Here is a 57671-nt window from a genome sequence, read left to right as displayed (position 1 = left end):
ACGGCCTGCTCGCCTCGGTGGGCGAGCTGCTCGCCGGCGAGCGCTGGACCTTTGCTTATGGCATGGCCGGGTTGTTTGTCGGCTACCTGTACTTCTCCATTCCACGCGTGATCCTGACCGTGATGGCGGCGGTCGAAAAACTCGACGCCTCGCTGGAGGAAGCGGCCCGCTCACTGGGCGCCGGGCGGTGGCGCGTGGTGCGCGACGTCATGCTGCCGGCGCTGATGCCCGCCCTGATCTCCAGCGGCGCGATCTGCTTCGCCACCAGCATGGGCGCGTTCGGCACCGCCTTTACCCTTGCCACGCAACTCGATGTGCTGCCGCTCACCATCTACAACGAGTTCACCAACTACGCCAACTTCGGCATGGCCGCCGCCCTCTCCATCCTGCTCGGTATCGTGACCTGGGCGTTGCTGGCGGTGGCGCGTCATCTTTCCGGCAACGCGGTTGCCGCCACCGCGTAGGAGCAAGCATGAAGACCAACCGTCGCGGCTCCGCCTACTGGGCGCAGTTCGCACTGACGCTCGCCGTGTGCGCGTTCATGACCGTCCCCGTGGCGCTGTCGGTGCTGGCCGGCCTCACCAACAATATCTTCGTCGGGCTGCAGAGCGGCCTGACCACGCGGTGGGTCGAGGAGGTGTGGGCCCTGTACCGCAACACCATCTTCCTGTCGCTAGGGATCGCGCTGGCGTGCCTGGTCTGCACGCTGGTGCTCGGCGTTCCAGCCGCGTATTACATGGCGCTGCGCCGCAGCCGCGTGACCCGGCTGATCGAAGAACTGCTGATGTTGCCGGTGGCGATCCCCGGCCTTGCGACAGCACTCGGCCTGATCCTGCTGTATGGGGGCCTGCCATGGCTGCGCACCAGTTGGGTCTTCATCCTGATCGGTCATGTACTGTTCACCCTGCCCTTCATGGTGCGCTCGGTGCTGGCCATCATGTCCGCCATCGATATCCGCACGCTCGAGGACGCCGCCGCCAGCCTCGGCGCGACACGCATGCAGCGCTTTTTCACCGTGGTGCTGCCGAATTGCCGGCAAGGGATTCTTGCCGGCGCGCTGATGGTCGTGACGCTTTCGGTCGGCGAATTCAATCTGACATGGATGCTCCATACGCCCACCACGCAGACGCTGCCCGTCGGACTCGCCGACAGCTATGCCTCGATGCGCCTGGAGATCGGCTCTGCCTACACCATCGTGTTTTTCCTGATGATCATTCCGCTGCTGGTGATCATGCAAATGGTGTCCGCGCTGGGTGCGCGGGCCCAGCGACATCCCGTGCAGGACACGCCCATGCCGTTCGCCGGCACGGTCACCAGTTCGCTGAACGCGCCAGCCGGACCGGACAGCACGCCGCAGTCCCAACCACAGACGGAGGCCCCCCGCCATGCATGAGCCCACCACCATCGCCCTGCGCCAATGCGGCAAGACGTTCGCCGACGGCACGCGCGCGCTCGAACCACTGGATCTGGATATCGGTGCCGGCGAAACCGTCGTGCTGCTCGGTCCGTCGGGCTGCGGCAAGACCACCACGCTGCGGATGATCGCGGGGCTGGAGTTTCCCGATACCGGCGGAGAGGTCCTGTTCGGCGGCGCGGCGGTCACGCATCTGCCGATCGAGCAGCGCGGCGTCGGCATGGTGTTCCAGAACTATGCCCTGTTCCCCAATATGACCGTGGCCGAGAATATCGGCTATGGCCTGCGCGTGCGCAAGGTCGACGCACAGACCCGCCGGCGCCGGGTCGACGACATGCTCGCCATGATGCAGCTGGGCACCTTCGCCAACCGGCGCGTCGACCAGCTGTCCGGTGGCCAGCGCCAGCGCGTGGCGCTGGCGCGCGCCATCGCCGTGCAGCCGCGTGTGCTGCTGCTGGACGAACCGCTGACGGCGCTCGATGCCAAGCTGCGCGATGCGCTGCGCGCCGACATCAACCAGTTGCTGCGCAGCCTGCGCATCACCACTGTGTATGTCACGCACGACCAGGCCGAGGCGATGGCGCTTGGCGACCGGATCATCGTGATGGACAAGGGACGCATCGCGCAAAGCGGCACGCCGCAGGACATCTACCGGCATCCGGCCAATGCCTTCGTCGCCGACTTCATCGGCACGATGAACCGCCTGCCGGCGGCTGCGGATCACCGTCTATGGCGCGTGCCCGGTGGCGCCTTGCCGCGCGAGCCGCGGCACATCGAGGTGGCGCAGGTGGAGCTGATGTTCCGGCCCGAGGACGTAGCGCTGGCCGACGCACCGAATGCGCCCGACGTCCATGTGGCCGGCAATGTCGTCACGGCCCTGTTCCTTGGCCATGCGACCCGGCTGCTGGTCGATGTGGGCGCACCTGCCCCGATCGTGCTCGATACCGCGCGCCGCGACCGCTGGGTAGCCGGCGACCGCGTTGGCCTGCGCATCGATACCGGCCATCTGCTGACGGTGCCCGCTGCGCCCTCGGTGTCAGTAGGGAGCGCGGCATGATGCAGAGTGCCCCGCAGGCCAGTCCCTACCTGGTCGCCCACATCACGGACCTGCATATCAAGGCGGGCGGCAAGCTTTCCTACCGGCGCGTGGATACCGCAGGCGCGCTGCGCCAGTGCATCGACACGCTGCTGGCGTTGCCGCAGCGCCCCGACGTTGCGGTGGTGACCGGCGACCTGGTCGACTTCGGCAGCGAGGATGAATATCGCTTCCTGCGAGGGATGCTTGAAGCCTTGCCGATGCCGGTGCGGCTGATGCCGGGCAATCACGACAGCCGCGGCGCACTGCGCCGCGTATTCGCGGATCACGCCGATCACGCCTATCTGTTCGCCGCGGGCGATGCCGACGCCCCGGTCCATTACCGCATCGACGCGGGGCCTCTGACGCTGATCGCCTTCGACTGCACCGTCCCCGGCCAAAGCGGCGGGCGCGTGGACCCGGATGCGCTGCCATGGCTGGAAGCCGCGCTGGCCGCCGCGCCGCAGCGCCCCACCCTGCTGATGCTGCATCACCCGCCTTTCCACACAGGCATCGGCCATATGGACCGGCAGGGCCTGGAGAACGCCGCGCTGCTCGAAATCGTGGTGCGGCGCCATCCACAGGTGGAGCGGGTGCTGTGCGGCCACCTGCATCGGCATATCACCCGGCGCTTCGGCGGCACCATCGCCATGACCGCGCCCGGCCCGGCGCACCAGGTCGCGCTGGACCTCGACCCGCAGGCGGCTTCGTGCTTCCGCATGGAGCCGCCAGGCATGCTGCTGCACTGGTGGCATCCCGTGCACGGACTGGTGACCCATGCCGTTGCCATCGGGGACCATGGACCTGCGTATCCGTTCTTCGATGCACAGGGGAAGCTGATCGACTGAGGCACCGCTCGGCAACCGGCGCAATTTCCGGATTCACCATCCATTTCTGACCCGGTGATTGCCGGCCTTACTCCAGCCGGATCCACGTAGTCTTCAGATCGCTGTATTTGTCCAACGCATGCAACGACTTGTCTCGCCCGGAACCCGATTGCTTGACTCCGCCAAACGGCACCGTGATATCGCCATCCATATAGCAGTTGACCCACACCAGCCCGGCCCGCAGCCGCCGCGAGACACGGTGTGCGCGTGACAGGTTGGCAGTCCACAACCCTGAGCCAAGCCCATAAGGCGAATCGTTGGCCATGCGCACCACTTCCTCCTCGGTATCAAACATGGTCACGGCCAGCACCGGTCCAAAGATCTCCTCGCGCACGATGCTGAGCGACTGGCTCGGGCATTCGAAGATGGTCGGCTGCAGGAAATAGCCCCCAGTGTCCGTGCGGACGCGTTCGCCGCCCAGACGCAACCTCGCCCCTTCGCGCTGCCCGCCGTCCACATAGGACATTACGCGGTCGAGCTGGCGCGCGTCGACGATAGCGCCCATGGCAGAGGCCGGGTCGAGCGGGTCGCCGGGCTGCATTGCCCGGGCATACGCCTCCAGCTTCTCCATGAACGGCTCATAGATGGCGCGCTGGACATAAAGACGCGAGCCGGCGATGCAGATCTCGCCCTGGTTGGTGAAGATGCCGATGGCGGCCGCCTGCGCGGCGCGCTCGAGGTCGGGGCAGTCGTCAAAGACGATATGCGGCGACTTGCCGCCGCATTCGAGCCAGACACGCTTCAGGTTGGACTGGCCGGAATATTCCATGAAGCGCTTGCCGGTAGCCGTCGAGCCAGTGAAGGCGATGCAATCCACGTCCGGATGCAGGCCGAGCGCCTGCCCGGCCTGTGCGCCCAGTCCCGGCACCACATTGAAGACCCCGGGCGGAATGCCGGCTTCAGCGGCCAGCTCGGCGAGCCGCAGCGCGCTAAGCGGCGACTGTTCGGCAGGCTTGAGGATGACGCTGTTACCCGCAGCCAGCGCAGGTGCGACCTTCCAGCTGCCCATCAGCAGCGGATAGTTCCACGGCACCACGGCCGCCACCACGCCGAGCGGCTCGCGCGTGATGGTGGCGAGCACGTTGCCGCCGGTGGGGGCGATCTCGTCGTAGCGCTTGTCGATGGCCTCGGCGTACCACGCGAAGGTGCGCGCCGCTTCCGGAATGTCGTAGGCCAGCGTATCGCCGATGGGCTTGCCCATGTCCAGCGTTTCCAGCAGGGCCATTTCTTCGCGGTGGGTCTCGATCAGCGCGGCCAGGCGCAGCAGCACCGCCTTGCGCTCGCGTGGCGCCAGGCCGGACCAGACGCCTTGCTCGAAGGCCTGGCGTGCCGCCGCGACGGCGCGGTCGACGTCGGCCGCGCCGCATGCCGCTACCTTGGCCAGCACGGCGCCGGTGGCGGGGTTAATCGTGTCGAAGGTGGCGCCGTTGGCGGCGTCGCTCCATTCGCCGCCGATGTAGGCGCGGCTTTGCGGGCGCAATCCGGCTGCCCGGGCCTGCCAGTAAGACAGGTCGCGTGTTTCGCTCATGGGGTTCCTCGTTTGGTTGACAGGGCCACGGGCGACGGCAGCGTCTGCGTCAGGCCCGCGACCACGATCAGGGCGATGCCGGCCAGCGCCAGCGCGTCGGGCCAGCGGCCGAACCACAGCGCGCTGTAGACCAGCGCCAGCAGCAGATGGAAATAGTTCAGCGGCGCCAGGCGCGACGCCGGCGCGCGCTGCAAGGCCAGGATCAGCAGTACCTGCGCCGCCGCGCTCATCAGCCCCATGGCCAGGATCGCCAGCCAGTCGGCCAGGTCGGGCCACACCGGCGGCGGGAAGAACGGCGCCGGCACGCCGGTGGCGACCATGCAGATCAGGGCGGCAAAGCCGTACTGCACGCGCGCATCGACCTGCCCCGCCATGCGCCGGGTCAGCAGTTGCAGCATGGCGTAGGCCAGCGTGGCGGCCAGCATCAGCACGGTGCCAAGCCACGACACCGCGCCACCAGGGCGTACGATCAGCAGCATGCCGCAGAAGCCCGCGCCGACCGCCAGCCACTGGCGCGGGCCGACTTTCTCGCCCAGCATCCACGGCGACAGGCCCACCACCATCAGCGGCGCCATGAAATAGATGGCGGTGGCCTCGGCCAGCGGCATCCACAGCAGCGCGGTCATGAAGCAGGTGCCGACCACCGCCAGCATCAACCCGCGCAGCACCAGCAAACCGCGGTGCGGTGTGCGCCAGAAGCGAAGCTGGCCCGATCCGGCGAGCATGGCCACGGCCACCGCCAGCGTGGCGCCGTAGCGCACCGCGTTGAGAAACGGCGCGGGATAGCGGCCGACCAGGTGCTTGGCGGTGGCGTCCACGGTAGCGAACAGCGTCACCACGCACAGGAACAGCAGCCCGCCACGCCACCAGTCGGGCATGCCCCGGGCCGCGGCGGTCATGCGCCCGCCTGTGCCACCATCGCGCCGAGCAGCACGTTGGCGCCGGCTTCCAGATGCTGGGGCCGGGCGTCTTCCACTTCGTTGTGGCTGATGCCGTCCTTGCAGGGCACGAAGATCATCGCGGTCGGGGTCACGCTGGCCATGTAGACGGCATCGTGGCCGGCGCCGGTGACGATGTTCTGCTGGCTGTAGCCGCGCGCCACGGCTTCGCGGCGCACGTGTTCGACCAGTTCCGGCGCAAACGGGGTGGGCGGGAAGTACTGCACGTCCTCGATCTTCACGTCGAACGTGGCGCCGGTGGTCTTGCCCTGCGCCAGCGCCTCGCACGCGGCGCGGAAGCGTGCGTCCATCTCGGCCAGCTTGCCGGCATCCTCGTGGCGCAGGTCGACCGTGAACTTCACCGCACCGGGGATCACGTTGCGTGAGCCGGGGTGGAGATTGACCACGCCCACCGTGCCGCGGCCGTGCGGCGCGAAGTCGTGGGCGATGCGCACCACTTCCTGCATCACGTGGGTGGCGCCGTAGAGCGCGTCGCGGCGCAGCGGCATCGGCGTGGGGCCGGCGTGCGCTTCCATGCCGGTCACGGTCACGTCGTACCAGCGCAGCCCCAGTGAACCGGTGACCACCCCGATCACGTTGTCCGCCGCTTCCAGCACCGGGCCCTGCTCGATATGCGCCTCGAAATACGCTCCCACCGGCCGCCCGCCCACTTCGTCGGTGCCGGCATAGCCGATGGCCTGCAGTTCATCCGCCACGCGCTTGCCTTCGGTATCGGTGGCGTCCAGCGCGGTCTGCAGCGGGAAGATGCCCGCGAACACGCCCGAACCCATCATCACCGGCACGAAGCGCGTGCCTTCCTCGTTGGTCCAGATGGCGAGCTCGAGCGGCGCTTCGGTGGTCACGCCATGGTCGTTGAGCGTGCGCATGACCTCCAGCCCGGCCAGCACGCCGAAGCAGCCGTCGAACTTGCCGCCGGTTGGCTGCGTATCGATATGGCTGCCGGTCATCACCGGCGGCAGGGCATCGTTGCGCCCGGCGCGGCGACCGAAGATGTTGCCGACGCGGTCCACCGTCACGGTCAGGCCCGCGTCGCGCATCCAGCCGCATACCAGGTCGCGGCCCTGGCCGTCGAGCGCGGTCAGGGCCAGCCGCGCATTGCCGCCCTTCGGCGTGGCGCCGATCCGTGCCAGGTCCATCAGCGATTGCCACAGGCGCTGGCCGTTGACGGCGATCTTGCTAGTCATTGCAGTTCTCCCGGTATTGGTGATTGCGTCGTTCAGGCCTGAGCGGTCGCGGGTGCGAAACCGGCCAGGAATGCGTCCAGCCCGCGGCCGATGGCCTCGACCTCGTACCCGCCCTCCTGCACCACCACCGTCGGCAGGCCCAGCGCATGGATGCGCTCGCCGATGCCGCGGTAGCCATCCATGCTGACCTTCAGGACGCTGATGGGATCGTTCTCGTAAGTATCGAAGCCCAGCGCCAGCACCACCGCCTGCGGGCGATAGTCGCGCAGCGCGTCCAGCGCGCCGTCGAGCGCCGACAGGAACTCAACGTCGCCGCTGCCGTGCGGCAGCGGGAAGTTGAGGTTGTAGCCATAGCCCGCGCCATAGCCGCGCTCGTTTGCATAGCCGGTATAGAACGGGTAGTAATCCGCCGGATCGGCATGCAGCGAGATCGTCATCACATCGGAACGGTGATAGAAAATCTGCTGGGTGCCGTCACCGTGATGCGCATCGACGTCGAGCACCGCCACCTTGCCGAAGCGGGCCAGCAGCGTCTGTGCCGCGATGGCCGAGTTGTTGACGTAGCAGAAGCCGGCCGCGCGGTCGCTGTGAGCGTGGTGGCCGGAGGGACGGCACAGCGCGTAGGCCATGCCGGCGCCGTCCTGCCGCTCGCACACGTGGCGTGCGGCCGCCACCGCGCTGTGCGCACCGCGCAGGATCGCGCGCCAGCTGTCCGGCCCGAGCGGGCAGCTGAGGTCGCCCAGGTAGTAGCCGGCCTGGGCAATCACAGAATCAGTGGGACACACGGGACGGCGCGGCTCGCCGACCTTGCCGTTGTGATACGGCGATAGATTGGGCAGGACTTCGATGCCGGGCTCGAAGCCGGGACGCGCCAGTTCCTGCCAGCGCGCCCAGGCACTGGCGAGGAAGTCGAGATAGGCCGGACTGTGCACCGCCTCGAGCGGCGCGCGCCCGCAATCGGGCGGCGCCGCCAGTTCGATGCCGCGCGCGGCGAGCGCGCGCTGCAGTGCTGCTGCGCGGGCCGGCACGTCGGTCGGCGCGCACAACCGGCCTGCGCGCATGAACTGGCGGGGCTCGTGCAGCAACTGATCATCCGAGAAGAAGGCACGCATGGTTTAGATCTTGTTGTGAAGGGAATCCCCGGCTCAGCCTGCCGCCTGGCGCGCCAGCGCCGCCGCGCGGATGCCGGACAGGGTCATGCCAGGCGCGATGCCGTCGGGGTCGTAACGCAGCTCCAGCAGCGCCGGCATGCTGTGCGTACTGGCGAAGTCGAGCGCGCGATCCAGCGCGGGACCGAATTCGGCGTCGCTCGACACCACCTCGCCGTAGCCGCGATAGGCGCGCGCCAGTTCGGCGAACTCCGGGTTCTCGAAGCCCAGCGCGATGGTCCGGCCGGGGAATTCGCGTTCCTGGTGGGCGCGGATCGTGCCCCAGATGCCGTTGTTGAACACCAGCACCACGATGCCGAGGCGGTACTGCATGGCCACGCCCAGCTCCTGCAGGTTCATCTGGAAGCAGCCGTCGCCCGCGTAGCAGACCACGGTGCGTTCCGGGTGCTCCAGCTTGGCGGAAATGGCCGCCGGCAGGCCGTAGCCCATCGAGCCCACGGTGGGCGCGAGGCTGGTGCCAACGCCTTTGTAGCGGCAATAGGTATGCGGAAAGACCGCGTAGTTGCCGGCGCCGACGGTGATGCAGGCATCGTCGGGCAGGCGCTCGCGCACAAGGCAGGCGGCCTGGTTCAGGTTCAGCGGGCCTGGGGCGGGCAGCGCCTTCTGGCTGTCGAGGTAGTCGTGCCGCGCGCGCTCCACCAATGCGGCGCGATTGTGTTCACGCACCGGGCGCAGGCCATCCACCGCGGCGGCGAATGAGACGACGTCGGCAACGACAGGCAGCTCCGCGCGGAACACGCGGCCCAGCTCTTCCGGATCGGGATACACGTGCACCAGCCGCTGGCGCGGCAGCGGGCTTTCCACCACGGTATAGCCCTCGGTGGTAGCCTCGCCCATGCGCGTGCCGATGGCGATCAGCAGGTCCGACTCGCGGATGCGCGTACGCAACGCCTCGCTCATGCCCCAGCCAACGTGGCCGGCGTAATTGGGATGGTGGTTGTCGAAGCACTCCAGCCGGCGCCACGCCAGCCCCACAGGCAGGCCGAAGCGTTCGGCGAAGCCTTCCATCTGGCGCATCGCCTCGGGGGTCCAGCCGGAGCCGCCGATCATCAGGAAGGGGCGCTCGGCCTGTTCCAGCATTGCGGCCAGCGATGCCAGCGCGTGCGGCGCCGGAGCCGAGTGGCTGCGCACGTAGCGCGGCATGTCGGCCACGGTGGCGTTGCCCCACAGCGTGTCCTCGGGCAACGCGAGCACCACCGGGCCGGGCCGGCCGCTGGTCGCCACCGCGAAGGCGCGCGCGATGAACTCGGGGATGCGGTCGGTGCGGTCGATCTGCGCGACCCACTTGGCCATCTGGCCGAACATGCGGCGGTAGTCGATTTCCTGGAAGGCTTCGCGCTCGCAGAAATCGTTGCCCACCTGCCCGACGAACAGGATCATCGGCGTGGAGTCCTGGAACGCGGTATGCACGGCGATGCTGGCATTGGTGGCGCCGGGGCCGCGCGTGACGAAGCAAACGCCGGGCTCGCCCGTCAGCTTGCCGTGGGCTTCGGCCATGTAGCCGGCGCCGCTTTCCTGACGGCAGACGATCGGCGTGATCGCGTCCTGGTGGTCGTAGAGCGCATCGATGCACGGCAGGTAGCTCTCGCCCGGCACCAGGAACACGCGCCGCACGCCCTGGATGCGCAGCTGCTCGACAAGGATCTGCCCGCCATTGCGCTCGCGCAGGGTAGGATTGGCTTGGCTCATTGGCTACCTCCTGCGCCCGCGGCACCGGCCGCCGGCTTGATCTCGATCTCCACGAACACGCATTCGCCTTCGTGGGCATTGATGACGTTGTGCTCGACGCCCGCAGGACGGTAGTAAGCCTGGCCGGCGACCAGCTGGCTGGTGACCTCGCCGGCCGGGGTCTGCAAGCGCAGCGCGCCGGTGGTCATCGGCACCACCACATAGTCGAAACCGTGGCGATGCTGGCCGGTCTCGGCGCCGGGCGCGAAGCGCCACTCGGTCACGATCACGCGCTCGTTGTCGACCTGCACGGTGCCGACGGCTTTGGGCCGGTCTTGCGGCCCGCTCATTGGCCCACCCCGCGGTCCAACCCGCCCATGCACAGGTATTTGATCTCCAGGTATTCGTCGAGGCCGTACTTCGAGCCCTCGCGGCCCAGGCCCGACTGCTTGACGCCGCCGAACGGCGCCACCTCGTTGGAGATCAGGCCGGTGTTGATGCCGACCATGCCGTACTCCAGCGCCTCCGCCACGCGCCAGACGCGGCCGATATCGCGGCTGAAGAAGTAGGAGGCCAGTCCGAACTCGGTATCGTTGGCCATCGCGATCGCTTCCTCGTCGGTGGAGAAGCGGAACAGCGGCGCCAGCGGGCCGAAGGTTTCTTCCCGGGCCACGCGCATGGCGGGCGTCACGTCGGCCAGCACGGTTGGCTCGAAGAAGGTGCCGCCCAGCGCATGGCGCTTGCCGCCGGTCAGCAGGCGCGCGCCCTTGCCGAGCGCGTCGGCGATATGCGATTCCACCTTGGCCACTGCGTCTTCGTTGATCAGGGGGCCCTGCAACACGCCGGGCTCGACGCCGTAGCCGACCTTCAGCCTTGCCACCGCAGCCACCAGCTTCTCAGCGAACGCGTCATAGACCTTGTCGTGGACATAGAGCCGGTTGGCGCAGACGCAGGTCTGGCCGGCGTTGCGGTACTTGGAGGCAATGGCTCCCTCCACCGCCGCATCGAGATCGGCATCGTCGAAAACGATGAACGGTGCGTTGCCGCCGAGTTCCAGCGAGAGCTTCTTGATGGTGTCGGCGGACTGCCGCATCAGGATGCGCCCCACCTCGGTCGAGCCGGTAAAGCTGAGCTTGCGCACGACGGGATTGGCCGTGAGCTCGCCGCCGATGGCGATGGCGTCGCCCGTGATCACACTGAACAGGCCCGCCGGCAGCCCGGCACGCTCGGCCAGCACCGCCAGCGCCAGCGCCGACAGCGGCGTGTCTTCGGCCGGTTTGAGCACCATGGCGCAGCCCGCCGCCAGCGCCGGGCCAGCCTTGCGCGTGATCATCGCGAGCGGGAAGTTCCACGGCGTGATCGCCGCGCACACGCCCACCGGCTCCTTGACCACGACCAGGCGCTTGTCGTTGGCGGGTGTGGCCAGCACGTCGCCGCTGACGCGCTTGGCTTCCTCGGCGAACCATTCGAGGAAGGAAGCGGCATAAACAACTTCGCCCTTCGCTTCCGCCAGCGGCTTGCCTTGCTCGGTGGTCATCAGCAGCGCGAGGTCGTCGGCATTGGCCAGCATCAGTTCGTACCAGGCGCGCAGCACCGCGGCGCGCTCGCGCGCGGTCTTGCGGCGCCAGCCGGCCTGCGCCGCCTGCGCGGCGTCGATGGCGCGGCGCGTTTCGGCCGCGCCCATGGCGGGCACGGTGCCAATCAGGGCGCCGCTGGCGGGATCGGTGACGGTGAAGGTGGCGCCGCTGTCGGCATCCTGCCACTTGCCGGCGATATAGGCCTGCGCGCGCAGCAGGCCGGAGTCCTTGAGTTGCATGGGTAGTCTCTTCGGTATCGATGAATGTGGACCGGTCAGCGGGTCAGTGCCTCGGCCAGGATGTCCAGGCCTTCGTTCATCACTGCGTCTTGGATCGTCAGCGGGAACAGGAAGCGGATGACATTGCCGTACACGCCGCACGACAGCAGCAGCAGGCCCTTTTCCAGCGCGCGGTTCTGCACCGTGCGCGTAAAGTCGGGATCCGGGCTGCCGTCGGCCTGGCGGAATTCCACCGCCACCATTGCGCCGACACCGCGCACTTCGGCGATCTGCGGCACGCGCGGACGCAGGCTTTCCAGGCGCGTCATCAAACGCTCGCCCAGCTCGGCGCCGCGTTCGATCAGGTTTTCGCTTTCGAGTACATCGAGCACCGCCAGCGCCGACGCCACCGCCAGCGGGTTGCCGGCATACGTGCCGCCCAGCCCGCCGGGCGCGGGCGCGTCCATCACTTCGGCGCGGCCGCACACCGCCGACAGCGGCATGCCGCCGGCCAGGCTCTTGGCCATGGTGGTCAGGTCCGGCGCCACGTCGTAATGCTCCATCGCGAACAGCTTGCCGGTGCGGCCGAAGCCGGTCTGCACTTCATCGGCGATCATCAGGATGCCGTGCTCGTCGCAGACCGCGCGCAGCGCGCGCACAAAGTCGGTCGGCGCGACGTTGAAACCGCCCTCGCCCTGCACGGGTTCGAAGATGATCGCGGCGACGCGCTTGGGGTCGATGTCCGCCTTGAACAGGTGCTGCAGCGCCTTGAGCGAGTCGTCGGTGCTGACGCCGTGCAGCGCGCACGGGTACGGCGCGTGATAGACCTCGCCCGGGAACGGCCCGAAGCCGATCTTGTACGGCGCGACCTTTCCGGTCAGCGCCATGCCCATCATGGTGCGGCCGTGGAAGCCGCCGGAGAATGCGATCACTCCGGGGCGGCCGGTGGCCGCGCGGGCGATTTTGATGGCGTTTTCCACCGCCTCGGCGCCGGTAGTGAAGAAAGCGGTCTTCTTGGCGGAGCGCCCCGGCGCACGTCGGTTGATTTTCTCGGCCAGCTCGATATAGCTGGCGTAAGGCACGATCTGGTAGGCGGTATGCGTGAAGCGCCCCAGCTGCTGCTCGACGGCCTCGACCAGGCGCGGATGGCGGTGGCCGGTATTGAGCACGGCGATGCCTGCGGCGAAGTCGATATAGCGCTTGCCCTCGACATCCCAGATCTCCGAATTCAGCGCGCGCTCGGCGTAGAAATTGCACATCACGCCCACGCCGCGCGGGGTGGCGGCGTCCTTGCGGCGAACCAGTTCGGCGTTCTTCATCCTTCTCTCCAGTTTGTCTTCGCGGTTGCGACGTGGTTGGTGCCCGTGCCGTTCAGGCGGCGGCGCGGATCAGTGTGGGGTCCCATTCCTTGCCGGGAATCGCGCCGATCAGGCGCTGCGTGTAGGCGTGCTGCGGGGCATCGAAGATCTGCCCCGGTGGGCCGGACTCGACCACGCGGCCCTTGTGCATCACGATCACGTGGTGGCAGATCTGCGCGGCGACGCGCAGGTCATGGGTGATGAAGATCAGCCCGATGTTCAGGCGCTTCTGCAACTCGGCCAGCAGCTCCAGCACCTGCGCCTGCACCGAGACATCGAGCGCCGAAACCGATTCGTCGGCCACCAGCAGCTTCGGTTCCAGCGCCAGCGCCCGCGCGATGCCGATGCGCTGCCGCTGGCCGCCGGAGAACTGGTTGGGATAGCGGTCAAACGCGGATGCCTCCAGCCCCACCAGTTGCAGCAGTTCACGCGCCCGCGCCTGCGCGGCCGCCAGCGGCACGCCATTGGCGACGGGGCCATCGGTGATGATGCGGCCCACCGTATGGCGCGGATTGAGCGAGGCAAACGGATCCTGGAAGATCATCTGCACGTCGCGGCGCAGCGGACGGAACTGCCGCTCGGACAGGCGGGCGATATCCTGGCCATCGAACATCAGTGCCCCGCCATCGATATCCGTCAGGCGCAGCAGGCATTTGCCGATGGTCGACTTGCCCGAGCCGGACTCGCCGACGATGCCCAGCGTTTCGCCGCGACGCACGGTGAAGCTGACGCCATCCACCGCATGCACGACTCGCTTTCTGGTGAAGAGCCCGCCGCCGGTCACATAGGTCTTGCGCAGGTCGCGCACTTCCAGCACGGTCTCGCTCTCTTTGCGCCCGCGCTCGCCGGCACGGCCATGCGGCACCGCGCCGATCAGGCGCTTGGTATAGGGATGCTGCGGACGGTTCAACACCTGGTCGGCACTGCCCATCTCCACCAGCACGCCCTTCTCCATCACCGCCACGCGGTCCGCGATCTCGGCGACCACGCCGAAGTCATGGGTCACGAACATCACGCCCATGCCCTTCTCGGCCTGGATGCGGCGGATCAGGTCGAGGATCTGCGCCTGCGTGGTCACGTCGAGCGCGGTGGTCGGCTCGTCGGCAATCAGCAGCGCCGGTTCCAGCGCGAGCGCCATGGCGATCACCACGCGCTGGCGCTGGCCGCCCGACAGGCGGAACGGATAGGCATGCATCAGCGTGGCCGGATCGGGCAGGCCGACGAACTCCAGCAGCTCGAGCACGCGCCGCGCACGCGCCTCGCCCGGATAGGCGTTGTGCACGCGCATGACCTCGGCGATCTGGTCGCCCACGGTCATCACCGGGTTCAGCGCCGACAGCGGCTCCTGGAAGACCATGGCCATGTCCTTGCCGCGCATGCCGAGCAGCGTGGCTTCGTCCTGCGTCAGCAGGTCGCGGCCCTTGAACAGGATCTGGCCCTGCTCCGGTTTCAGGTAGGCCGGCAGCAGGCCCAAGATGGCGTTGGCGCTCATCGACTTGCCCGAGCCCGATTCGCCGACGATGCAGAGGATCTCGCCGGCATGCAGGTCGTAGGAGATATCGCGCACCGCGTAGGGCCGGTCGCCGCCCGCGGGCAGCGCGATCGACAGATCGCGGATCGACAGCAGGGGCGCTTGGTCGCTGGTCTTCATCACTGTTTCCTTTGCTGGTCCAGGGCGGGCGCTCACTCGCCGCGGCGGCGCAGCTGCGGGTTCATGGCGTCGTTCAGGCCCTCGCCGATCAGGTTGATCGACAACACCGTCAGCAGGATCGCCACGCCGGGCCACACGCTCATCCACCAGGCTTCGCGGATCATGGTTCGCGCCGCGCCGATCATGAAGCCCCAGCTCATCATGTTGCGGTCGCCCAGCCCCAGGAAGGCCAGCGCCGATTCGGTCAGGATCGCGGTGGCGACCATGAACGACGCCGAGACGATGATCGGCGACATGGCATTGGGCAGGATCTGCGTGGCGATGATGCGCACCGGCTTCTGCCCGATCACCACCGCGGCCTGCACGAACTCGCGCTGCTTGAGCGACAGGAATTCGCCGCGCACCAGGCGCGCCACCGGCGGCCACGACACCACGGAGATGGCGGCGACGATGGAATAGATCGACGGATTGAAGATGGCGACGATCACGACTGCCATCGCCAGTTGCGGAATGGTCTGGAAGAACTCGGTGATGCGCATCAGCGCATCGTCGACGCGGCCGCCGCAATATCCCGCGATCGCGCCCACGGCGATGCCGACGGCGAGCGCCACCGCGGTGGAGATCACGCCGACCAGCAGCGAGACCCGGGCGCCGTACAGCATGCCGGCGGTGATGTCGCGGCCGAGCATGTCGGTGCCAAAGGGAAGCGTCGGGTCGGTGAACGGCTGCACCAGCGGCTCGGCCACCATCAGCCACGGCGACTCTTCGTAGAAGACCGGCGCAAGCACGGCAAGTGCCAAGACTCCCAACAGCACCAGCAGGCCGATCACCGCGCCGTAGTTGCGGCAATAACGTTGCAGGAAGGCTTTCATGCGGTGGCTCCCTTGCCGCCCGCGGCAATGCGCGGGTCGATAAAGCGGTAGATCACGTCGGTCACCAGGTTGAAGAACACCACCAGCGCCGAGGTCACGAAGAAGATGCCCAGCAGCAGCTGGTAGTCGCGCTGCAGCAGCGCATCGAACATCAGCCGGCCGATGCCCGGCCACGAGAACACGGTCTCGGTCAGCACCGCGCCGCCCGCCATCTGGCCCAGCTGGATGCCGGCAAACGTGATCACCGGCAGCAGCGCGTTGCGCAGCACATGGACGCGGATCACGCGGCCGGCGGGAACGCCCTTGGCGCGCGCGGTCTTCACGTAGTCCATGCCCATCACCTCCAGCATGGAAGCCCGCGTCAGGCGCACGTACACGGCCATGAAGAAGCAACCCAGCGACACCGTCGGCAGGATCATGTGCAGCGCCACGTCCCTGACGCGGGCCAGGCCGGTGTAGCCGGCACCGATGGTCTCCATGCCAAAGGCGGGCAGCCAGCCCAGCACCACCGAGAACAGGATGATGGCCATCAGCGACAGCCAGAACAGCGGCGTCGCATACAGCAGCAGCGCGCCCGACATCACCGCGCTGTCGATCCAGCGGCGGCGGTTCTCGTAGCGGGTGCGCGCCGCGATCACGCCGAGCAGCACGCCCAGCACGATGGAAAAGAGAAACGCCCCGCTCATCAGCAGGAAGGTCGCGGGCAGGCGGTCGAGGATCAGGTCGAGCACCGGCAGGTGGTTGCGGTAGGAGTAGCCCAGGTCGAGCTGCGCCACGCCCTTGAGATAGATGCCGAGCTGGGTCAGCACGGGCTTGTCGAGCCCGAACTGCTCGCGCAGCTGGTTGACGAAGGCGGCGTCGCCGGCACCGGCTTCACCCGCCATCACGGTGGCCGGGTCGCCCGGCGCCATCCGGATCAGGAAGAAGTTGATGACGACCACGCCAAGGACGACCACGACGGCCTTTCCGAGACGGGCGCCAAGAAAGGATAGAAAGTTCACGGCTTGCTCCACGCTGGCGGCCGGGCTGGCCACCGCGGCACTGGGATGCAGCTGGCCCTCGCCGTGCCCCGGTGGGAGCGCGGCGATGGCAGCGGATTTCAGGCTTCAGGGCTGGCTGCCCGCGCCGGCCCAGGCGCGGGCATCGGCTCCGGTCTCGCTCAGTTCTTCTCGATCGAGACGTTGTCGAAAGACTCGTTCAGGCCGATGGCGGTGGTCACGAGGTTCTTGACATGCTTGCGGTACAGCGTGGGGAACTCCACCTCGAACAGGTTGGCATTGGCCACGTCGGTCACCAGGATCTTCTGCAGCTCGCTGTACAGCTTCTGGCGCTCCGCGGTGTCCATGGTCGAACCGGCCTTGGCCCACAGCTCATCCGCCTTCGGATTGCTGTAGCCCTGCACGTTTGGCGAACGGCGTGCCCTTGACGATATTGCGCGTCACGTAGAGCCGCTCGACGCCCAGCGCGGGGTCGCCGTACTGGTAGGTGTAGGTGGTGGTCAGGTCGAATTCCCAGTTGCTGACGCGTGCCGACCAGGTGCCGGCATCGGCCGACTCGATGCTGACCTTGAAGCCGATCTGCTCGAGCATCTGCTTGACGTACTCGTCCAGGCGGTCCCAGTTGGCGCCGTACGAGGTCGACAGGATCTTGACCGGGTACTTGCCCACGTCGACACCCGACGCCTTGACCAGCTCGCGCGCCTTCTTCAGGTTGAAGTCGTACTCGGGCATGTTCTTGTCGAAGAACAGCGTGGTCGACGAGAACGGGCTGACCGCCGGCTTGCCCATGCCGAAGAAGATGTTGTTGACGATCATCTTGCGGTTGAGCACGTGCATCACCGCCTGGCGCACCTTGACGTTGTCGAACGGCGGCTTGCGCTCGTTGAGCAGCATGCTGGCCATCGGCGAGAACAATTCCCAGCCCTTGGTGGTGTACTCCACGTTGGGCAGCGCGCGCAGGCGCTTGACGTCGACGTTATCGACATCGCCGCCGCGCAACACCTGCACGTCGCCCTTCTCGAAGGCCACGGCGCGCGAGGCGGAATCCGGGATCACGTAGAACACCAGTTCGTCCAGGTAAGGCTTGCCCGCCTTCCAGTAGTTGGGGTTCTTCGCCAGCTTGATATAGGCGCCCTTCTTCCACTCCTTGAACATGAAGGGGCCGGTGCCGACCGGCTTCTGGTTGGCCGGGTTGTTGCGGTAGTCGGTGCCTTCGTAGAGGTGCTTGGGCATCATCGGCATGGTGCCGGTCTCGAACATCGAGATAAACGGCGGGAACGGCTCCTTCAGCTTGATCTCGACGGTGCTGTCGTTGACGGCGCGGATCGAGGCCATGTACTTGTTGATGACGGCGCGCGTGCGCACGTGCACGTCGCGCAGCAACTTGTCGATCGAGAACACCACGTCGGCCGAGGTGAACGGCTTGCCATCATGCCACTTCACGCCCTTCTGCAACTCGAAGGTGTAGGTCAGGCCGTCCGGCGAGATGGTCCACGACTTCGCCAGTTCCGGCTGCGGCTTCAGGTCTGGGCTGTAGGTCAGCAGGCCCTGGTAGATCTTGCCGGCCACGTACTGGGTCGGCGCCTGAGAGTTCATCGCGCTCACCAGGATCGGCGGCTCGGGCTGGACGATACCGGACAGCGTGCCACCCTTGGTCTGGGCCATGGCATGGCCCGTGGGCAGCGCCAGCGGCAGCAGCGCGAGGCCGGCGGCGGCAAAGGCCATCGACAGCACGCTCTTGGTCAGTCGCATCGTGAATCGGTTCATCGGGCAGTTCCTCAGTTTGGCTCGTTTTGATGATGGCTTCGGGATGGCAGCGCCGGTTGTGCTTGCGCGCGGCTTCTTCAGGCCGCGTCGCCGGCCGGTTCCACGCCGCACCAGTCCACCAGGAACTGGGCCAGCGTCGTGGTCACTCGCACCATGCTTTCCAGCGACACCGATTCGTCGATGCCGTGGATATTGCGGGCCTCGGGCCCGTAGCAGGTCACCGGCGTTTCCAGGCCAATGCGGAAATGCCGGGCATCGGTGGTCGCCGTGGTCGCCTCGCGGCGGATCGGCGTGCCATTGACCTTGCGGTGCGCTTCACCCAGCGCCTGCATGCTGGGCACGTCGAGATCGAATTCGCACCCGGGCGCGTGGAAGCCTTCATAGCGGATGCGCAGTTCGAGATTGCTGGCCAGGCGTTCCACCGTGGCGCGGATGCGCGCTGCCACCGTGGCCTTGGCGTCGTCGATATCCATGTTCGGGAAGAAGCCGATGCGGACGCCCAGCGTGCAGGTGCAGGGCACCGACGAGTTCCACTCGCCGCCCTGGATCTGGCCGAGATTGAAGTTGATCGGATGGGCGTGGTCACGATATGCCGCCGGCCGGTGATCTGGACGATTCCATTCGGCCTCCAGCTGGCGCAGGTCTTCCATCACCGCGATGCCCGCCTCGACCGGGTTGACGCCGCTGGTCATGTAGGCCGCGTGCGCCGGCTTGCCGGTCAGCTCGATGAACATCCAGAACACGCCGACCTGCGCGCTCATCAGGCTCTCGCCCAGCGGCTCGGGAATGATCACGGTGTCGAAGGACGCCAGCTTGCCGGCGCCGACCGCGCTGCGCAGCGCCGCCACCGTGGCAAGCGCGCCGTTGCCGGTGTTCTCTTCTTCCAGCACCGCATTGAAGCCGACCGCCCCGGCCGGCTGCAGGCCGAGGCTGGCCAGCGCCTTGAACGCGGCCAGCGCGCACACGATGCCGCCCTTCATGTCGCCGGCGCCGCGGCCGTAGAGCCAGCCGTCCTTCACCACCGGCGCGAACGGCGACTGGCTCCACATCGATTCCGGACCCGTCGGCACCACGTCGAGATGGCCGTTGAACAGCACCGAGCGCCCACCCTTGCGGCTGGGCCGGTGCGTCGCCAGCAGGTTGTAGCGGCCGCCATCCGGGCAGCACGCCGGCGAATACATCGGCAGGTGGCGGATGTCCTCGGTACGCAGCGCGATGCGCTCGGAAGCCAGGCCCAGCTCTGCCAGCGCGCCTTCGATGAAGTCCGCCGCGGGCTGCTCTTCGCCCGACGGGCTTTTGGCGGCCACGAAACCGGACAGCGTCTCGACCATATAGGGCAGGAGTTCACGCACGGCTTGCGAAAGTTCAGCGGTGGTGGGTACCGCGGCCTGTGTGGAAGACGGGCTGGCCGTGAGGGAATCGGGACCTGACATGAAAGCTCCTGGCGAGGGGGAACGCATGAAGGGGACGCAAAGCCAACGCATCGGGCGTCAATCACAAAAATTCCGCGATGACGCCAACCACGGATGGAAAATTAAACGATCGTTGGTACCATAGGTAGGTCCATATTCACGATATTTGCTGGAGCCACTTTGAAGGAAACGATTCTGTCCGAGTTGTTGCTGCAGCGGCTGGAGCGTCCGGCGGGGACGCAGGCGGAGCGCAACGGGACGCATATGAACCGCCAGCTGTATGAGCTGATTCGGCAGGAAATCCTTGCTGGCTCTATCTCCGCGGGCAGCAAGCTGCCGGCATCACGGCTGCTCGCGACCGAGATAGGGGTTTCCCGCAATACCGTTCTGTATGCGTATGAGCAGCTGCTGGCGGAAGGCTATGTCACCGCATCGACGGGACGTGGCACCTTTGTCTCGCAGACTTTTCCCGACCATAGTGCATTGCACAAGGCCGGTGCCAGGAATGGCACCACGTCTGTGCCCGCAGTGCAGCAGAATTCAAACCGCTTCGATCTGTCGCGGCGCGGCATGCATCTCGTGTCCAACGCCGGCGCGTCGGACCGGCAATGGGGTGCCTTCATGGCGGGCGTGCCCGATGTCTCGCTGTTCCCGCATGCAACCTGGGCCCGGCTGCTGAACAAGCACTGGCGCAATCCGCGCCCGGAGTTGCTGACCTACGCCCACCACGGCGGCTATATGCCGCTGCGGCGCGTGCTGGCCGAGCACCTGCGGCTGGCGCGCGCGGTGCGCTGCGAGCCCGAGCAGATCATCCTGACCACCGGCATCCATCAGGCCATCGACCTGATCGCGCGCCTGCTGGCCGACCCGGGGGACAAGGCGTGGATGGAAGACCCTGGCTACTGGGGCACGCGCAGCCTGCTGACCAATGCGGGCGTCGACGTGATTCCCGTGCCGGTGGATAACGAAGGCATCGCGCCCGACGCGGCGCGGCTGCAGGATCCGCCGCGCTTTATCTTCGCGACGCCCTCGCACCAGTACCCGCTCGGCACCGTGATGAGCCTGACGCGGCGGCGCATGCTGCTGGAATACGCGCGGCATCGCGGCGCCTGGATCGTCGAGGACGACTACGACAGCGAGTTCCGCTTCGAAGGGCGGCCGCTGGCTTCGCTGCAGGGCCTGGACGAGCACGACCGGGTGATCTACATGGGCACCTTCTCCAAGACGCTCTTTCCCGGGCTGCGCATGGGCTTCATGGTGTTGCCCAAACCGCTGGCGCCGCATTTCGCCACCGGCCTGTCGGAACTGTTCCGCGAGGGTCAGCTGATGCAGCAGGCGGTGCTCGCGGACTTTATCGAGGAGGGTCACTACGCCACGCACCTGCGACGCATGCGCCAGCGCTATGCGCAGCGCCAGGGACTGCTGCGCGAGGCCATCGCGAAACGCTTTGGCCAGGACTGGCCGACCTCGACACACGAGGCAGGCCTGCACCTGGTGGTGCACCTGCCGCCGGGCGCCGACGATCTCGGCATCAGCATGGCGGCGCGCACGCAGGGTCTGTCGGCACGTCCGCTGTCGCGCTACTACAGCGACGAGCAGCGCGCGCGGCAGGGGCTGCTGCTGGGCTACGCCTGCGTGCCGGAGGACGACATCGGCCCCGCCTTCCACAAGCTTGCCGAAGTCATCGAGCCTGCGCTGGAGCACCTGGCCCGCACGCGCCAGCCGCCACGCGAATTCAGCGCGCGCATCAACCACGAAGCATGGAGCGGTGCGTAAGATAGGCACGTGAAGCCGGGGCGCGAGGCGTGGTGCCACCGTGCCGGCGTCGATTGGCTCTTATCATCGTGCGCGGCGTTGCCCTAGGATTCACCGCTGCGCCTGAGCCCTCTTCCCCGCTCTCGCAGCTCTATCGACTCCCTTAACCGGAAAGACCCCGATGGCACCCGTGCAAGACCCCTCCGCCCTGCTGGCCGAACTGGCCGGCGTCCTCGATCCCGCCGGCCTGCAAATTGGCGATGCCATCGAAACCCGCTTCCGCAAGGACTGGTATGCACCGCTGGACCCGCAGCCGCCGGTCGCGGTGGCACGGCCGCGCAGCACGGCCGAGGTGTCGGCGGTGCTGGCCATCTGCAACCGCCACCGGCAGCCGGTGGTACCGCAAGGCGGCCTGACCGGCCTGGCGGGCGCCGCCACGCCCGCCGGCGGCGAACTCGTCTTGTCGCTCGAGCGCATGCGCGGCGTGGAAGAGATCGATGCGCGGGCCGGCACCATGACCGTGCTGGCCGGCACCACGCTGCAGGCGACGCAAGATGCCGCGCGTGCGGCGGACTGGCTCTTTCCCGTGGACCTGGGCGCGCGCGGGAGTTGCCAGATCGGCGGCAATATCGCCACCAACGCCGGCGGCAACCGCGTGATCCGCTACGGCATGATGCGCGAGCAGGTGCTCGGGCTGGAGGCGGTGCTGGCCGACGGCACCGTGGTCAGCTCGCTCAACAAGATGCAGAAGAACAACGCCGGCTACGACCTGCGCCAGCTCTTTATCGGCAGCGAAGGCACGCTCGGCGTGATTACACGCGCGGTGCTGCGTCTCGCGCCGCTGCCCAGCAGCACGCAGACCGCACTGTGCGCGCTGCGCAGCTATGAAGACGTAGTGGCGCTACTGCGCCATGCGCAGCGCCGGCTGTCGGGCCGTGTGTCGGCCTTCGAGGCGATGTGGGCCGACTTCTATGAACTGGTGACGACGCGCGTGCCCGGCGTGCGCAACCCGCTGCCCGCCGGCTCACCGTTCTATGTGCTGGTCGACCTGCAGGGCAACGACGCCGTACAGGACGGTGCGGCCTTTGAATCGATGCTGGAAACGGCGATGGAAGCCGGCCTGATCACCGACGCTGCCGTTGCCACCAGCGAGAAGGAAGCCGAGAGCTTCTGGAAGCTGCGCGACGCGGTCGCCGAATTCCCGGTGATGTGGGCCCCCAATGCCGCCTACGACGTGAGCGTGCCGATCGGCCAGATCGGCCGCTTCGCCGAGAGCCTGCGCACGGCGGTGCTGGCGCGCTGGCCGCATGCCGAACTGGTCAACTTCGGCCATGTGGGCGACAGCAACCTGCATGTCAGCGTTTATCTTCCCGGCGCGACGGCGGAGGACTTTCCCGAGCACGAGATCAGCGAGGTGCTCTACCCCAAGGTGCAAGAGTTCGACGGCAGCATTTCCGCCGAGCATGGCATCGGCACGCACAAGAAGCCGTTCCTTGGGCATTCGCGCACGCCCGAGGCGCTGGAGTTGATGCGCTCACTCAAACGGTCGCTGGATCCCAACCTTATCTTGTCCCCGGGCCGGGTAATCGACGTGGCACGAGAACTGCCCAGGTGAAGCGAGGGCGCATAGATGGGTCGGTCTCTCTGCCTGAAGCGCTGCGCCGCTGCGCCCGGACCCGCCACGCCACCCTGCGAGCCGTGCCGCAAGACGGCCGAATCATGACCCTGGTCCGACGCGCACGCAGTACCGGTCGGCGCCAACCGGCGTTTGCACTCACAAGGCCAGCCGCTCCGCCGCCGCCATCCCCGCCAGCACCTTGTCCAGCGTCACCGGAAACTCCCGCACCCGCGCCCCGGTGGCGTTGTAGACCGCATTGGCCACCGCCGCCCCCGCGCCGCACACGCCCAGCTCGCCCAGCCCCTTGATGCCCAGCGGGTTGGCGTTCGGGTCGGGCTGGTCCAGGAACACCACCTCCATCTGCGCCACGTCGCCGTTGACCGGCACCAGGTACTCGGCCAGGTCGTGGTTGATAAAGTTGCCGTAGCGCGTATCCAGCAGGGTCTGTTCCATCAGCGCGGCGCCGATGCCCCAGGTCATGCCGCCCAGGATCTGCGAGCGCGCGGTCTTGGGGTTGAGGATGCGGCCGGCGCCGATCACTGCCAGCATGCGCCGCATGCGGATCTCGCCGGTATCGGCGTCGACCGCGACTTCGGCGAAATGCGCGCCATAAGCGTGGTGCGAATGCGCCTTGTAGGCTTCGCCCATGCCGGCCACCCGGCCTTCCGCCTGCAGGCCGCCGGGCGCGACGCGTGCCATCAGGTCGTCCAGCCGTTGCGTCTGCCCGCCGAGGGTAACGGCGCCATCGGCGAAGCGCACCGCCGCGGGCGCGGCCTGTTCCGGCCCCTTGGCGGCGGCCACGATGCGGGCCTTCAATTGGGTGCAGGCGTCGGCCACCGCGGAACCGGCGCTGGCCGCGCCCCAGGATCCGCCGGAGCCCGCCGTGCGCGGGAAGCGGCTGTCGCCCAGTTCGACCCGCACCCAGTTCAGCGGCACGCCCAGGCTCTCGGCGGCGATTTGGGTCAGGATGGTATAGGTGCCGGTGCCGATGTCGGTCATGTCGAGCCGCACCGTGACGCGCCCGCGGCTGTCCATGGCCACCTGTGCCGCCGCGGCGCCGAGGTAGTTCGGCCGTATCGCCGCGGCCATGCCCATGCCGACCAGCCAGCGCCCTTCGCGCACGCTTCGGGGCGCGGCGCGGCGGTGCTGCCAGCCGAAGCGCGCCGCGCCGGTGCGCATGCAGTCCACCAGGTTGCGGGTCGAGTACGGCAGGCCGGTCAGCTCGTCCATGGCGCACTCGAAGGCCAGCATGCCCGGCGCCTCGCCGGGCGAACGCATCCATTCGCCGCGGTTCAGGTCGACCGGCACCAGCCGGTGCCGCGTCGCGCGGTGCGGCGCGGCATACAGCGCGCGCGCGAACACCGCGGTCTGCTCGCAATACTCCTCGAACCGGCAGGTGGCCGACCAGACCTCGTAGCCCATTGCCGACAGCCGCCCGTCCCGGTCCGCGCCCAGGCGCACGCGATGCGACATGGCCGCGCGATGGCCGGCGTTCGCATACATCTGCTGGCGCGTCAGCGCGATCTTGACCGGCCGCCGCAGTTCGCGCGCCGCCAGCGCGGCCAGCACCGTATCGGCATGGACGATCAGCTTGGCGCCGAAGCCGCCGCCGGTAAAGGGGCTGACGATGCGCACCCGTTCCGGCGGGATGCGCAGCGTGGCGGCCAGGCCCGCCTGGAAGTTGCCCAGCGTCTGCGACCCGGTGTAGACGGTCAGGCCCGCATCCGACCATACCGCCATGGTGGCGTGCGGCTCCATCGGGTTGTGGCTCTGGTACGGCGTGGCATAGGTCACGTCGAGCGCCACCGGTGCCTCGGAGAACGCGTTGGCAAAATTGCCGGTCGCGCTGTCGGGCGCGAATCCGGCGTTGGTGCGCGGCGGCTGGTAGGCCTCGGCCAGCCGCGGCGCCAGCTCGAATTCCCCGGGCTCGGCCTGGTAGCGCACCTGCACCAGCGCGGCGGCGGCGCGCGCCGCCTCGAAGCTCTCGGCCACCACCAGCGCCACCGGCTCGTCGTAATAGCGCACGCGGTCCGATGCCAGGTACGGCCGCGCGCGCGTGAACACGTCGCGCGGCGTGGGCGGCACCGAGGGCCCGAAGGCCGGCTGCGCCGGCGCGTTCCGATGCGTCATCACATGGATCACCCCCGGCGCCTGCCGCGCCTGCCGGGTATCGATGGCAACGATGCGGCCGCGGGCGATGGTGGCGCCCACGATATAGCCGTAAGCCGGCGGCACCGGTCCTGCCGACGGCTGTTCATAGGCATAGGTGGCGCGGCCCGTCACCTTCAGCCTGCCGTCGACCCGGTCGATGGGCAGGCCCACCGGAGCGCCCTGCCCCCGGCCCGCATTACCCTGCATCTTTGTCGTCATGGTTCGTGTCCGTCGCCATGTGCCCGTGGCGGCAAGCCGATCGGCGGCCGCGCACCGGAGCACCAGTTCGTGTCAGGTCCGCTGCGGAACGGGCTGCGCCGCGGCGGCCAATGCCTGCCGCACCGTGCGTAGCGCCAGCGGAATCTTGAAATCGTTGCCGCCATGGCCGCGCGCGCCCACGAGCGCCGCGTCGGCGGCCGCCTGCCAGCCGGTCGCATCCGCCGCCCTGCCGCGCAGTGCCTGCTCGGCGCCGTCCGCCCGCCACGGGCGCGGCGCCACGCCGCCCAGTGCGATGCGGGCCCCGCGCACCTGGCCGCCGGCCACGTCGAGCACCAGCGCCACCGCCACCAGCGCAAACGCATACGAGGCGCGGTCGCGCACCTTGCGGTAAAGCTGGCGGCCCGCCGGCGGCGGCGGCAGCGTGACCGCGGCGATCATCTCGCCGTGCGCGAGCTGGGTCTCGATGTGCGGCGTCGGGCCCGGCAGCCGGTGCAACTCGCGCACCGGGATGACGCGCGCGCCGCCCTGTGGCAACACGGTGTGCACGCGCGCGTCCAGCGCCGCCATCGCCACCGCCATGTCGGACGGATGCACGGCGATGCAGGCTTCGCTGCCGCCCAGGATGGCGTTCATGCGGTTGTGGCCCTGCATCGCCGCGCAGCCGCTGCCGGGCGTGCGCTTGTTGCAGGGCATGTGCGGATCGTAGAAATAGGCGCAGCGCGTGCGTTGCAGCAGGTTGCCCGCGGTCGACGCCTTGTTGCGGATCTGCGCGGATGCGCCCGCCAGCAGCGCCTGCGACAGCAGCGGATAGCGCGCGCGCACGCGCGGGTCCGCCGCCAGGTCGCTGTTGCGCACCTGCGCGCCAATGCGCAGCCCGCCGTCCGCGGTATCCTCGATCGCGGCGAGCGGCAGCCGGCTCACGTCCACCAGGTGGCGGGGCTGCTCGATGCCCAGCTTCATCAGGTCGAGCAGGTTGGTGCCGCCGCCGATAAAGCGGGCGCCGTCCCGGCTGGCGACGGCCTGGACCGCCTCGGCGGCGTTGCCGGCGCGCTCATAGCTGAAGCTCATCATGCCTGGCCCCCGTCGGCTGCATCGCGGATCGCGGCAACGATGTTCGGATAGGCCGCGCAGCGGCACAGGTTGCCGCTCATGCGCTCGCGGATCTCGGCCTCGTCGAGCGCGAACGCCCGCGCGGCGACATCGCGGCTGGCATGGCTGGGCCAGCCGGCACGCACCTCGGCCAGCATGCCGACGGCCGAGCAGATCTGGCCGGGCGTGCAGTAGCCGCACTGGAACGCGTCACGCGCGATAAATGCGGATTGCAGGGGATGCAGCGTATCGCCGTCCGCCAGCCCTTCGATGGTGGTGATGGCGTCGCCGTCGTGCATCACCGCCAGCGTCAGGCAGGCATTGATGCGGCGGCCGTTCACCAGCACCGTGCAGGCGCCGCACTGGCCATGGTCGCAGCCCTTCTTGGTGCCGGTCAGGCCGAGCTGGTTGCGCAGTGCGTCCAGCAGCGTCGTGCGCACATCCAGTTGCACGGCATGTTCCGCGCCGTTGATGCGCAAGGTCAGCGGCCGGAGCGGCACGGCGGCGGGCGTGGCATTCGAGGCCGACGATGGGCCCGCTGCGCCCTGCGCCGGCGCGGGGCCGACGGCGAACAGCATGCCGCTCGCCGCGCTGGCGCGCAGCACGGCGCGGCGACCGGGGTTTTGCGGATGGTCCGCCTGATCCATGATCTGCTCCTGTGAGGGAGGCAGGGCCTGGCCCTGCCGCACGGCGCGACCGGATTCCCCAGCGGAAGCCGCCACAGCCGGCACCGGCAGTATGTCGGCGCCAGCAGGGCGTTTCTTTCACATATCAGGCGGAACTATCAGGATCCCGGCGCAAGTGCTGCCGATAGCTGCGCGGCGTCGTGCCGGTCAGGCGCTGGAACGTGGAAGTGAAATGGCTCTGGCTCGAAAAGCCCAGTTCCAGCGCCACGGCGCTGATCGGCAGCGCGCTGCCGATCAGCAGGGATTGCGCGCGCCGCACGCGCCGGTCGATGACGTAGGCATACGGGGCCATGCCGGTCTCCGCCTTGAAGCGCCGTGCGAAGGTGTCCACCGGCATGCCCGCGACGCCGGCCAGGTCGTTCAGCGACAGCGACGCATCCAGCCGCGCATCGATATAGTCGGTCAGGCGCGCCAGCAGCCGCTGGCCCAGCCCCTGCACGCGCCTCGACGGCGCAGCCGGCGCGGCGCCCGCGAGGCGCAGCGCCACCAGCGACACCAGATGCTCCAGGTAGACCGGTTCGGGCACGCGTCCGGCAGCCATGTCGGCGCTGAGCGAGGTCAGCAGTGCCTGCACCACCGCGTCGGCGGTGCCGTTGATGCGCATCGGCAATTGCGCCAGCCGGTCGCAACCCGGCAGCGCCAGCGCCGGATCGAGCCACAGCGCCGTGTAGACCAGGTCCGCGTCGCGGAAATGCCCGCTGCGTTCCGCGTGGGCAGGCACGAAACTGAGCGTGCCGGGCCGGTCGCGCCCGTCGTGCATCAGGCGCCCTTCGCTGTAGACGCAAGTGCGGCCGGTCGAGCCGCGCTCGGTCAGCACGATCAGGTGGCGCGGCGCCTTCCAGCGGAACTCCGCCTCGCCGCAGGCCCAGTGGCGATGGTCGAACACCAGGCCGCCGCCAAGCATGGAGGTCGTGTACGCGGCAGCGCTCCTGGCCTGGCGTGCCTTGAGGCGGCCTTGGCCGATGGCTGGGGTCAGGGTCATCGTCGTTCCTTTCGCAGGGGCTGGGGGCGATACGTGGCAATGGCGCACTCAGGTGGCGCACTCAGGTGGCGCACTCAGGTCAGCGCAGCCAGCAGCATGCACTGCGCCGACTCGCCGTCCGGCACGGGCTGGCGCACATAGTTGCCTTCCGGCGTCATCATCCACGCTTCGCGCCGGTCGGACAGATACGGCTCCAGGCCTTCGGAGAGGACCCGCGCCTTCAAGCGGGGATCGAGCACTGGAAAAGATATTTCGATGCGACGCGACAGGCTGCGCTCCATCCATTCCCCGCTCGACAGCATGACCTTGTCGGCGCCGCCGTCGTGGAAGCAGAAAATGCGCGAGTGCTCGAGAAACCGGCCCATCACCGATTTCACCGTGATGTGCTCGGACAGACCGGCGACACCCGGACGCAGCGCGCACGCGCCCCGCACGATCAGGTCGATGCGCACGCCCTGGCCTGACGCGTCGTACAGCGCCTGGATCAGATCGGGCTCGAGCAGCGCATTCATCTTGGCGATGATCCGCCCCTTGCGCCCCGCCCTGGCATGCTCGGCTTCGCCCCGGATCGCTGCCAGCAGTTGCTGCTTCAGCGTAAACGGCGATTGCCAGACATGGGTCATGCTTTGCGTCTGGCCGCGGCCGGTCAGCTGGCTGAAGACCTGTGCCACATCCTGGGTCAGCGCTTCATCGCAGGTCAGCAAGCCGAAATCCGTATAGCTGCGCGAGGTCTCGTGATGATAGTTGCCGGTGCCGAGATGCACATAGCGCCTGAGCCGTCCGTCCTCGCGCCGCACCACCATCAGGATCTTGGCGTGCGCCTTGAAGCCGACCACGCCATAGACCACATGCGCGCCTACTTCCTCGAGTTGCCCCGCCCAGCCGATGTTGGCCTCTTCGTCGAAGCGCGCCATCAGCTCCACCACGGCCGTGACCTCCTTGCCGTTGCGCGCCGCCTCGATCAGCGACGACAGCAGCGCCGAGTCGTGCCCGGCCCGATACACCGTCTGGCTGATCGCCACCACGTCCGGATCCTGCGCCGCCTGCCTGACGAAATCGACCACCGGCCCAAACGCCTGGAACGGATGGTGCAGCAGGATGTCGCCGTCGCGCATGGCGCGGAAGACATCGGGCTGGTCCCGCAGCGCCTTCGGCAAGCCCGGCCGGAACGGCGGGTATTTCAGGTCCGGCCGGTCGACCTGGTCCGGCACCTGCATCAGGCGAACCAGGTTGACCGGGCCGTTGACCGCGAACACCTCGCCGGGCGCGAGGCCAAACTGCTCCTGCAGGAACGCGGTCATGGCGCGCGGGCAGTTGTCGGCCAACTCCAGCCGCACCGCATCGCCAAGGTGCCGGTGCGGCAGTTCGCCCTGCAGTGCCTCGCGCAGGTTCTTGACCTCTTCCTCGTCGACAAACAGCTCGCTGTTGCGGGTGACCCGGAACTGGTAGCAGCCGCGCACCGTCATGCCGCTGAACAACTCGCCGACGTGGGCATGCAGGATCGAAGACAGGAACACGAAGCCGTGTTCGCATCCCGCAACCTGCGCTGGCAGCGCGATCACGCGCGGCAGCGCCCTGGGCGCCTGCACGATGGCATTGCCGGAGCTGCGGCCGAACGCATCCTTGCCCTCGAGATCAACGGCGAAATTCAGGCTCTTGTTCAGCACCCGCGGAAACGGATGTGCCGGGTCCAGCCGGATCGGCGTCAGGACCGGCATCAGCTCGGCAAAGAAGAATTCGCGAATCCAGTCTTGCTGCGCGGTGTTCCACGATGGCCGCCGCAGGAAGCAAATCTGCTCCTGGGCCATGGCGGGAATCAGCACGTCATTGAACAGCCGGTACTGTTGACCGACCAGCTCGCGCACCCGCTGGTTGACCGCGGCATAAACGGCCTGCGGCGTCAGCCCGTCCGGTCCGACCACCGGCGACGACAGCACGCACTGTTCCTTCAATCCCGCCACGCGGATTTCGTAGAACTCGTCGAGGTTGCTGCTGAAGGTGCACAGGGCCCGCAGGCGCTCGAGCAGCGGCATGGCCGGATCGGCCGCCTGCTGCAGCACGCGGTGAAAGAACTCAAGCTGGCTGAGTTCGCGGTTGATGAAGCGCGCATTGCCGTTGGGCAACGTAGCCGCATCCGCCGGATCGCGCCCGCGTGGACCCTGCGACTCGTCCTGCCTGACGCCAGATTCGTGTCTCATGATGCCGTGCCAAGAGAAACTGTCTTCAGATTCTAGCTGGCGTATCGCGCATGTCGCCGGGATTCCGCTTCCGGCGTTCGCGAAAGAAGTCCTGCCGCGGCACACCGATCTCGCCAATGTGACGGGCACACCAGCTAAGCCGGGGGCGGTACGCCGCCGCGCGCCATGCGGCGGATCGCCTGCGGCGGTTGCCCGAAGGCGCGCAGAAAGGCCCGCCGCATGCGCTCGGGATCGCCAAAGCCGGTATCCCGGGCCACCACATCGATGGGATGGCGGCCGCTTTCCATCATCAGCCGCGCCGCCTCCACGCGCAGGCGCTCCACGGCTTTGGCCGGGCTCTGGCCGGTTTCGTCGCGGAAGGCGCGCGAGAACTGGCGGGCGCTGAGGTGCGCCGCATTCGCCAGCTGCTCCACCGAAAGGTCCTGTTGCAGGTTCTGCCGCGCGAAATCCAGTGCGCCACGAATGCGATCGGAGCGCGGCTCCAGGTTCAGCAGGGCCGAAAACTGCGACTGGCCGCCGGCGCGGCGATGGTACACGACCAGGCTCTTGGCCACGCCTCGCGCCACCGCGGCGCCCGCGTCTTTCTCCACCAGTGCCAGCGCCAGGTCGATGCAGGCCGACATCCCGGCCGAGGTCCACACCGGACCGTCGATGATGAAGATGCGGTCCTCCTCCACGCTGACGTCCGGGAAGCGGCGCCGCAGTTCCTCGGCGTAATACCAGTGCGTGGTGGCACGGCGGCCGGCCAGCAGGCCCGCCTCCGCCAGCGTGAAGGCGCCGGTGCAAGTCGCGCCGATGCGCCGCGAAGTGCGCGCCGCGCGCTGCAGGAACTTCACCAGCGCGGGCGGCGCAGGCAGGACGTCATTGTCTCCCACCACCAGCACGGTATCGAAGCGGCGCCGGCCCAAGGGCTCGGTGGTGACGGCAAAGCCCCCGGAACTCGCCACGGGGCCGCCATGTTCGGACAGCAAGTGAACCTGGTACAGCGGCTCGCCAAGCGCCCGGTTGGCGAACTCGAGCACCGTCGACACCGCAAGGTTCAGCGCCTGGAAGCCGGGATACAAGGCAATGGCCACATGGTGCATGGTGAACTCCTGATGGCATTGGAGGGCACATTCCCTGCCATGGCATAAAAAGTGGGATCTACGACATTGTTGCCATCGCCATTGTGCACCTAATCTTCCATGCACGCAGCGGCGATATGCACCGCCGGCTGCCACGGACCTTTCCTCCGCCTTCCCCACTGCTATGGAGCTTCAACGTGACAACTCATTCCCACGCCGGCACTGCCCTGATCACCGGGGCTTCTTCGGGCATCGGCGCCATCTACGCGGACCGGCTCGCGCGCCGCGGCCATGACCTGATCCTGGTGGCACGCAACCGCAACCGCCTCGAGGCACTGGCGCGGCGCATCACCGACCAGACCGGCCGCTCCGTCGAAATCGTCACGGCCGACCTGGGCCAGGCGGCCGACTTGCGCCATGTCGAGAACATCCTGAGGACGGACGCCAGCATCACCACGCTGGTCAACAACGCGGGCTTCGGTGGCGCGTCGCCGTTGCTGGCGTCGGATGCGGACACCATGCAGGCGATGATCGAACTCAACGTCACGGCGCTGACCCGCCTCACCTACGCCGCGGCGCCGGCCTTCGTGGCGCGGGGCCAGGGCACGATCATCAATATTGCCTCGATCGTGGCGATCGCGCCCGAGGTGCTGAACGGCGTCTACGGCGGCTCCAAGGCCTTCGTGCTGGCCTTTACCCAGTCGCTGCAGCATGAGCTTGCCGGCCACGGCGTGCGCGTCCAGGCGGTGCTGCCGGGGGCGACCCGCACGGCGTTCTGGGACGTTGCCGGGCACCCTGTCGAGAACCTGCCGGAAGCGCTGGTGATGGACGGCGACGACCTGGTCGATGCGGCACTGGCAGGACTGGACCAGGGCGAGGTGATCACGCTGCCGTCGTTGCCGGACGCCGCGGACTGGCACGCCTTCGAGGCGGCACGCGCCGCGCTGGGGCCGAACCTTTCGCGTGCGCAGCCGGCCGCGCGGTACGGCCTTGCGAGGTAATCGTCCGCGTCCGGAGCGCCCGCCCGGCTGCGCCATATGCGCCGCGCGCGCGGGGCTCCGGAAAACCTGCCGCCCAGAACTCTTATGACAGGACATTTGCCATGAACGTAGAACTGAAACGGAAAATCGCCTTCGCGCTGTCGATGGGCGTGGTGACCACGGGGATCATCTCGTTCGCCCTGCTCGCCCTCAATATCGGGTTCACCGACGCCTTTGTGCTGACCTGGCTGCGCTCGTGGGGCGTCGGCTATGTGATCGTCATTCCGGCCATCCTCGTGGTCGGGCCGCGTCTGCAGGCGCAGGTCGAGCGCTGGGTCCGTTGATTTCCGGCACCGCGCCGGCACCGCGCCGGCACCGGATTGCGCGATTGTCACAAAAGCGAGATAGACAGCGGGTCTCCGGCTTGCTGAACTCCACGGGCGATTCGCCCACCCCTGGAAAAGGAGTTCGCCGTGGACCTGAAGACCCTCAGCATCGCCACCTTCAACCTGTACAACCTAAACCTGCCGGGCCTGCCGCTCTATACCGACAGCAACGGCTGGAGCGAACAGGAATACGAACGCAAGATCGCCTGGACCGCAAACCAGCTCAAGCTGATCGATGCCGACGTGGTCGGCTTCCAGGAGCTATGGCATGGCGAGGCGCTGTCCGCCGCGGTCGAGGCCGCAGGGCTTGCCGCCGACTACGACGTGGTGGTGCCCGACAATGCCAATGGCAAGGGCATCGTCTGTGCCGCCATTGTGCGCCGCGGGCTGCTGGCGGGCGAGTCCGAATGGATCGCCGATTTCCCCGAGGACTTTGTGCTCAAGGCAAAGGGAGACGACCCGCAAACCCCGCAGATCGGCGTCAATATTCGCGGCTTTTCCCGGCCGGTGCTGCATTTCGCCATCCGGCCGCGCGAGGACGAGCCCGCCATGCAGATGTATGTGTGCCATCTCAAGTCGAAGCAGCCGACCCGCATCGATGGCGAAGCCTGGTATGAAAAGGAAATCTATTCCCGGCATGCAAAGGCCATCGGCGCCGCGCTGTCGACCATCCGCCGCACCGCCGAAGCTGCGGCGCTGCGCTTTATCCTGACCAACCGCATGAAGGGCAACAATACCGCGGTGGTGGTCATGGGCGATATCAACGACGGGCAGCTGAGCAACACCGCCAATATCCTGACCGAACAGCCGGCCTACCTGGTCGGCGACTCGGTCGGCGGCGGCGACATCGCCCTGTACACGGCGCAGACGCTGCAGGAATACCGCGACACGCGCGATGTCTACTACACCCATGTGTTCCAGGACTTTCGCGAATCGCTCGACCATATCCTGGTCAGCGAGCAACTCTACGACAACAGCCGTCGCCGCCGCTGGCTGTTCGACGGCCTCATCGTCAACAACGACCACCTGAACTTCAGCGACCACAAGGGGCTAGGCACCAACGACCACGGCATCATCCGCGCGGTGTTCAAGCATCGCCCCATCAGGGACGAGCTGGAATGACGCGGGCACGCCTGCGGCGATCCCCGGGCCGCTAGACGGCGCGGCGGTAGGCCCATCATCGGCACGTCGTTCGCGCAGGAACAGCTGCCGGACGTGATCGAGAAGCTGATCGGCACCTACCTCGCGCACCGCGACAGCGATGCCGAGCGCTTCTTCGACGTGGTGGCGCGGATCGGCCTGGCACCATTCGAGGCGGCCGTGTACCGCCGGAGCCGATCTTGCGCGAGATGTGGGAGAAATACCGAGGCTGAAAGCGACCCGCGCAACCGCCCACTCTGGTTATACTGGCCCCTGGTTTTCGTCCTGCTCGGTTTTCCCTCGCAATTCCACCAAAGTTCTCCGGAGCCACGCCATGCGAACCGGGCATTGCGCCAGCCGACCCCGGCATGCCTTGCCAGAAAAGAGCTTGCGCAAGCGCTACCGCGCACTCCCGGCGCTTGCCGCGGCCCTCGCAACGACCTGCTGGGCGCAGGATTTCGATGCCATCGAACGGCCGTTGTGGGAAGCCGGGCTTGGGCTCGGCGGCATCACCCTGCCGCACTACCGCGGCTCGGACTCGCGCGCCAACCTGCTGTTTCCGGTCCCCTACTTTGTCTACCGCGGCGAGCACCTGCGCGCGGACCGCAACGGGGTGCGCGGCAAGCTGTTCGACAGCGACCGCCTCGAGGCCAATATCAGCCTCGGCATCTCGCTCCCCGTCAACAGCAGCCAGGATGAAACCCGCCGCGGCATGCCGGATCTCAAGACCGCCGTGGAAATCGGGCCTTCGCTGGCGATCACGCTCTGGCATTCCGCCGAGGACCGCACCAGGCTGGACCTGCGGCTGCCCGTACGGCTGGCCGTGACCGTCGAGTCGTCGCCCAGGGCGATCGGCTGGATCTTTTCGCCGAACCTGAATCTCGACGTTGCCAACGTCGGCGGCCTGCCCGGCTGGAACCTGGGCCTGATGGCGGGGCCGCTGCTCTCGACCGCGCGCTACAACCAGTATTTCTATTCCGTCGAAGCGCAATTCGCGACCGCGGCGCGCCCGGCCTACGCCGCGCGCGGCGGCTATTCCGGCAGCATGGCGCTGGCTTCGCTGTCCAAGCGCTTTCGCCATGTCTGGTTCGGTGCCTTCGTCCGCTACGACCGGCTCGACGGCGCCACCTTCGAGAACAGCCCGCTGGTGCGCCAGAAAGACGCCCTGGCCGCCGGACTGGCACTGAGCTGGATCTTCGGTCAGTCGTCGACCTACGTGCCAAGCCGGGAATAAGGCCGCGGCCGGCTCATTGCATATCGGCGCGAGACCTGCGCCGGGGCAGGCGCATGCGATATATTTCCGCATGCCGCCCTGGCCACATTCCCGAACCCATTACCGAGAAAAAGAAGATGCCAATGACAAGGACGATCGTCAGCGCCATTGCCCTGCTGTGCGCCGCCCCCGCATTCTCGCAACCGGCCACGCCGGCCGCCGGGCTGTCGCCCACAATGACCCGTGTCGCGCAATCGGGCGTGCTGCGCGTGTGCACGCCGGGCGACTACAAGCCCTTCAGCTTCATGAAGTCGGAAGGCCAGTACGAAGGGCTCGACGTGGACCTGATGACGTCGCTGGCCAGCTCGCTCGGCGCCAGACCGCAATTCGTCAAGACCAGCTGGGCCTCGCTGATGCCGGACTTCGTCGGCGGCAAGTGCGATATCGGCGCCGGTGGCATCTCGGTGTCGCTGGAACGCCAGAAGCAGGCCTATTTCAGCGCGCCCTACATGGTCAATGGCAAGACGCCGCTCACGCGCTGCGAAAATGTGCAGCGCTTCCAGACCGTGGAGGCCATCAACCGCCCCGGCGTGCGCGTTATCGCCAATCCCGGCGGCAGCAACGAGCGCTTCGCCCGCACCCACCTGTCCCAGGCCAGGCTGACCATGCACAAGGACAACCTGACGATTTTCGACGAGGTGATCCGGGGCAACGCTGACGTCTTCGTTACCGAGGCCGCCGAAGCCATCGTCCAGAGCAAGGCCCATCCCGAGCTGTGCGCGGTCAATCCCGACAAGCCGCTGCAGTACGCCGAAATGGGCTATCTGCTGCCCAATGGCGACGAGGTGTTCAAGCGGTATGTCGACCAATGGCTGCACCTGGCCAGGGCCGGAGGGGAATTCGATGCGCGCCGTGCGGCCTGGCTGGGGAAGTAGCGTTGCGCAGGTCATAGCACCTGGAGCTCTCGACGTCTTCTTGATGACCGATGCCGTCCCGAATGGCGCGCGCAATGACGGTCCGGAACGTGCCGCATCGATCCGCCAGGCCGGCATCAGGCTGGTCGCGAATGTCGCCGGGGTTCACGTGGCGAAGCGCTGAAACCTGGGCGACCAAACACTGTCGAAAGCCCGATGCGCCAAATTCAGCGTTGACAATATCTGCCCAGGCAGCTATATTCGCCTGAACCAGGGAGTTGCCATGCAAGCAAAGAAGCGTTCGGTCATCGCGGAGTTGAGTTCCGGGGAACTGGGCTACCTCGTCACCGAAGTCCGCAATCATTTGCTCGCGGGCATCGAGCGCGAACTGTCGCCGCTGCAAATTACCGCAGCGCAGTTCGTGGTGCTGAACAGCATCGTGTCTGGCAAGGGCCGTACGCTGAGCGAATTCTGCAAATTGCTCGGCTACGATTCAGGCGCAATGACACGCCTGCTGGATCGTATCGAAGCCAAGGGCATCATCCGCCGGGTGGAAAATCCGGCGGACCGGCGCAGCTATCTTGTCGAGCTCACCGAGCAAGGCAAGGCGGTCTTCCCGCAGGCAAGGCAGGGCACGCAATCCGCGTTTCGCCGCATGCTGGCCGGCTTCAGTGAAGACGATGCCGAGGCACTGCGTGGCCTGCTCCATCGCATCCTCGCCAACACGGCCGAAGCGTGAGCGGGATTTTTTTGCCCATTTATCTGCCTAGGCAAATTTAGCCTAAGCAGTTTTATCGAAGACGCAACGATGGTTTCCGATGCGCCAGTCCATGAATGTGGCGAGATCCCAGCGCGGCTAATACCAGCGTATGAGCGCACGCAGCCTACGTAGGGGCAGCGCAACCCGTCCGTAGCATGGGCATGACGCCGCTCGCCCCCTACCCTTGTCTCATGGCTCGGTGCCCGGTGGCCACAGCGGTCTGTCGCCGGAGTGCATGCGGTACGCAATCGCGGCCTGCGAGCTGCTCATCCAGTTCTTCCCTGTCGAGTCCATCGTGAACACTCCCCACGCAAGCCGCCTGGCGGCTCTCTTTCGCAGGCCTGTTGCCCGGCATCGATCTGCGCCGATGCGGGCGCTTGCCGGCGGGCTCTTGCGGTACCTTGGCGTACTTGGCGCTACGCTTCTGCTGGCAAGTTGCGCCAGCATGAAGGGGCTGCACACGCAAGCCAGCCTTGACGATGCCAACCGCCTTGCCGCGACTGCGTCGCTCGGCGCCACGCCCGTGTCGCCGGCGGCATGGCCCGAGCTGGCGTGGTGGAAGCGCTTCGGCGACCCGCAACTCGATACCCTGGTGGCGGCAGCGCTGGCCGGGCAGCCGTCGTTGCGTGTTGCCGCGGCGCGCGTGCGCCAGGCTGAGGCGCTGGCAGGCAGCGCGGAAGCCGCGCTGTACCCGCAGGCCAACCTGGGCGCCAGGGCAACGCGCCAGCGCTTCAGCGAGAACGGCGCGGTGCCGCCGCCGCTGGCAGGCAGCTGGCGCTGGAACAGCGAAGTGCAGTTCGGCCTCGGCTATGAGCTGGATTTCTGGGGCAAGAACCAGGCGACGTTCGACGCCGCGCTCGATCGCGCCCGCGCCGCCGAAGTCGACTACCACGCCGCCGAACTGGTGCTCACCACGTCCGTGGTCCGCACCTACCTCAGGCTCGACGCCGCCTACGCGCAGCGCGAACTGGCCGAGCAGACTTATCGCCAGCGCCAGAACACACTCTCGCTCACGCGCCAGCGCGTCGCCGCACAGCTCGACTCGCGGCTCGACATGAAGCAGGCGGAGTCGGCACTGCCGGCAACGCGCGAACGCCTGGCCGCCATCAACGAGGTCATTGCGCTGACGCAGAACCAGTTGGCTGCGCTGGCGGGCAACGGGCCGGACGCCGGTGCCGGGGTGCGCCGCCCGCAGCTTCGCGACAGCTTCGTCACGACCTTGCCGGCTTCCCTGCCGGCCGAGCTGATCGGACGCCGTCCCGACGTGGTGGCGCTGCGATGGCGGGTCGAAGCTGCCCGCAAAGACATCAAGGCGGCCAAGGCCCAGTTCTATCCCAACATCAGCCTGACCGCCTTTGCGGGCCTGCAGAGCCTGAGCCTGTCGGACTTCCTGCTCGCCGGCAGCCGCACCTTCGGCATCGGCCCGGCGCTCTCGTTGCCGATCTTCGACGGTGGCCGCCTGCGCGCCAACCTTGGCGCGAGGCAGGCCGAGCACGACGCCGCGGTCGAGCAGTACAACGCCGCGCTGGTCACGGCACTGCACGACGTGGTCAACCAGCTGGTGTCGCTGCGCTGGCATGCCGAGCGCGCGGGCGAACAGCACCAGGCGCTGCAACTGACCCAGGAAGCCTATGACCTCGCGGTGGCACGCTACCGCAGCGGCGTCGGCAACTACCTGCAGGTGCTGTCGGCCGAAGGCCAGGTGCTGCAGCAGAAGCAACTGCTGATCGACCTGGAAACCCAGCAGCGCTCGCTGCATCTCGAACTGATCCGCGCCCTTGGCGGCGGATACGACACTGCCGCGCGGCCCGCAGCCGGGGTCGCGCCGGCCACGCCCCCTTCTGCAAGGAACGCATCATGACCGCCGCCAGCCAACCGCATCCCGCCAACGCCCGTCCGGCCGATCCGCCCCCACCGCTCCTGCCACGCCGGCAGCGCGGCCGCCGCATCGTTGCCGCGACCCTCGTCGCCGTCGGCCTGGCCGCTGCGGCCGCCTTTTGGGTGCAATACGGACGCCACCAGGTATCGACCGAAAACGCCTATGTCGAAGGCAATGTGGTGCAGGTGACGTCGCAGGTGGGAGGCGTGGTCACGGCGATCCTCGCCGACAACACCGATCTCGTCGAATCCGGCAAGACCCTGGTCGAGCTCAATGGCGTCGATGCGCAGCTCGCGCTGTCCGCGGCGCAGGCGCAGCTGGCGCGCACCGTGCGTCAGGTGCGCGGGCAGTTCGCCGCCGCGGGCCAGGACCGTGCCAACGTGGAGCTGCGCTCGGTGGATCTGGCACGCGCGCAGGAAGACCTGGAGCGCCGCTCGGCCCTCTCCGCCAGCGGCGCGATTTCCGGTGAAGAGCTGATCCATGCCAGACAGGCCGTGCGCACCGCCAGGGCGTCGCTGGCCATGGCCTCCGAGCAGCTCAAGCGCAACCAGGCGCTGGTCGAGCGCACCTCGGTGGACTCGCACCCGGAGGTGCAGGCAGCCGCCGCGCAGGTGCGCAATGCCAGCATCGCGCTGTCGCGCACGCGCATTCCCGCGCCCACCGGCGGTGTGGTCACCAAGCGCTCGGTCCAGGTCGGGCAGCGCGTCAGCGCGGGCGTGCCGTTGATGTCGGTGGTGCCCCTGGACCATCTATGGGTCACCGCAAACCTGAAAGAGTCCCAGCTGCGCGACGTACGCCTGGGCCAGCCGGTTACGCTGACCACCGACCTGTACGGCGACCGCGTGGTGTACCACGGTCGCGTCGTCGGCCAGGACGCCGGCACCGGCAGCGCCTTTGCGCTGTTGCCGGCGCAGAACGCCACCGGCAACTGGATCAAGGTGGTGCAGCGCGTGCCCGTGCGCATCGCGCTGACCGCCGCCGAAGTGGCTGCCAACCCGTTGCAGATCGGCCTGTCGATGCAGGTCACGATCGATACGCGCGGCCGCAACGGCAAGCGGCTGGTCGCCGGCGACGCGGCGAGCGAGAACTACCGCACCACGGTGTTCGCCGACGAGCTTGCGCGTGCCGACGAACTGGTGCGCAGCATTGTCGCCGCCAACCTGTAAGCCGGCCGCATCCCGGAGACGACGCCATGAAGCCCGCCAAGCCCCCACGACTGCTGCTGATGACGATCGGCGCACTGACCCTGATCGACTTCCTCCAGAACGGCATGGTGGCCTTTGCCGCCGCGCCGATCATGGGTGAAATCGGCGCCAGTCCCGAGGAGTACAGCACCGTTGCCGCGGCCTACGCCAGTGTCGCGGTGGTGATGATCGCGATGCAGCGCTGGCTGGTGGAGCGCATGGGATGGCGCGGCTATGTGCGCGCGGCGCTCGGCGCGGCGGCGCTCGGTGCGGTCCTGTGCGCAATTTCCGGCAGCTATCCGGCCTTCCTGGTCGGCCGCATGGTGATGGCGCTGGGTTGCGCGGGCATGGTCACTTCGTCGCGGCTGGCGGTGAACCTGATTCCGCCGGGCCCCGCGCGCTTTCTCGGCATCAAGGCACTCGCCACCGGGGTCTGCACCGGCATGGCCATCGCGCCGTGGCTGGCCTCGGCCATCGTCACCGCGGATCGCTGGCCGATGATCTTCTGGCTGGCCGCTGCGGCGGCGCTGGCGCTGCTTCCAGCCACCCGCGTACTGCCCGATGCCACGGTGGCACCGGCGCAACGCTCCGACGCACACCCGCTGCGGCTGGCCGCACTGGCGACCGGCAGCTTCCTGGTGCTTTATGTCTTGCAGCGCTCTTACTACGACTTCCATGCCGACCAGCTATGGCTCGCCGCGGGCGCGATCACGGGTGCCGGCGCGCTGCTGGCCTTTGCCTGGAGCGAATCACGCAGCGCACGGCCCTTGCTGAAGCTGCGCAGCCTGGTCGAGCCGCGCTATCTGAGCGGGCTGACGCTCTTTACATTCTGCTACTTCACCCTGGGCGCGAACGGCTACCTGCTGCCGATCATGCTGCAGCGCTCGCTGGGGCATTCATGGTCCACCACCGGCCTGTTTTACACGCTTGGCCTGGCCGCGGGGGTCGCCACCTGGCTGACGATGTCGCGCCTGCTGCCGCGCTGGCCCAGCCCGCGCAAGTATTTTGTCGCAGGCTTCCTGGCGCTGGCGGCTTCCTCCTGGCTGATCAGCCGCATCCCGCCGTCGCCTGACCTGTGGGGCGACGTGCTGCCCGCGCTTGCGCTCTACGGGATGTTCATCATGACCCTGGTCCCGGTCACCGCCATGCAGACCTTCAACGGCGTCGCGCAGGATGAGTCGGTGTTTTCCAATGCGCAGCAGACCAAGAACATGCTGGGCCAGATAGGGACCGCGCTGGGCGTGACCGTTGCCACGGTCGGCCAGCAATGGCTGACGACGCTGCACTACAGCACGCTGCATGGCGCCATGCATGTCGGCAGTCCGCCATTCCAGGAAGCCATTGCCCGCCACACCACGGCGCTCTCTGCCTCGATGGACCCCTTGCGCGCGGCCGAGCTCGCCACGGCGCAGCTGGCACAGGTGCTGGTGCAGCAGTCGGCGCTGCTGGCCAATCTCGACCACTTCCGCGCCCTGGCGGCCTTGGCCGCGCTCGCGATCATGGTGAGCCTGGTGCAGAAGGTGATCCGGTAAACGAGCCAGACGCCAGGGGGGCCAGGCGCGCGATGGCGCTGGCCTTTGCACCGTCTTTGGCGATTGCGATCGCGCCGGTGCGGATGCCAGAGATGCGGATGCGCGAGGAGAAGCCAGGCCGATAATCCCTGGCTCACGGCGCGACGGCGCTCGCGCGAGCGCTGCGTTGGCGATACCGCCGCACGCGCAGGACGCGCTCGCGGATCGCATGGAGGTGCCCGCGCGTCAGCGCAAGCAGCGTGCGGATGCCCAGCCATGGGTTGCGCAGGCACTGGCGTACCTGCTCGCTGCGCCCGACGCCTGACACGCACCACGTGCAGAAGTGCTCGCAGTTGTTGGTCAGCAACTGGTACCGGTCTTCGCCCAGGCGCGACCTGGCCCGCTCCACTACTGCCGTGCCGACGTAGACCGCATCCGCGTGCGCCTGGACCCTGAGCCCCTTGCCCGCGGCAAAGCCTGGCAACGGAATGGTCTCGACGGGACGGCGCCTGGTGGAACGGTCGAAGCCGCCATAGTGGATGACCTGCCCCGCACCGGCATAGATGCCATGGTGGACGTAGCCGTCGCGCTCGGTCACGAGATGCGCGCCGATGGCGATGGAGCAGGCTGCGCCGGCCGCCTGAGGCGACGCTGCGAGCCAGTCGAAGGTCAGTGTTTCCATGGCGGGCCGCCAATTGGCTTTGCAGTGACTCCCGTCCCCCCGGCGCGCTCATGACGGACTGACCGGAGCGCTGCCGCGCGTGCCCGATTCAGGGCAAAGGGCGTCCCGCCGGGGGACATCGTCCCCGGGAAAGGGCTTCACCGCGTTGATTTCAGTGTGGCTTCCGGCCGGCGCGGACGCCTTGCGATCGCACCGGTCTTTGATTCAAGGGTAGGTTTCCGGTCTTGTGAAACCCATTCTACGGAGGGCTGCCGTGGGGCCTACATTGGCGTCGAACGCTCATACCGCGGTATATATCCGCAGCCGTGCCAGCGGAAGATCGGGAGCGGATGGCCGCGCCGCCGGCGCGACTCCCTGCTGGCCCGCGCGCGTCCGGTGCAGGAGATGGCCTATCAGGCTCGCTGCGAACGGCCTGCCGCCTGGTCGTCTGGCAGAATCCGACGCCGTTTGGCGTGTCCGAATCACCTAGAATACCTACACCCCACCCAGCCACTGCCGGTGCCAGCCGACGAAAGGAAACCGAGATGAGTTCGTCGTCGCAGTCGACTCCGGGCCACAAAACCAGCGGCCGCATCGAGCCCGTGGTCTATGTCGTGGACGATGACGAGTCAATGCGGCTCGCTCTGGCCGGCCTGCTGCGCTCGATCGGGCTGCGGGTGGAGACCTTTGATTCGTCCCACGAGTTCCTGGCTTTTCCAAAGGAAGACGCCCCCAGTTGCCTGGTCCTGGACGTCAGGCTGCGCGGCGAAAGCGGACTGGCTTTCCAGGAGCAGATCGCCAAGAGCGACCTGCGCATGCCGATCGTCTTCATGACCGGGCATGGCGACATCCCGATGACGGTCAAGGCCATGAAAGCGGGCGCCATCGATTTCCTCGCCAAGCCGTTCCGCGACCAGGACATGCTCGATGCGGTCGCCAATGCCCTGGCGCGCGACGGCGAGCGGCTCGCTGCCGAACAGTCGAGCGCGGTGCTGCGCACGGCCTATGCCTCGCTGACGCCGCGCGAACGGGAAGTGATGGTGTTCGTGATTGCCGGCCTGATGAACAAGCAGATTGCCGGCGAGCTGAATCTCAGCGAGATCACGGTGAAAATCCACCGCGGGCAAGTCATGAAGAAGATGGCGGCGCGATCCGTTGCGGAACTGGTCCGGATGTCCGAAGCGCTGGGCGTGAAGCCGAGTTTCCGCAAGGCCGGGTGAGGCCCGCGACAGGACGGCGGTGCGTGCCTTCCTCCACCGTGTCCTGGCAGCGCTATGCCGAGTCCAGCGCGATGTGCAGCCAGTGTGCGATGGTGCCGGCATCCACCGGCTTTTCCAGTACGGCGAGCGCCCCATTGGCCAGAGCCCTGGCCTCCAGGTCGGGGCCCGGAAACGCGGTGATGAAGATGGTCGGCGGCGCATAGCCAAGCGCGCGGATACGCTCATGCAGCGCCAGCCCTGACATGCCGGCCATCATCACGTCGGAAACCAGGCATGACGTCTCGGCGATGTAGCCCGATGCGAGATATTCTTCCGCGGACGCAAACATCCGTGTCGGCCGCCCAAGCGAGCGTATCAGGCTGGCCGTGGCGAGGCGGACGCCCTCGTCATCATCCACGATCGAAACTGTTTGAGCGGAATACAAAAGAGCGGCCCTCGACGTTCGGCGACGCACGCCACCTGACGAATGCCCGCTGGCGAATCAGCGAATTCCGACGTGGCGTGCCATGGTAACTGCGGCGCTACCTTGCCCTACGCTTTGAAGCCTAAATCCCGGGTCAGCGCCGGGAAATCATACGAACGTATAACTCCCCGCCGGTCTCGCCGCGGGAACACCACGATGCAGCGGAAGCGGCACTTGCGCACTGGCTGGACGCGCGGCCTCATACCTCGGTATGAGGCATCGAAGCGTAGGTAGGAGCCGCGCCACCGGTGCGTAGCATGGTCTTGCCGGGCCCGCGGCCCTACGCTTTTCTCAAGCGCAAAGCGTTCGCAGCCTGCGTTCGCAAGCCATCCTGAAAACGAGGGGAGCCAGCAATGATGCAAGCGGCGATTTCGAACCATGGCGTTCGCGTTGGGTTGAACGATCCCGCCCCCGCCCTGTCCACCTGCTTTTCGACCAGCTACGCGGGAATCATCGCGTTCATGGCCGTCGCTACCGAGGGCAGCTTTGCGCGCGCCGGCGAGCGGCTGGGCATCGGACGCTCGGCGGTCTGCCGCAATGTGCAAAAGCTGGAGACGCAGCTGAGCACGCGGCTGTTCTCGCGTACCACGCGGTCCACCCATCTGACACGCGAAGGCGAAAGGTTCTTCGAGCACTGCAACCGCGGCGTCGCGCATCTTGCCGAGGCAATGAACGACATGCTGGACTTGCGCCAGGGACCGCCTCGCGGCCTGCTGCGCCTCAGCGCTCCGGTAGAGTTCGGGCGCAAGCTGGTCGCCCCGTTGCTGTCCCGGTTTGCCCAGGCCTACCCCGATATCGCGGTCGACCTGATGCTGAACGACCGGCCGGCCGACTTTGTCGGAGACCAGATCGATGTCGCGTTCCGTAGCGGCCGCATCGAAGACTCGAACATCATCGCCAGGCCGCTGATGACGACGCGGATGGTGCTGTGCGCGTCTCGTGCCTATGCCGAACAGCGCGGACTCCCGGCCACGCTGGAAGCGCTGAGCGAGCACGACTGCATCAACTTCCGCCACGCCGGCGGCACGGTTTCGGAGTGGGAGTTCAAGGTCGATGGGCGCGTCCGCAAATACCTGCCCGCCGCCAGGCTGACCTTCAACGACGCGGACCTGGTTTTGCAGGCCATGCTGGACGGCCGTGGCCTGGCGCAGATGGCGGAATTCCAGGTCCGCGGCCACCTGGCACGCCATGTGCTGGTCGAGGCATTGCCGCAACATATGCCGGATGACCGTGCCCACTACATCTGCTACCTGTGCAGGCAGCATTTGCCTGCGCGCATCCGCGTCTTCATCGACTTCATGACCGAACAGATGCGCGCACTCGATCGCGACGAGGCGGGCGGGTACCACGCCGTCGCCGGCCGCAACCCCGCGGAAATGCTGGCGGCCTGAGCCGCGCCGATCCGCCCGTCGCCGTCGCGACACGCGTCCCGACAGGCAAATTGCGCCACCGTTGCGCCCGCGCGGAAGGCGACCCGGCATGCATGTGCCCGGCAAGCCTCTGCGCTCGCGGCCGGAGCCCGCCGCCTGTCACCCACCGGTGCCGACACCACCGCCGCGGTGTATTCTCCAGGATGCTGCATTGGCAGCGTTGTCGATCGAGAAGATGCCGTGTTGTAACTCGCTTCCGGTGCGTATCCGGCCAGGCTGAATCAGACCCGTATGGTCTCCGGCCGCATGTCGGGAGGCAGCCTGATGGCAGTGCGGCAGACCGGGAGCTGCAAATGGATCAGGCGCCGACGGCTGGCACCCCCCAGGCCTCGTGGTCACAGGCCTTGTGGTCCCAGGCCTTGTGGTCCCAGGATTTATGGAGCCAGGCTTTGTGGGACGATGGCGAGCGCGTTTTTTTCCGCTCCGTGCAACCGCTCGACGGTGCTGGCCAGCCCATGCTGCTCGCCCGCGCCGCGGCCGAGCACGCCACGCCTGCCACGCTGGACCGCCTTGCGCACGAGCTGGACCTGAAGGATGAACTGGACGGCGCGTGGTCGGTGCGTCCCCTCGGGATGGTGCGAGAGGCCGGCCGCACCCTGCTGGTGCTGGAGGACCCGGGCGGCGAGCCACTTTCGCATCTGCTCGGCAAGCCGATGGATGTGGCGGAGGCCCTGGCGCTTGCCATCGGCATCGCCGCGGCGCTGGGCAAGCTGCATCAGCGCGGCCTGATCCACAAGGACCTCAAGCCGGCCCACATCCTGGTGCACTGTGCCGACGGCCACGCGCGCCTGACCGGGTTCGGCCTTGCCTCGCGGCTGCCGCGCGAGCGCCAGACACCGGAACCGCCCGAGACCATTGCCGGCACGCTGGCCTATATGGCGCCAGAGCAGACCGGCCGGATGAACCGCTCGATCGACTCGCGCAGCGACCTCTATGCGCTGGGGGTGACGCTGTACGAGATGCTGACCGGCTGCCTGCCGTTCTCGGCGACGGATCCCATGGAATGGCTGCATTGCCATATCGCGCGCATGCCGATGCCGCCCGCGGCACGGGTGCCGAACGTCCCGGCCATGGTCTCCGACATCGTGATGAAGCTGCTTGCCAAGACCGCGGAGGAGCGCTACCAGACCGCCGCCGGTGTCGGGCGCGACCTGCAGCATTGCCTGGACCACTGGCGCCGGCAGCAAAGCATCGAGCCCTTTCCTCTGGACGCGCACGGCGCACCTGACCGGCTGCTCATTCCAGAGAAGCTTTACGGGCGGGGGCGCGAGGTAGGCACGCTGGTGGCCGCCTTCGAACGCACGGTCAAGCTGGGGGTGCCGGAGCTGGTGCTGGTGTCCGGCTATTCCGGCATCGGCAAATCGTCGGTCGTCAACGAACTGCACAAGGTGCTGGTGCCGCCACGCGGTCTCTTCGCAGCCGGCAAGTTTGACCAGTACAAGCGCGATATTCCCTATGCGACGCTGGTGCAGGCCTTCCAGAGCCTGGTGCGGCCGCTGCTGGGCAAGCCAGACGCGGAACTGGCGGCCTGGCGCGCGGCCTTGCGCGATGCGCTCGAGCCCAACGCCGGGCTCATGACCGAGCTGATACCCGAACTGAAGCTGATCATCGGTGAACCGCCACCGGTGCCGGTGCTCGAGCCACAGCAGGCGCAACGCCGCTTCCTGCTGGTATTCCGGCGCTTTATCGGCGTGTTCGCCCGCCCTGAGCACCCGCTTGCGCTGTTCCTGGACGATCTGCAGTGGCTCGACGCCGCCACCCTCGACCTGATCGAGGATCTGCTGACCGGTTCGGAGGTGCGCCACCTGATGCTGATCGGTGCCTACCGCGACAATGAAGTGGACGGCGCGCATCCGCTGCAAGCCAGGCTCCAGGCCCTGCGCAACGCCGGCGTGCGGATCGACGCCATCACGCTGGCACCGCTTGCCAGCGAGCACGTGACCCAGCTCCTGTTCGAAGCGTTGCACGCCGAGCCGGAACGCATTGCGCCGCTGGCGCAACTGGTGCACGACAAGACCGGTGGCAATCCCTTCTTCGTGATCCAGTTCCTGCATGCTCTGGTCGACGAAGCGTTGCTCGCCTTCGATCACGAGGTACGGCAATGGCATTGGGATCCCGACCGCATCCATGCCAAGGGCTACACCGACAACGTCGTGGACCTGATGGCCGGCAAGCTGACGCGCCTGCCGGCCACCACGCAGCACGCGCTGCAGCAGCTCGCCTGTCTGGGCAACGTCGCCGGCGTCGGCGCGCTCTCGACTGCGCTTGGCGTGCCGCAGCCGCAGGTCGGCGTGGCGCTGTGGGAGGCGGTCCGCCAGGAACTGGTCGAGCGGCAGGACGGCACCTACGCCTTTGTCCATGACCGGGTCCATGAAGCCGCCTACTCGCTGATCCCCGTCGACTCGCGCGCCCGGGCCCATTTGCGCATCGGGCGCCTGCTCGCCGCGCAAACGGCGCCGGAGCGGCGCGCCGAGGCGAGCTTCGAGATTGCCGGCCAGCTCAATCGCGGCGCCGCATTGATCACCGAACGGGACGAGCGCGAGCAGCTGGCCGAGTTCAACCTGCTCGCCGGCCAGCGGGCCAAGGCGGCCACCGCCTATGCATCGGCCCTGACTTACCTGGTCAGCAGTGCCGGATTGCTCGACGACGATTGCTGGCAGCGCCGGCACGACCTGGTCTTCGCCGTGGAACTTAACCGGGCCGAATGCGAATTCCTGACCGGGCAATTATCGATGGCCGACGAACGGCTGGCGGCGCTGTCGGCGCGCGCCATGACCACGGCCGAGAAAGCGCTGGTTACGTGCCTGCAGCTGGACGTCTACCTGGTGCAGGACCGCAGCGCCCGCGCGGTCGAGGTTTGCCTGGCCTACCTGCGGCACGTCGGCATCGACTGGTCACCGCACCCTGACGATGCCGACGTGCGGCGCGAATACCAGCGCATCTGGACCGGGCTTGGCGACCGGGCCATCGAGGACCTGGTGGACCTGCCGCTGATGCAAGATGCCGACGCGCTCGTCACCGTCGAGGCACTGAGCAAGCTGTTCCCACCCGCCTTGCAGACTGATGCCAACCTCGCCTGCCTGACCATCTGCAAGGGGGTCAGCCTGAGCCTCGAGCTGGGCAACTGCGATGCCTCGTGCATGCTCTATGCAAATGTCGGCCGTGTCGCGGGCCGGCGCTTCGGGGATCACCAGGCCGGATACCGCTTTGGCCTGCTGGGCTGCGAACTGGTCGACCGGCGCGGGCTCAGGCGCTTCGAGGCCAAGACCTTTCTGTGCTTCTCGATCTTTGTCGCACGCTGGCTGAAGCCGGTGTCAACCTGCCGCGCCCTGCTGCGCCGTGCCTTTGACGCCGCGAACCGGATCGGCGACCTCCCTTATGGCGCTTACGTAGGCAACAGCCTCAACTCGGACCTGCTCTTTGCCGGAGCGCCGCTGGCCGAGGTCCAGCGCGAGGCCGAGCGCGGCCTTGCCTATGCGCTGAAGGTGCGGTTTGGCCTGGTGATCGACTTCATCACCACGCAACTCGCCCTGGTGCGCATGCTGCGCGGGCTGACGACACGGTTCGGCTGCCTGGATGACGACCCGTGCGGCGAAGCTGCCACCGAAGACCACCTGGCGGGCAGCCCCGGCCTGGCACTGGCCGAATGCTGGTACTGGGTGCGCAAACTGCAGGCACGCTATCTCGCCGGCGACCTCGAGTCCGCCATGGCGGCCGCCGCCAGGGCTCAACCGCTGCTCTGGACTTCGAGCGGGTTCTTCGAGGACGCCGAGTATCACTTCTATGGCGCGCTGGTGCTTGCCGCGTGGAGCGACCTCGCGTCGGACAGCGAACGGACGCAGCTGCGGGAAGCCTTGGCCGCGCATCACCGGGAGCTCGACCTCTGGGCGCAGCATTGTCCGGAGAACTTCGCTGACCGCGCCACGCTGGTCGCCGCCGAAATCGCCCGCCTCGAAGGCCGCGTTGTGGAAGCCGAACAGCTTTACGAACAGGCCATTCACGCGGCGCAGGAAGCCGGCTTCCTCCACAGCGAGGCGCTCGCCAACGAACTTGCCGCCGGGTTCTACGCCGCGCGCGGCCTCGGGAAGATTGCCCGCCTGTACCTGCAGGACGCCCGCTACGCCTACCTGCGCTGGGGCGCCGATGGCAAGGTGAGGCAGCTCGAAGCGCGCCATCCCTACCTGCGCACCGAAGAAGCGGCACCCGGCCCGACCAGCACCATGGCCACGCCGGTCGAGCACCTCGACCTTGCCACCGTGCTGAAGGTTTCGCAGGCCGCCTCGGGCGACATCGTGCTCGACAAGCTGATCGACATGGTCATGCGCACCGCCATCGAGCAGGCCGGCGCCGAGCGCGGCCTGCTGATTCTGGCCGACGGCGGCGGGCATCGGATCGCCGCGGAAGCCATCGCCGGCAACGATGCGTCCCGCGTGCAACTGCGCGACGAGCCGGTAAGCGCGGCGATGCTGCCGGAGTCCGTGCTGTACCACGTGCTGCGCACGGGCCGGAGTATCGTTCTCGACGATGCCGCATCGGACCCTGCGTTCGACACGGATCCCTACGTGGGCCAGCATCGCGCCCGGTCCGTGCTGTGCATGCCCCTGATGAACCAGGCGCAGCTTACCGGCGCACTCTACCTGGAGAACAACCTGACCGCGCGCGTGTTCAGCCCCGACCGGATCGCGGTACTGAAGCTGGTTGTCTCCCAGGCCTCCAGCTCGCTGGAAAATGCGCGACTGTACCGTGACCTGGCCGAGCGCGAAGCCAAGATCCGCCGCCTGGTCGACGCCAATATCATCGGCATCATCGTCTGGAACGCCGATGGCGACATCATCGAAGCCAACGACGCATTCCTGCGCATGGTCGGATACGAACGCGAGGACCTGGTCTCGGGGCGCGTGCGCTGGACCGACCTGACGCCCACGGAACTGCGTGCCGACAGCGAACAGGCACTGGCGCACGCCGTACGCACCGGCAGCGCCCTGCCTTTCGAAAAGGAGTACATCAGGAAGGATGGCAGCCGGCTGCCGGTTATCGTCGGCCTGGCGATGTTCGCGGACAACCGCCGGGAAGGCGTCGCGTTCGTGCTCGACCTGACTGAACGCAAGCATGCGGAAGAGCGCGTGCGCGACAGCGAACGGCGCTACCGCGACGTGGAGACCGCACTGGCCCACGCCAACCGACTAGCCACCATGGGACAGCTCACGGCCTCGATCGCGCATGAAGTGAACCAGCCCATTGCCGCCACCATGACCAATGCGCAGGCAGCGTTGCGCTGGCTGGGCGCCGACCCGCCCGACATGGACGAGGTCGGCCAGGTGCTGGGACGGATCATCAAGGACACCAACCGCGCCGGCGATGTGCTGCGGCGCATCCGCGAGCTGGTGCGGAAGGCGCCGCCGCGCAAGGAACCGGTGGATATCAACGAGGCCATCCACGAGGTGATCGAGCTGACCCGTGGCGAGGCCGCGAAGAGCCGCGCTCGGGTCCAGGTCCAGCTGGCCGAGGGCTTGGCCCGGATCGAAGGCGATCGCGTCGAGCTGCAGCAAGTGCTGCTGAACCTGATCGTCAACGCGCTGGAGGCGATGAGCGAAACCGACGGCGCCCGGGACCTGCGCATCGGCACCAGCAAGGCCGAAGCCGGCGGCGTGCTTGTGACGGTGTCCGATTCCGGTCCGGGCTTTGCATCGCTGAGCGCTGAGCAGGCGTGCGCGCCCTTCTACACCACCAAACCTGCGGGCCTGGGAATGGGTCTGTCGATCTGCCGTTCGATCATCGATGCGCATGGCGGCGAGCTGTCGATCGGCAATGGCGTGCCACACGGTGCGATGGTCCGGTTCACCGTGCCTGCGTGTCCGCCCGATGCATCGTGACGGGCCACCGGGCCGCCGGAACACGGAATAACACCGGGATTACCAAGGGGCCGACGCCCCGCGAGGGCAAAGCGTCGGCACGGCCTCGGCCAGACTGCCTCAGGCGTACGTGACCTCCGGATTGCCCGCTGTGAGCGCCTGCTCGCGGTCCGCGGGTGGCGGATAGATCCACTGGGTATTGATCAGCAACTTGCGTTCCTTGCCTTCGGCGTGCGTCAGCCTGACCCGTCGATCCCAGCCTTCGGTATAGACCGCTCCCCATGTGCCGAGGTCGAGGCAGGTGGCATAGAAATCCTGCCGGTACGCCATGGTCGGCAGGCCCAGCAGGTCCGCAGCCACGTTATGGCCGGCGAACCGCCCCATGTACAGGGCGTGCTGGCACGACATCAGCGAATAGTGCCCGTCGTCGTCGGTCAGCGCCCGCACCACGTCGCCGGCGCCGAACACATCGCTGGCGCCGGTGACACGCAGGTCTGCGCTCACCTCCATGCGCCCCTGGCGGTCGAGGTGCGGCGATACCTGCGCGGTCAGGGCGCTGGCAACCATGCCGCCGGTCCAGATCACGGTGTCCGCGTCAATCCGTTCTCCGGTTGCGGTCACCACGCCGGTGGCATCCACGGAGACAACGCCAGCGCCAACGCGGGTTTCAATGCCGAGCTGCGCCAAGGCCTGCAGGATCTGCGGGCGCGGGCCGGGGCCCAGATCGGGTCCGATCGCATCGGCGCGCTCGACGATGACAATGCGCGGGCGCGCGCCCTCGCCGAGGATCGGACGCAGCCGCTGCGGCAGCTCGGTTGCAACCTCCAGTCCCGTAAAGCCGCCGCCTACCACGACAAAGGTATTGCGCCGCGGGCCCTCGGGTTGCGACGGCAGTCGTTCCAGATGCTCGCGCAGCGCCACCGCCTCGTGCAACTGGTCTACCGCGAAGGCGTGTTCGGCCAGACCCGGCAGCGGCGGGCGGAACAAGCGGCTACCGCTGGTCAGGACCAGGCGCTCGTAGCCTTCGGTACTAATCTTGCCAGCGGCCGTCCTAATTTCGACACAATGGTCCGCCACATGGATGCGCTCGACCGAGCCTTCGATGAACCTGACGCCGACTGCATCCAGCAGCGGCAGGAACGGCACCGCCATCAGCTCCGGGTGGGCCTCGTGCAGCCGCGGACGGATGTGGAGTTCCGGCCGTGGTGAAACCAGCGTGATCTCGACATCCGCGGCAGCCTTGCCTTGCCTATCGACGACGCGCGCCGCGCCGAGCGCCGTCCACAGCCCGGCAAAGCCGCCGCCGACGATCAGGATCCTACGTTTCATGATGGTTACCTCGCTTCTTGCTGTTGCTGGGTTCGGGCGGCACAACGTGGCGGCCGAGCGTGCATGACGCCTCGCCGCGCGGCGCGAAACCGGCGAATCCGGGGGGTCCGAAATTCAGGGAACCGGGCCGTGACCGGCCCGGGGGAACGACCGCGCTAGTTCACCGGCGTAAAGACCGGCGCTCCCTGCTTCTTGAGCAGGAACACGACGAATTTTGCCGGCCGGGTCTTGCTGGCATTGCGGCCAACGGTGTGGAGATCGTCCGGGGCTTCATAGAAGGTCTCGCCCGCCTTCAGAGTGACTTCCTTGCCGCCCTTCACGCCCATCACAATGCTGCCTTCGAGCACATAGACGAACGCATGCGCGTCATGGCGGTGCACCGGGTCGAAGCCGCCGGGCGGGTACTCCACCGTGATCATCTGCACTTCCTTGCCCGCATAGTCGGGCAGCGCCTTGGTGGTCAGCGACTGGACCACCACCTCCGGCGGCGCGGCGTTGACCAGCGGGGCCGACATCAGCAACGCCAGGCTTGCCGCCATGGCAATCGACCGCTTCATGGCATTACTCCAGGTTGGCCTTGTCCAGCCCGAAGGCCTTGTCGGAGGAACCCGGCACCATGCGGAAGGCGACGTTGAGCCGGTTCCAGGTGTTGATGGCGCCCACCAGAAACGTCAGGTCGGACAGTTCCTGCTCGGAATACTGCGTGCGCACGCGCTCGTAGACATCGTCCGGCACCCCTTGCGCGGGCAGCTGCGTCAGCGCCTCGGTCCAGGCCAGCGCGGCGCGCTCGCGCGGCGAGAACAGCGTCGATTCGCGCCAGATCGCCACGTGATGCAGCCGCAGCTCGCGCTCGCCGTGGATCCTCGCCATCTTGATGTGCATGTCGACGCAGAACGCGCAGCCGTTGAGCTGCGACGCGCGAATCTCGACCAGCTCGCGGATGTGCTGCTCGATCGTCGTTTTCGGAAACAGGCTGTTGAGCTCCATGAGCTTCTTGGACAGCTCCGGAGACTGCTGGAAGTAGTTGAGGCGTTGCGTCATGATCGCTCCTGCTGAGATGGCGGGGATGGCCGGCGGATCTGCGCCGGATGGCAGGCAGTTACCGCTTGGAACGAAGCGTAGCGGTGGGCCGGGCGCGCCGGTAGTGCCGCAGCAGTACACGCACTGTTACCGCGCCGACACCAATCGTCGGGCACGACGCGGCGGCATCGGATCAGCCGGCGGCGCGACTACCGCGCCGCGTTGGCCTTGCGCTCGAACTCGCGGACCACCGGGTTGCCCAGGATGGCGTCCCTGCCAGCCTCGATCAGGCGATCGACATCCTTCTCGGGCAACCGGAGCCGGGTCGGCAGCTCGTTCAGGCTTGCGGCACGCACCGGGTCGAGGGCATCGAAGGCAATGCGCGTGACGAAGAACTCGACGTCGTCGCAGCGCCAGCCCGGACGGCTTGCGGCGATCGCCTGCTGCCGTGCAAACGGCATGGCGCAGCGATAGGCGACGAGGTCGTTGCGCCACTGGCGCATCATGGGAACGAAAGCGTCATAGCTCATGCGCACGTTGGTGGCCATGGCGGCGTCGATGGACGCGTTTGCCACCTCGATCCCCGACGGGCCAACCTGGCTCTGGTTCCAGTCGCCACGCGGGCCCTGGCCGGCATCGACCACGACAAACAGCAGCCGCCGCACCTTGATCGCGTCGTTCTCGCTCATGGGCCCGTAGGCCGTGCCCAGCAGCAGGCGCGACTGAAAGATGGTGGCCAGGCCGTAGTTGTCGGTGACGCCGCCATCGACCAGCTTGATGTACTTGCCCTTGGACAGATCCCGGTGGCCGCGAACGGCAACCGCCAATGCGCCGATCAGCAGCGATTGCCCCGGCGCCTCGGCGTGATCCAGGTTGGGCAGCGGCGCACGGCAGGCCTGGGGATGCTTCTCCAGCACGATGGGCGCGAAGAACAGCGGCACCGCCATCGAAGCCGCGACGGCCTCGGAGACGGGAAAGCTGGCGAGATCGCTGCAAAGCGCATCGAAGGCCAGCTGGCTGAACGGAAACGCGACCCGGTAATAGACGTTGGTGGCGTTGATCCACACCAGCGGCTTGCCGCGGCGGAACATGTCGGCATAGGTGGCCCCCTTGAACACGTCTTCGTCCAGCCAGGCCCGCAGATCTTCCCGATTATTCAGCCCCCCGCCAAAGAGCCGCGCCAGGTTGAAGGGATTCAGGAGGCTGAAGCGAAGCCGCGCCTCGCCGTCTTTCAGCAGCACCGACCGGAACGTCGCCAGGCTGTCCTTGCCGTGCAGGCCGTAGTAGGCGGCGGTGAGCGAGCCGCCGGACACGCTGCTGATGAAGGCAACGTCGTCGAGCAGGGATGCGCCGCCGGGAGCTTTCATGGCATCAAGCCCCTGCAGCGCGCCGAAGGCGAAGGCCGCGGCCCGCGTGCCACCTCCCGAGAATGCCATGGCGATGGTAGTCGGCCCCGCCACGTCGACCGGTTCACGCAAGGGTACGGTTGCGCTGGCGGCCGTCGCCTGGGGCAGGTTGCGGGGGACATTGTGAGAAAGCGAGCCGCAGGCCCCGACACCGGCAAGCACCAGCACCATCAGGGCGCGGCAAGCCTTGCCACAGGCGCCGCGCCCGCTTTCTGGCCGGCCCGGAGGCTCCGGCAGGCAGCTGTTCCGGCTGAGAGAGGGATCGTGACGAGACATGCTGGGTGTGGCGCAGGTTGCAGGCTGGGAGGGTGGAGATGCGTTGCCGGAAGCATCCGCTGGCGGATGCCTCAGCATGATATGGCATCGCGTCGGGCATGGCACCTGCCTCGCCACCGAGGGAATCGCCGGCACGATCCCTGACCTGAAGACCCGGGCCAGCAGCGCCTCAACGACCCTCGCCTGCTATTCGTTTTGCAGATACCAGATGTCGGAATTCTTCAATTTACTGCCGAGCGGCCGCTTCATACACTGCTCCGAACAAATAGAAGCATCCGGAGACAGACATCGTGAATGCCACCCCAGGCGCCACGCTGCACCAGGCCGCGGCGTACCAGACGCTGGACGACAACCGCAACCCCGGCAAGGCGCCGTCCTTCATATCGGCGCAATATCGCGGTGGCGCGCACAGCGCTGCGGCCTGACCGCGGCGGCAGTTGTCCCGGATCGAATCCGGCCCAGGCCGCGGTCGGTCGCCCGAAGCCGCGCCTTTGCCCAATACTCCCTTGCAGCGCACCCGCCCCGGCAACGCTGCCGCGGCGGCCAGGCCATACGGCCCAACATCCCCCGAGCCCTGAAGCATGAGCACCGAAAATCCACTGCAGTTCGTTCTGGAACCCCATCCCGGCCTCACCCCCGCCGAGCAGATCGCGGCCAGGCTCGAGAATCCCGTCTTCGGTCGGGTGTTCACCGACCACATGGTCACGATCCGCTGGACCGACGGTCGCGGCTGGCATGACGCAAAGGTCGAAGCCCGCCGTCCTTTCCAGATCGACCCCGCCTGCGCCGTGCTGCACTACGCGCAGGAGATCTTCGAGGGCATGAAGGCATACCGTGGCGAGGGCGGCAAGATCTCGCTGTTCCGCCCCCTGGAGAACGCCAGGCGTTTTCGCGCCTCCGCTGCCCGCATGTCGATGGCGGACCTGCCCGAGGCCACCTTCGTGCAGGCCGTGGAAGCGCTCGTCGATATTGACCGCGCCTGGATTCCCGGCAGCCAGGGCAGCCTTTACCTGCGCCCGTTCATGTTCGCCTCGGAGAATTTTCTCGGCGTGCGTGCCTCGGCCGAGTTCGTATTCTGCGTGATCGCGTGTCCGGTCGGCCCGTATTTCAAGCCCGGCAAGTCCGCGGTGACCGTCTGGGTCTCGGATCAATACACCCGTGCGGCTTCCGGTGGCACCGGCGCCGCCAAATGCGGCGGCAATTACGCGGCCAGTCTGATCGCGCAGACCGAGGCCGCGGCCAAGGGCTGCGACCAGGTGGTGTTCCTCGACGCTGCGGAACACCGCTGGATCGAGGAGCTCGGCGGCATGAATGTGTTTTTCGTGATGGATGACGGCTCGCTGCGCACGCCGCCCCTGAAAGGGACCATCCTGCCGGGCATTACCCGCGCTTCGATCATCGAACTGGCGCGGCACGAGGGCATTCCGGTCGACGAGACGCCATACGACTTCGCGTCGTGGCGTGCCGATGCAGCCAGTGGCCGGGTCAGGGAAACGTTTGCCTGCGGCACCGCCGCGGTGGTCACCGCCATCGGGCAGGTGCGTCACGCTGGCGGGGAATTCACCATCGGCAACGGCGGCGAAGGCGAAGTCACGCAACGGCTCCGCTCCTTGCTGACCGGCATCCAGCGCGGCAGCCTCGCCGACCCGTTCGGATGGGTGCATCACGTCGATTGAGACCGGCGTGATTGACTTTGGCGGCGAGCAAGGAATCGGAGGGCAACGCTCGCCGCGTTGATCTGGCTTGACGTCTGTCCCTGCCGCCTGGGCGGCCTGGGCCAGTCCCCAAAAAAAACGACCGGGACCGGCGCGCGACCAGCGTGCCGGCGAGCGGCGCCGTCTATCCGTCGGCACGCTGCCCGGATGCCCGCGCACCGCATGCCTCGCCGCCATCCCTGGCGCGCAGCCGGGCGAGTGCGCGGCACCACCCATGCAGGAGATCCCTATATGAGCTTGTTCCGCACCAAGGACATTGACGCCATGCTGGCGCAGAGACACGTCGTCGCCCTGAAAAAAGTGCTGGGTCCGGTCGACCTGGTGCTGATGGGCATCGGCGCCATCATCGGCACCGGCATCTTCGTGCTGACCGGCACCGGCGCGCTGACCGCAGGGCCGGCGCTGACGGTGTCGTTCGTGATCGCGGCGCTGGCGTGCGGCTTTGCCGCGCTGTGCTATGCGGAGTTCGCCTCGGCGATCCCGGTGTCGGGCTCGATNTACACCTACAGCTACGCCACGCTGGGCGAGATCGTCGCGTGGATGATCGGCTGGGACCTGCTGCTGGAATACGGGCTGGCGACCTCGGCGGTGTCGGTGGGCTGGTCGGGCTATTTCCAGTCGCTGATGGCCGGCTTCGGCATGAAGCTGCCGGCGGCGCTGAGTGCCGCGCCGGGCTCGGTGCCCGGCGTGCAGACGGTGCTGAACCTGCCGGCGTGCCTGATCATGCTGGCCATCACCTGGGTGGTGTCGTACGGCGTGCGCGAGTCCGCGCGCGTCAACAACCTGATGGTGGCGGTGAAGATCGGCGTGGTGCTGCTGTTTATCGCGGTGGG

Annotated in this window: 45 protein-coding genes and 1 pseudogene (1 of these 46 running past the window's edge); 21 read left to right on the top strand and 25 right to left on the bottom strand. The window is 67.6% G+C overall.

The window, feature by feature from the left end:
- The 4 genes in view from A3AG_RS0113345 to A3AG_RS0113330 are tightly spaced (at most 8 nt apart) and all read left to right on the top strand, a layout consistent with a single transcriptional unit that may run on beyond the window.
- Positions 1-464: the 3' portion of an ABC transporter permease gene (locus A3AG_RS0113345; RefSeq protein ID WP_018005887.1), read on the top strand. The gene continues 370 nt to the left of window position 1, outside the view; only the last 464 of its 834 coding nucleotides appear in the window; the start codon falls outside the window, past its left edge; it ends in the stop codon at positions 462-464.
- A gap of 8 nt (positions 465-472) precedes the next feature.
- Positions 473-1393, top strand: coding sequence for an ABC transporter permease (locus tag A3AG_RS0113340; RefSeq protein WP_018005886.1), 921 nt, complete (start codon positions 473-475; stop codon positions 1391-1393).
- Complete coding sequence (locus tag A3AG_RS0113335) at positions 1386-2471, top strand: ABC transporter ATP-binding protein (protein ID WP_018005885.1); 1086 nt, start codon at positions 1386-1388, stop codon at positions 2469-2471. Before A3AG_RS0113340 ends, A3AG_RS0113335 begins: the two co-directional genes overlap by 8 nt.
- Positions 2468-3337, top strand: a complete 870-nt coding sequence (locus A3AG_RS0113330) for a phosphodiesterase (RefSeq protein WP_018005884.1) — start codon at positions 2468-2470, stop codon at positions 3335-3337. The genes A3AG_RS0113335 and A3AG_RS0113330 overlap by 4 nt, the downstream gene beginning before the upstream one ends.
- Positions 3338-3404: 67 nt before the next feature.
- On the opposite strand, the gene A3AG_RS0113325 is transcribed toward A3AG_RS0113330, so the two are convergent.
- From A3AG_RS0113325 to A3AG_RS0113265, 13 genes and pseudogenes are all read right to left on the bottom strand, one after another.
- Entirely contained in the window at positions 3405-4904 is a 1500-nt protein-coding gene (locus A3AG_RS0113325; protein ID WP_018005883.1) for an aldehyde dehydrogenase, read from the bottom strand.
- The gene (locus tag A3AG_RS0113320; protein ID WP_018005882.1) at positions 4901-5803 is read right to left on the bottom strand and encodes a DMT family transporter; all 903 of its coding nucleotides are present in this window, start codon (positions 5801-5803) and stop codon (positions 4901-4903) included. Before A3AG_RS0113320 ends, A3AG_RS0113325 begins: the two co-directional genes overlap by 4 nt.
- Positions 5800-7047, bottom strand: coding sequence for a Zn-dependent hydrolase (locus A3AG_RS0113315; protein WP_018005881.1), 1248 nt, complete (start codon positions 7045-7047; stop codon positions 5800-5802). Before A3AG_RS0113315 ends, A3AG_RS0113320 begins: the two co-directional genes overlap by 4 nt.
- Before the next feature lie 32 nt (positions 7048-7079).
- A complete protein-coding gene (locus A3AG_RS0113310; RefSeq protein ID WP_018005880.1) occupies positions 7080-8159 on the bottom strand; it encodes a histone deacetylase family protein in 1080 nt (359 codons plus the stop codon).
- 33 nt (positions 8160-8192) lie between these two features.
- Positions 8193-9905: a thiamine pyrophosphate-binding protein gene (locus tag A3AG_RS0113305; RefSeq protein ID WP_018005879.1), complete on the bottom strand. Its 1713-nt coding sequence runs from the start codon at positions 9903-9905 to the stop codon at positions 8193-8195.
- Complete coding sequence (locus A3AG_RS0113300; protein ID WP_018005878.1) at positions 9902-10234, bottom strand: cupin domain-containing protein; 333 nt, start codon at positions 10232-10234, stop codon at positions 9902-9904. The genes A3AG_RS0113305 and A3AG_RS0113300 overlap by 4 nt, the downstream gene beginning before the upstream one ends.
- Complete coding sequence (gabD, locus tag A3AG_RS0113295) at positions 10231-11700, bottom strand: NADP-dependent succinate-semialdehyde dehydrogenase (RefSeq protein ID WP_018005877.1); 1470 nt, start codon at positions 11698-11700, stop codon at positions 10231-10233. Before gabD ends, A3AG_RS0113300 begins: the two co-directional genes overlap by 4 nt.
- A gap of 35 nt (positions 11701-11735) precedes the next feature.
- Complete coding sequence (gene gabT / locus A3AG_RS0113290) at positions 11736-12998, bottom strand: 4-aminobutyrate--2-oxoglutarate transaminase (RefSeq protein ID WP_018005876.1); 1263 nt, start codon at positions 12996-12998, stop codon at positions 11736-11738.
- 52 nt (positions 12999-13050) lie between these two features.
- Positions 13051-14688 carry an ABC transporter ATP-binding protein gene (locus tag A3AG_RS0113285; protein WP_018005875.1) on the bottom strand — a complete coding sequence of 546 codons (1638 nt, stop codon included), beginning with the start codon at positions 14686-14688 and terminating at the stop codon, positions 13051-13053.
- Between the two features lie 32 nt (positions 14689-14720).
- Positions 14721-15560, bottom strand: a complete 840-nt coding sequence (locus tag A3AG_RS0113280; RefSeq protein WP_018005874.1) for an ABC transporter permease — start codon at positions 15558-15560, stop codon at positions 14721-14723.
- Positions 15557-16561, bottom strand: coding sequence for an ABC transporter permease (locus A3AG_RS0113275; RefSeq protein ID WP_026164167.1), 1005 nt, complete (start codon positions 16559-16561; stop codon positions 15557-15559). Before A3AG_RS0113275 ends, A3AG_RS0113280 begins: the two co-directional genes overlap by 4 nt.
- 158 nt (positions 16562-16719) lie before the next feature.
- Positions 16720-18325: pseudogene (locus A3AG_RS31640) on the bottom strand (ABC transporter substrate-binding protein).
- A 77-nt stretch (positions 18326-18402) separates the two neighbouring features.
- Positions 18403-19758, bottom strand: a complete 1356-nt coding sequence (locus tag A3AG_RS0113265) for an ArgE/DapE family deacylase (RefSeq protein ID WP_026164166.1) — start codon at positions 19756-19758, stop codon at positions 18403-18405.
- Between the two features lie 159 nt (positions 19759-19917).
- Here A3AG_RS0113265 and pdxR point away from each other — a divergent pair, with 159 nt between their 5' ends.
- Complete coding sequence (gene pdxR, locus A3AG_RS0113260; RefSeq protein WP_026164165.1) at positions 19918-21513, top strand: MocR-like pyridoxine biosynthesis transcription factor PdxR; 1596 nt, start codon at positions 19918-19920, stop codon at positions 21511-21513.
- 160 nt (positions 21514-21673) lie between these two features.
- Entirely contained in the window at positions 21674-23107 is a 1434-nt protein-coding gene (locus tag A3AG_RS0113255; protein WP_018005870.1) for an FAD-binding oxidoreductase, read from the top strand.
- Positions 23108-23266: 159 nt separating this feature from the next.
- On the opposite strand, the gene A3AG_RS0113250 is transcribed toward A3AG_RS0113255, so the two are convergent.
- The 6 genes from A3AG_RS0113250 to A3AG_RS0113225 form a co-directional block, all read right to left on the bottom strand.
- Positions 23267-25480, bottom strand: coding sequence for a xanthine dehydrogenase family protein molybdopterin-binding subunit (locus tag A3AG_RS0113250; RefSeq protein WP_026164164.1), 2214 nt, complete (start codon positions 25478-25480; stop codon positions 23267-23269).
- 72 nt (positions 25481-25552) lie between these two features.
- The gene (locus tag A3AG_RS0113245) at positions 25553-26551 is read right to left on the bottom strand and encodes an FAD binding domain-containing protein (RefSeq protein ID WP_018005868.1); all 999 of its coding nucleotides are present in this window, start codon (positions 26549-26551) and stop codon (positions 25553-25555) included.
- Positions 26548-27216 (bottom strand): aldehyde dehydrogenase iron-sulfur subunit, encoded by a 669-nt coding sequence (locus A3AG_RS0113240; protein ID WP_018005867.1) that lies wholly within the window; start codon positions 27214-27216, stop codon positions 26548-26550. The genes A3AG_RS0113245 and A3AG_RS0113240 overlap by 4 nt, the downstream gene beginning before the upstream one ends.
- Before the next feature lie 124 nt (positions 27217-27340).
- A complete protein-coding gene (locus A3AG_RS0113235) occupies positions 27341-28237 on the bottom strand; it encodes a helix-turn-helix domain-containing protein (protein WP_018005866.1) in 897 nt (298 codons plus the stop codon).
- 74 nt (positions 28238-28311) lie between these two features.
- The gene (gene ppk1 / locus A3AG_RS0113230; protein WP_026164163.1) at positions 28312-30435 is read right to left on the bottom strand and encodes a polyphosphate kinase 1; all 2124 of its coding nucleotides are present in this window, start codon (positions 30433-30435) and stop codon (positions 28312-28314) included.
- A 134-nt stretch (positions 30436-30569) separates the two neighbouring features.
- Positions 30570-31520: a GlxA family transcriptional regulator gene (locus A3AG_RS0113225; protein WP_018005864.1), complete on the bottom strand. Its 951-nt coding sequence runs from the start codon at positions 31518-31520 to the stop codon at positions 30570-30572.
- A 176-nt stretch (positions 31521-31696) separates the two neighbouring features.
- Here A3AG_RS0113225 and A3AG_RS0113220 point away from each other — a divergent pair, with 176 nt between their 5' ends.
- The 9 genes from A3AG_RS0113220 (at position 31697) to A3AG_RS0113175 (ending at position 41487) form a co-directional block, all read left to right on the top strand.
- Complete coding sequence (locus A3AG_RS0113220; RefSeq protein ID WP_018005863.1) at positions 31697-32500, top strand: SDR family NAD(P)-dependent oxidoreductase; 804 nt, start codon at positions 31697-31699, stop codon at positions 32498-32500.
- A 101-nt stretch (positions 32501-32601) separates the two neighbouring features.
- A complete protein-coding gene (locus A3AG_RS0113215; RefSeq protein WP_018005862.1) occupies positions 32602-32823 on the top strand; it encodes a DUF2798 domain-containing protein in 222 nt (73 codons plus the stop codon).
- Positions 32824-32952: 129 nt separating this feature from the next.
- On the top strand, positions 32953-33987 hold the full coding sequence (locus A3AG_RS0113210; protein ID WP_018005861.1) for an endonuclease/exonuclease/phosphatase family protein: 1035 nt from the start codon (positions 32953-32955) through the stop codon (positions 33985-33987).
- A gap of 406 nt (positions 33988-34393) precedes the next feature.
- Positions 34394-35239 (top strand): MipA/OmpV family protein, encoded by an 846-nt coding sequence (locus A3AG_RS0113205; RefSeq protein WP_018005860.1) that lies wholly within the window; start codon positions 34394-34396, stop codon positions 35237-35239.
- Positions 35240-35361: 122 nt separating this feature from the next.
- A complete protein-coding gene (locus A3AG_RS0113200; RefSeq protein WP_018005859.1) occupies positions 35362-36153 on the top strand; it encodes a transporter substrate-binding domain-containing protein in 792 nt (263 codons plus the stop codon).
- A gap of 262 nt (positions 36154-36415) precedes the next feature.
- Entirely contained in the window at positions 36416-36871 is a 456-nt protein-coding gene (locus tag A3AG_RS0113190; RefSeq protein WP_018005857.1) for a MarR family winged helix-turn-helix transcriptional regulator, read from the top strand.
- 388 nt (positions 36872-37259) lie between these two features.
- Entirely contained in the window at positions 37260-38753 is a 1494-nt protein-coding gene (locus A3AG_RS0113185; protein WP_051073516.1) for an efflux transporter outer membrane subunit, read from the top strand.
- On the top strand, positions 38750-39937 hold the full coding sequence (locus tag A3AG_RS0113180) for an HlyD/EmrA/EmrK family protein (protein WP_018005855.1): 1188 nt from the start codon (positions 38750-38752) through the stop codon (positions 39935-39937). The genes A3AG_RS0113185 and A3AG_RS0113180 overlap by 4 nt, the downstream gene beginning before the upstream one ends.
- Positions 39938-39963: 26 nt before the next feature.
- Positions 39964-41487, top strand: coding sequence for an MFS transporter (locus A3AG_RS0113175; protein ID WP_018005854.1), 1524 nt, complete (start codon positions 39964-39966; stop codon positions 41485-41487).
- A 133-nt stretch (positions 41488-41620) separates the two neighbouring features.
- Here A3AG_RS0113175 and A3AG_RS0113170 read toward each other — a convergent pair whose 3' ends face one another.
- Positions 41621-42148 (bottom strand): lecithin retinol acyltransferase family protein, encoded by a 528-nt coding sequence (locus A3AG_RS0113170; protein WP_018005853.1) that lies wholly within the window; start codon positions 42146-42148, stop codon positions 41621-41623.
- 524 nt (positions 42149-42672) lie between these two features.
- Here A3AG_RS0113170 and A3AG_RS0113165 point away from each other — a divergent pair.
- Positions 42673-43347 carry a response regulator transcription factor gene (locus tag A3AG_RS0113165; RefSeq protein ID WP_018005852.1) on the top strand — a complete coding sequence of 225 codons (675 nt, stop codon included), beginning with the start codon at positions 42673-42675 and terminating at the stop codon, positions 43345-43347.
- A gap of 52 nt (positions 43348-43399) precedes the next feature.
- On the opposite strand, the gene A3AG_RS0113160 is transcribed toward A3AG_RS0113165, so the two are convergent.
- Positions 43400-43744, bottom strand: a complete 345-nt coding sequence (locus A3AG_RS0113160; protein WP_240619843.1) for a response regulator transcription factor — start codon at positions 43742-43744, stop codon at positions 43400-43402.
- A 419-nt stretch (positions 43745-44163) separates the two neighbouring features.
- On the opposite strand from A3AG_RS0113160, the gene A3AG_RS0113155 reads away from it, so the two are divergent.
- Complete coding sequence (locus A3AG_RS0113155) at positions 44164-45201, top strand: LysR family transcriptional regulator (RefSeq protein ID WP_026164160.1); 1038 nt, start codon at positions 44164-44166, stop codon at positions 45199-45201.
- A gap of 494 nt (positions 45202-45695) precedes the next feature.
- Complete coding sequence (locus A3AG_RS0113150) at positions 45696-51113, top strand: trifunctional serine/threonine-protein kinase/ATP-binding protein/sensor histidine kinase (RefSeq protein ID WP_240619842.1); 5418 nt, start codon at positions 45696-45698, stop codon at positions 51111-51113.
- A 99-nt stretch (positions 51114-51212) separates the two neighbouring features.
- Here the strand turns inward: A3AG_RS0113150 and A3AG_RS0113145 are convergent, their stop codons facing one another.
- The 4 genes from A3AG_RS0113145 to A3AG_RS0113130 form a co-directional block, all read right to left on the bottom strand.
- Entirely contained in the window at positions 51213-52421 is a 1209-nt protein-coding gene (locus tag A3AG_RS0113145) for an NAD(P)/FAD-dependent oxidoreductase (protein ID WP_018005848.1), read from the bottom strand.
- A gap of 155 nt (positions 52422-52576) precedes the next feature.
- Positions 52577-52978, bottom strand: coding sequence for a cupin domain-containing protein (locus A3AG_RS0113140; protein ID WP_018005847.1), 402 nt, complete (start codon positions 52976-52978; stop codon positions 52577-52579).
- A gap of 4 nt (positions 52979-52982) precedes the next feature.
- Complete coding sequence (locus A3AG_RS0113135) at positions 52983-53462, bottom strand: carboxymuconolactone decarboxylase family protein (RefSeq protein ID WP_018005846.1); 480 nt, start codon at positions 53460-53462, stop codon at positions 52983-52985.
- Between the two features lie 188 nt (positions 53463-53650).
- Positions 53651-55018: a patatin-like phospholipase family protein gene (locus A3AG_RS0113130; protein WP_020384455.1), complete on the bottom strand. Its 1368-nt coding sequence runs from the start codon at positions 55016-55018 to the stop codon at positions 53651-53653.
- 395 nt (positions 55019-55413) lie between these two features.
- Here A3AG_RS0113130 and A3AG_RS34710 point away from each other — a divergent pair, with 395 nt between their 5' ends.
- The 3 genes from A3AG_RS34710 to A3AG_RS0113115 all read left to right on the top strand — a co-directional run.
- Positions 55414-55548: a hypothetical protein gene (locus A3AG_RS34710; RefSeq protein WP_018005844.1), complete on the top strand. Its 135-nt coding sequence runs from the start codon at positions 55414-55416 to the stop codon at positions 55546-55548.
- Positions 55549-55704: 156 nt separating this feature from the next.
- A complete protein-coding gene (locus A3AG_RS0113120; protein ID WP_018005843.1) occupies positions 55705-56799 on the top strand; it encodes a branched-chain amino acid aminotransferase in 1095 nt (364 codons plus the stop codon).
- 270 nt (positions 56800-57069) lie between these two features.
- The coding region (locus tag A3AG_RS0113115) for an amino acid permease (RefSeq protein WP_018005842.1) at positions 57070-57671 on the top strand (602 nt) is incomplete at its 3' end.

The sequence above is a fragment of the Cupriavidus neocaledonicus genome (assembly GCF_000372525.1).
GTDB classification, from domain to species: Bacteria; Pseudomonadota; Gammaproteobacteria; order Burkholderiales; family Burkholderiaceae; genus Cupriavidus; species Cupriavidus neocaledonicus.
Note: the sequence above shows the minus strand (reverse complement) of the source record. Positions and strands in the feature narration are given on the sequence as shown.

What these genes read in the sequence shown, in the direction of transcription:
- A3AG_RS0113320 (WP_018005882.1), bottom strand. Translation starts at nt 5,803, where the DNA reads ATGACCGCCGCGGCCCGGGGCATGCCCGACTGGTGGCGTGGCGGGCTG.
- A3AG_RS0113330 (WP_018005884.1), top strand. Translation starts at nt 2,468, where the DNA reads ATGATGCAGAGTGCCCCGCAGGCCAGTCCCTACCTGGTCGCCCACATC.
- A3AG_RS0113200 (WP_018005859.1), top strand. Translation starts at nt 35,362, where the DNA reads ATGACAAGGACGATCGTCAGCGCCATTGCCCTGCTGTGCGCCGCCCCC.
- gabD (WP_018005877.1), bottom strand. Translation starts at nt 11,700, where the DNA reads ATGCAACTCAAGGACTCCGGCCTGCTGCGCGCGCAGGCCTATATCGCC.
- A3AG_RS0113265 (WP_026164166.1), bottom strand. Translation starts at nt 19,758, where the DNA reads ATGTCAGGTCCCGATTCCCTCACGGCCAGCCCGTCTTCCACACAGGCC.
- gabT (WP_018005876.1), bottom strand. Translation starts at nt 12,998, where the DNA reads ATGAAGAACGCCGAACTGGTTCGCCGCAAGGACGCCGCCACCCCGCGC.
- A3AG_RS0113235 (WP_018005866.1), bottom strand. Translation starts at nt 28,237, where the DNA reads ATGACCCTGACCCCAGCCATCGGCCAAGGCCGCCTCAAGGCACGCCAG.
- A3AG_RS0113165 (WP_018005852.1), top strand. Translation starts at nt 42,673, where the DNA reads ATGAGTTCGTCGTCGCAGTCGACTCCGGGCCACAAAACCAGCGGCCGC.
- A3AG_RS0113340 (WP_018005886.1), top strand. Translation starts at nt 473, where the DNA reads ATGAAGACCAACCGTCGCGGCTCCGCCTACTGGGCGCAGTTCGCACTG.
- A3AG_RS0113225 (WP_018005864.1), bottom strand. Translation starts at nt 31,520, where the DNA reads ATGCACCATGTGGCCATTGCCTTGTATCCCGGCTTCCAGGCGCTGAAC.
- A3AG_RS0113145 (WP_018005848.1), bottom strand. Translation starts at nt 52,421, where the DNA reads ATGAAACGTAGGATCCTGATCGTCGGCGGCGGCTTTGCCGGGCTGTGG.
- A3AG_RS0113175 (WP_018005854.1), top strand. Translation starts at nt 39,964, where the DNA reads ATGAAGCCCGCCAAGCCCCCACGACTGCTGCTGATGACGATCGGCGCA.
- A3AG_RS0113135 (WP_018005846.1), bottom strand. Translation starts at nt 53,462, where the DNA reads ATGACGCAACGCCTCAACTACTTCCAGCAGTCTCCGGAGCTGTCCAAG.
- A3AG_RS0113190 (WP_018005857.1), top strand. Translation starts at nt 36,416, where the DNA reads ATGCAAGCAAAGAAGCGTTCGGTCATCGCGGAGTTGAGTTCCGGGGAA.
- A3AG_RS0113150 (WP_240619842.1), top strand. Translation starts at nt 45,696, where the DNA reads ATGCTGCTCGCCCGCGCCGCGGCCGAGCACGCCACGCCTGCCACGCTG.
- A3AG_RS0113180 (WP_018005855.1), top strand. Translation starts at nt 38,750, where the DNA reads ATGACCGCCGCCAGCCAACCGCATCCCGCCAACGCCCGTCCGGCCGAT.
- A3AG_RS0113245 (WP_018005868.1), bottom strand. Translation starts at nt 26,551, where the DNA reads ATGATGAGCTTCAGCTATGAGCGCGCCGGCAACGCCGCCGAGGCGGTC.
- A3AG_RS0113250 (WP_026164164.1), bottom strand. Translation starts at nt 25,480, where the DNA reads ATGACGACAAAGATGCAGGGTAATGCGGGCCGGGGGCAGGGCGCTCCG.
- A3AG_RS0113120 (WP_018005843.1), top strand. Translation starts at nt 55,705, where the DNA reads ATGAGCACCGAAAATCCACTGCAGTTCGTTCTGGAACCCCATCCCGGC.
- A3AG_RS0113310 (WP_018005880.1), bottom strand. Translation starts at nt 8,159, where the DNA reads ATGCGTGCCTTCTTCTCGGATGATCAGTTGCTGCACGAGCCCCGCCAG.
- ppk1 (WP_026164163.1), bottom strand. Translation starts at nt 30,435, where the DNA reads ATGAGACACGAATCTGGCGTCAGGCAGGACGAGTCGCAGGGTCCACGC.
- A3AG_RS0113130 (WP_020384455.1), bottom strand. Translation starts at nt 55,018, where the DNA reads ATGGTGCTGGTGCTTGCCGGTGTCGGGGCCTGCGGCTCGCTTTCTCAC.
- A3AG_RS0113185 (WP_051073516.1), top strand. Translation starts at nt 37,260, where the DNA reads ATGCGGGCGCTTGCCGGCGGGCTCTTGCGGTACCTTGGCGTACTTGGC.
- A3AG_RS0113280 (WP_018005874.1), bottom strand. Translation starts at nt 15,560, where the DNA reads ATGAAAGCCTTCCTGCAACGTTATTGCCGCAACTACGGCGCGGTGATC.
- A3AG_RS0113240 (WP_018005867.1), bottom strand. Translation starts at nt 27,216, where the DNA reads ATGGATCAGGCGGACCATCCGCAAAACCCCGGTCGCCGCGCCGTGCTG.
- A3AG_RS0113325 (WP_018005883.1), bottom strand. Translation starts at nt 4,904, where the DNA reads ATGAGCGAAACACGCGACCTGTCTTACTGGCAGGCCCGGGCAGCCGGA.
- A3AG_RS0113170 (WP_018005853.1), bottom strand. Translation starts at nt 42,148, where the DNA reads ATGGAAACACTGACCTTCGACTGGCTCGCAGCGTCGCCTCAGGCGGCC.
- A3AG_RS0113305 (WP_018005879.1), bottom strand. Translation starts at nt 9,905, where the DNA reads ATGAGCCAAGCCAATCCTACCCTGCGCGAGCGCAATGGCGGGCAGATC.
- A3AG_RS0113335 (WP_018005885.1), top strand. Translation starts at nt 1,386, where the DNA reads ATGCATGAGCCCACCACCATCGCCCTGCGCCAATGCGGCAAGACGTTC.
- A3AG_RS0113285 (WP_018005875.1), bottom strand. Translation starts at nt 14,688, where the DNA reads ATGAAGACCAGCGACCAAGCGCCCCTGCTGTCGATCCGCGATCTGTCG.
- A3AG_RS0113300 (WP_018005878.1), bottom strand. Translation starts at nt 10,234, where the DNA reads ATGAGCGGGCCGCAAGACCGGCCCAAAGCCGTCGGCACCGTGCAGGTC.
- A3AG_RS0113155 (WP_026164160.1), top strand. Translation starts at nt 44,164, where the DNA reads ATGATGCAAGCGGCGATTTCGAACCATGGCGTTCGCGTTGGGTTGAAC.
- A3AG_RS0113315 (WP_018005881.1), bottom strand. Translation starts at nt 7,047, where the DNA reads ATGACTAGCAAGATCGCCGTCAACGGCCAGCGCCTGTGGCAATCGCTG.
- A3AG_RS0113255 (WP_018005870.1), top strand. Translation starts at nt 21,674, where the DNA reads ATGGCACCCGTGCAAGACCCCTCCGCCCTGCTGGCCGAACTGGCCGGC.
- A3AG_RS0113140 (WP_018005847.1), bottom strand. Translation starts at nt 52,978, where the DNA reads ATGAAGCGGTCGATTGCCATGGCGGCAAGCCTGGCGTTGCTGATGTCG.
- A3AG_RS0113215 (WP_018005862.1), top strand. Translation starts at nt 32,602, where the DNA reads ATGAACGTAGAACTGAAACGGAAAATCGCCTTCGCGCTGTCGATGGGC.